Genomic DNA, 57,671 nt, shown 5'->3' on the forward strand with positions numbered 1-57,671 from the left:
GAACCAGGCCGTGGGCATCGGCGTGGCCGTCTTCGGCACGACCCTGAAGGTCGCCGTCGACGTGCAGGCCGTCCTGCAGCGGGACTGACGCCGCGCACCACCGCGAAGGGCCCCGTCCCCGTGCTGATCAGCACGGGGACGGGGCCCTTCGCGGTGGTGCGCGGCGTCAGTCCCGCTGCAGGACGGCCTGCACGTCGACGGCGACCTTCAGGGTCGTGCCGAAGACGGCCACGCCGATGCCCACGGCCTGGTTCCAGTTCATCCTGAAGTCGTCGCGGTGCAGTTCGGTGGTGGCGCTGAAGGCGGCGCGGGTGCCGCCCCAGGGGTCGGCGCCGGAGCCGGTGTAGGTCAGCTCCAGCTGCACGGGGCGGGTGGTCTCCAGCAGCGTCAGCTGCCCCGGCAGCAGCCAGCGCCCGCCGTGGCGCTGCACGCCGCCGGCGGTGAAGCGCAGGTGCGGGAAGCGGGCGGCGTCGAGGAAGTCGGGGGAGCGCAGGTGCTCGTCGCGCTGGGCGTTGCCGGTGTCGATGGAGGCGGTCTCGACCTCCACCTGCACCGTCGAGGCGGTGACGTCGCCGACCGGCACCGTGATGACGCCGCCGAAGCGGGTGAAGCGCCCGTGCACCGCGGAGATGCCCAGGTGGTGGGCGGTGGCGGTGATGGAGGAGTGGGCGGTGTCGATGACCCACACCCCCGGTGGGGGCACGTCCTGCCCGCCGGTGCGGCGCAGGTGGACCTCGCCGGCGTTCCAGGTGCCGTGCGCGGGGACCACGACGCTGCTGGCGCGCGGTTCGTGGGCGGGCGCGGCCACCAGCAGGGTGGCGGCGCCCGCGGGCACGGCCGGCACGGCGAAGGTCCCGTCGCCGCCGGTGACGGCGCGCGCCACCTGGCTGCCGTCCGCCCCGAGCAGGGTCACGGCGGCGCCGGGCACGGGCCAGCCCTCCCGGGTCAGCACGCGGCCGGTGCCCGGCACGGTGCCGGCGGGCTGCCCGCCGGTGCCCGCCACCGGCTGGACCGGTTCCCGGGCGCTCACAGCTGCTGCGCCCGGGCCGGGGCGTCCTCGGAGGCCCCGGCCGAGCCGAGGGTCACCTGCACCGCGGAGACGGTGTCCTCCTCCACGTCCACGCTCGTGGCCACGGGTGCGTACCCGGCCGCGGTGAGCGTGTAGTGGCCGCCGGCGAGGTCCTCGAAGCCGTAGCCGCCGTCGGCGTCGGTGAGCACCGAGCCGACGACCTGCCCGCTGTCGTCCACGAGGGTGACGGTGGCCTCGCGCAGGCGCCGGCCGTCGCTGGCGGCGACGACGGTGCCGGTGAGGCGGCCGCCGCCGGTGAGCAGCAGGTCGCAGGCCAGGGCCCCCGCGTCGGGGACGTCGATGCTGCGGGCCAGCGGCCGGTGCGACTCGCTCTGCGCGGTGAGCACGTAGCCGCCGCCGACGAGGCCGCCGAAGGAGTAGCCGCCGTCGGTGCCGCTGCGGGTGGAGCCGACCACCTGCCCGGTGACGTCGGTCAGCGTCACGAGGGCGCCGTCCACGCCCCGGTCGGTGTCGGTGGCGGTGTCCCGGGTGAGGACGCGGCCGGTGATGGCCGAGCGGCCGGACAGGACGACGTCGCGCTGCACGGGGGCGCTGCCCACGCCGACGAGCGTGGCGGACGGCGCCACGTGCGGGGCGGCGACGATGAGCAGGTAGGTGCCGCCGGTGGGCAGGTCGACGCGGTAGCCGCCGTCGTCGCCGCTGGAGGTGCGCGCCACCTGCTGACCGCTCTGGTCGGCCAGGGTGACCACCGCGGCGGGCAGCGGGCGCCCGTCCGGGTGGCGGACGGTGCCGGACAGGGACAGCCCGGCGTCGGTGCGCTCGGCCGTCGGCGCCGCCGGTGCCGCGCCGCCTCGGGCGGTGGTGCCGTCCGGGGCGGCGGCGCCGTCCTGCGCCGCGGTGCCGTGCTCGGGCGCGTCGGCGGCGACCGGCGGCTGCACGGGAGTGGTGCCGGTGGCGGCAGCGGTCTCGGGCACCATCGCGGGAACCGCGTCGTCGCTGCGCAGCGCGTTCTCCTTGAAGAAGAGGGTCACGAGGAAGGCGACGAGGGCGAAGGGCGCGGCGACGAGGAAGACGTCCGCGATGCCGGCACCGTAGGCGGACATCACCAGGGTGCGCACCGGCTCGGTCAGCTCCGACAGGTCCGGCAGGCTGCCGCCGCTCAGGGACGCCAGGGCGGCCGGGTCGACGCCCGCGTCGCGGACGCCGTCGACCAGGTGCTCGGTGACGCGGTGCCCGAGGAGGGCGCCGAGCGCCGAGACGCCGATGGCGCCGCCGAGGCTGCGGGAGAAGGCGACGAACGAGCTGGCCGAGCCCAGGTCCTGCGGGGCGACGACGTTCTGCACGGCGAGCACGAGGTTCTGCATCATCGCGCCGACGCCCACGCCGACCAGGGCCATGAAGACCGCGACGAGCCAGTAGTCGGTGTCGTACGCGACGGTGCTCATGAGCCCCAGGCCCGCGGTGAGCAGGACGCCGCCGGAGACGAGCCAGCCCTTCCAGCGGCCGGTGCGGGTGATGAACTGCCCGGCGATCGTGGAGGACAGGAACAGCCCGAGGATCATGGGGATGGTCGACAGGCCCGAGCGGGTCGGCGACTGCCCGCGACCCAGCTGGAAGTACTGGCTGAGGAAGATGGTGGCGCCGAACATCGCCACGCCGACGAACAGGCTGGCCAGGGCGGACAGCACGATCGTGGGGTTGCGGAAGAACCGCAGCGGGATGAGCGGGTCCTTGGCGCGCGACTCGGCGAGCACGGTGAGCGCGAGCAGCACCACGCCGGCGGTCACGAGCGCGACGGTCCACCACGAGCCCCAGTCGAACTGGTGGCCGGCGAGGGAGACCCAGACGAGCAGCGCGGACACGCCGCCGGCCAGCAGCAGGGCGCCGAGGTAGTCGATGTGGACCTCGCGGCGCGGCTGCTCGGGCAGCTTGAGGCGGAACTGCAGCACGAAGAAGGCGATGACCGCGAACGGGACGCCGACGTAGAAGCACCAGTGCCAGGACAGGTGCTCGGTGAGGACGCCGCCGATCAGCGGCCCGCCCACGGTGGCCAGGGCGAACGTGGCGCCCAGGTAGCCGGAGTAGCGACCGCGCTCGCGGGGGGTGACCATCGAGGCGAGGATGACCTGGGCGAGGGCCAGCAGGCCGCCGCCGCCGATGCCCTGCGCCACGCGCAGCGCGATGAGCATGCCCATGTTCGTCGACAGGCCCGCCACGGCGGAGGCGACGACGAACAGCACGAGGGCGACCTGGACGAGCAGCTTCTTGGAGAAGGTGTCGGCCAGCTTGCCCCAGATCGGGGTGGAGATCGTCGTGGCGAGCAGCGCGGCGGTGACGACCCAGGTGTAGCTGGACTCGGTGCCGCCGAGGTCGTTGACGATCGTGGGCAGGGCGTTGGAGACGACCGTGGAGGACAGGATCGCGACGAACATGCCGAGCAGCAGCCCGGACAGCGCCTCGAGCACCTGCGCGTGGGTCATCTTCACGGGTGCGGCCTGCTGCGGTGGTGCGGTGGGGGTGCTCATGCGTTCCTCCGCGGGGTCTTCTGCAAGGTCTTCTCCTGAAGGGTGGTGCCGGCCAGCTTCCGCAGCAGGCGGGCGAGGTCGTCGACCTCGGTGTCGTCCCAGTCGGCCAGGCGAGCCGCGAGCGCGCCGACGACGCGGTCGCGCTGCGCCCGCAGCTCGCCCTCGCCGGCGGCGGTGACGCTCAGGCGCTGGGAGCGGCCGTCGTCGGGGTCGGGGGAGGTGGTCAGCAGCCCCTTGTCCCGCAGGTGGGCGACGTGGCGGCTGACGGTGGACAGGTCCAGGCCGAGCCCCTCGGCGACCTCGCTCATGCGCAGGCTGCCGTGCTCGCGCACGATCGAGAGCGCCGCGGTGCCCGGAAGGGACGCCGTGCCGGCGAGGTGCCGCCGGGCGCGCAGGAGGTGCGGCAGGACGGAGACGAGCGCGGTGCAGGCGGTGGTGGTGGCCATGGTCACCTCGGGGGAGCTGTTGGTTTGTACAGGCAACGATATGCCGAGTGGTTGCACCACGCAAGTCGCCCCCGCGAGACGTCGTCTCGCGGGGGCGGCGGGTGCGGGGGAGGGGCTCGCTCAGAGCTGGGAGTTCAGGCGCGCCACGAGCGTGGCCAGCTGGGTCATGTCCTCCTCGGACCAGTCCTGCAGGCGCGCGTACAGGCGCTCGCGCCGGGCCGCCCGGGCGGCCTCCACCTTCTCGGCGCCGAGCGCCGACATCCGAAGCCGCACCGCCCGGCCGTCGGTGGGGTCGGCGGCCCGCTCCACCAGGCCGAGGCTCTCCAGCAGCTGCACCTGCCTGCTCAGGGTCGGCTTGCCGATGCCGAAGAAGGCCGCCAGGTCCGAGGGGCGGGCGTCCCCGACGTCGTCCAGCCGGACGAGCAGGCTGTAGGCCTCGGGCTCGAGGTCCGGGTGCACCGTGCGGGCCGTCTCCCGGCTGATCGCGCGCGAGCGGCGCAGCAGGACGGCGAGTTCTCGCTCCAGGTGGTCTGCGGCCTCGGGGTGCACGGGGGAACCGTACCGTCCCCGCCCCAGCCGGCGGGGGACTCGTGCGACACGCCGGACCCACCCGTTGTTGTGGTGGCGGACGCGCACCCCTAAGGTCGCCGCGATGCATCGGACCGATGCATCGACCGGTGCAGGAGGTGGTGAGCGGGTGCGCAAGCGAGGTGACGTGCTGCCCCTGGCGGTGCTCGCGCTGCTCGCCGACGGCCCCCTGCACGGCTACGAGGTGCGCCGTCGCCTCGACGTGCGGCTGGGGGCGTTCCGCGCCCTGTCGTACGGCACGCTCTACCCGTGCCTGCGAGCCCTGCAGGCCGGCGGCTGCCTCATCGAGACCAGCGAGCAGCGCCAGCCGGGAACCGTCAGCACCAAGCGGGCCCGGGTCGTCTACGAGATCACCGACCACGGCAGGGAGCGGCTCGCGGAACTGCTCGAGGAGGCCGGGCCCTCCGCCTGGGAGGACGACGCGTTCGGGGTCCGCCTGGCCCTGTTCCAGCGCGTGGCCCCCCGCACGCGGCTGCGCATCCTCGAGGGCCGCCGCGCCCGGCTGCTCGAACGGCTCGAGCAGCTCACCACGTCCATCGAGCGGGCCCAGGCCCAGCTCGACGCCTACGCCCTCGAGGCGCAGCGGCACGGTCTGGAGACCGTGCGCAGCGAGGTCGACTGGCTGGACCGCCTCATCACGGCCGAACGCCGTGCCCCCGCCCGGCCGGGCGTTCCGGCCGCACCCCTCACCGAGGAGAGTTGATGTCCGAGATCCGCGTCGCGATCGTGGGGGTGGGCAACTGCGCCGCCTCCCTCGTCCAGGGCGTCCACTTCTACGCCGACGCCGACGAGACCACGACCGTGCCCGGCCTCATGCACGTGCGCTTCGGCGACTACCACGTGAGCGACGTGACGTTCGTCGCCGCGTTCGACGTCGACGACAAGAAGGTCGGCACCGACCTCGCCGACGCCATCGGCGCCAGCGAGAACAACACCATCAAGATCTGCGACGTGCCCACCACCGGGGTCACCGTCCAGCGCGGGCACACCCTCGACGGCCTGGGCCGCTACTACCGCGAGACCATCACCGAGTCCAGCGCCGAGCCCGTCGACGTGGTCGCCGCGCTGCGCGAGGCGCGCGCCGACGTCGTCGTCTGCTACCTGCCGGTCGGCTCCGAGGACGCGGCGAAGTTCTACGCCCAGTGCGCCATCGACGCCGGCTGCGCCTTCGTCAACGCGCTGCCCGTCTTCATCGCCAGCACCCCCGAGTGGGCGCAGAAGTTCACCGACGCCGGCCTGCCCATCGTCGGCGACGACATCAAGTCCCAGGTCGGCGCCACCATCACGCACCGGGTGATGGCCAAGCTGCTGGAGGACCGCGGCATCAAGCTGAAGCGGACGTACCAGCTCAACGTCGGCGGCAACATGGACTTCAAGAACATGCTGGAGCGCGACCGCCTGGAGTCCAAGAAGACCTCCAAGACCCAGGCCGTCACCAGCAACGTCCAGGCCGACTTCGGCACCCGCGACGTCCACATCGGCCCCAGCGACTACGTCCAGTGGCTCGACGACCGCAAGTGGGCGTACGTGCGCCTGGAGGGCGAGGCGTTCGGCGGCGTGCCGCTGAACCTGGAGTACAAGCTGGAGGTCTGGGACTCCCCGAACTCCGCCGGCGTCATCATCGACGCGGTGCGCGCCGCGAAGATCGGCCTGGACCGCGGCATCGGCGGCCCGCTGCTGTCCCCGTCGGCGTACTTCATGAAGTCCCCGCCGGAGCAGCGCGACGACGAGCGCGGTCGCGCCGCCGTCGAGGAGTTCATCGCCGGGACCGTCGAGCGCTGATCGGCCGTCTTCCCGCGCGGAACCCCGTGGTGCACCTCGTACCGCGGGGTTTCGTCGTTTCCCGGCTCGGGTTCGTCGCCGGGTGGCGGGGCGGTCCGGTCGTCGGGCTCTCCGCCCGCGCCACCGTTCCGGGGAACGTCACCTCGGGGGTCAGGCGCGGGCTCCGGACGCCCGTCGACCGGACCACCCCGCCACCCGCCACCGGCCCGCCAGGCCGGCCACGGCCCCGCGAGAACTCGACGGAGAACGCGGCGGGAAGCACGACGGGCCGCCCCCGCGAGGAGGCGGCCCGTCGACGGGGAGGGCGTCAGTCCTGCTCGGCGATCTCCGCCTTCGCGGTCAGCACCGGCGCCTGCTCGCCCTCGGCGACCGGCACCTCCTGCCAGGTGAGGGAGGCGGCGCGGCTGGCGGCGAGCACGTCCGCCTCGGCGCGCCCCGCGTCGGCGATCACGGCGGCGGGCCCGTAGACGGTGGCGGCGCTCAGCGGGGTCTTCTGCGAGACCTTCGCCTCGCTCTTGACCTTGCGCAGCGCCGAGAGCGCCTGACCGGCACCGCCGAGCACACCGATCGCGGCGGTGTCCTCGGAGGCCGGGCCGAGCTCGTCCACGACCGGCCAGGAGGCGGTGTGCACCGAGCCGTCCTGCCACCACGACCACACCTCCTCCGCGGCGAACGGCAGGAACGGCGCGAACAGCCGCAGCAGGGTGCGCAGCGCGATCGCCGCGGTCGCCCGCGCGGACGCCTGCGCCGCCTCGCCGCGGGCGCCGTAGGCGCGGTCCTTGACGAGCTCGACCCAGTCGTCGCAGAACGTCCAGAAGAACCGCTCGGTGACGTCGAGGGCGGTGGCGTGGTCGTAGCGCTCGAAGGCGGCGGTGGCGGTGCGCACCACCTGCGACAGCTGCACGAGGACGCTGGCGTCCAGGGGTTCGGTCACCGCGGCCGGGTCGGCGGCGGTGCCGCGCTCCACCCCCAGGCCGAGGACGAACTTGGAGGCGTTGAGCAGCTTCATCGCCAGCCGCCGGCCGACCTTCATCTGCCCGGTGTCGAAGGTGGCGTCGGTGCCCAGGCGCGAGGACGCCGCCCAGTAGCGCACCGCGTCCGAGCCGTGCTCCTCCAGCAGCCCCTGCGGGGTGACGACGTTGCCCTTGGACTTGGACATCTTCTTGCGGTCCGGGTCGAGGATCCACCCGGACAGCGCCGCCTTCGACCACGGCAGCCCACCGGTCTCCAGGTGCGAGCGCACCACGGTGGAGAACAGCCAGGTGCGGATGATGTCCTGCCCCTGAGGGCGCAGGTCCATGGGGAACACGCGCCCGTACAGGTCGGGGTCGCGCTCCCAGCCGCCGGCGATCTGCGGGGTCAGCGAGGACGTCGCCCAGGTGTCCATGACGTCGGGGTCGGCGGTGAAGCCGCCCGGGACGCCGCGCTGCGACTCCTCGTACCCCGGCGGGGTCTCCGAGGCGGGATCCACCGGCAGGGTGGACTCCTCGGGCAGGACCGGCGCGTCGTAGCGGGGGGTGCCGTCCTCGTCGAGGGGGTACCACACGGGGAACGGCACGCCGAAGAACCGCTGCCGGGAGATCAGCCAGTCGCCGTTCAGCCCGGAGACCCAGTGGTCGTAGCGGTGCTTCATGTGCTCCGGGTACCAGGTCAGCTGGGCGCCGCGCTCGAGCAGCTGCTCGCGCAGCTGCTCGTCGCGGCCGCCGTTGCGCAGGTACCACTGCCGGGTGGTGACGATCTCGAGGGGCTTCTCGCCCTTCTCGTAGAACTTCACCGGGTGCACGATCTTCTTCGGCTCGCCGACCATCGCGCCGGACTCGCGCAGCGCCGCGACGACCTTCTCCTGCGCGGTGTGCACGGTGGCGCCGCCGATCTCGGCCCACAGCTGCTCACCGGGGCCACCGGCGATCCACTCGGGCGTCTCGCGCACCAGCCGGCCGTCCCAGCCGATGACGGCGCGGGTGGGCAGCTGCAGCTCGCGCCACCACGTGACGTCGGTCGTGTCGCCGAAGGTGCAGATCATCGCGATGCCGGAACCCTTGTCGGGCTCGGCGAGGCGGTGCGCGACGACGGGCACCTCCACCCCGAACAGCGGCGAGCGCACGGTGGTCCCGAACAGCGGCTGGTAGCGCTCGTCGTCGGGGTGCGCCACGAGGGCCACGACGGCGGGGATGAGCACGGGCCGGGTGGTCTCGATGAACACCGGCTCACCGCCGTCGGTGCGCTCGAACGCGACGCGGTGGTAGGCGCCCTCGCGCTCGCGGTCCTCCAGCTCCGCCTGGGCCACCGCGGTGCGGAACGTGGTGTCCCACAGGGTGGGTGCCTCGGCGGCGTACGCCTCGCCGCGGGCGAGGTTGCGCAGGAACGCGCGCTGGGCGGCGGCGCGGGAGGTCGCCGAGATCGTGGAGTAGGTGTGCGACCAGTCCACCGACAGGCCCAGGCGCCGCCACAGCGACTCGAAGACCTGCTCGTCCTCGGCGGTCAGCCGCTCGCACAGCTCCACGAAGTTGCGGCGGGAGACCTGCACGAAGTCGCGGTCGTTCTTCGGCGCCTTCTCCGGGGGGGTGAAGGACGGGTCGTACGGCAGCGAGGGGTCGCAGCGCACGCCGTAGTAGTTCTGCACGCGCCGCTCGGTGGGCAGGCCGTTGTCGTCCCAGCCCATCGGGTAGAAGACCGACTTGCCGCGCATGCGCTGGAAGCGGGCCACCACGTCGGTGTGCGTGTAGCTGAACACGTGGCCGACGTGCAGGGAGCCGGACACGGTGGGCGGCGGGGTGTCGATGGAGTAGACGTCGGCGCGCTCGCGCGAGCGGTCGAAGGCGTACGTGCCGCCCTCCTGCCACGCGGGGGCCCAGCGCTCCTCCAGCCCGTCCACGGTGGGGCGGTCGGGGACCGAGACGCCGGCGGCGGTGCCGTCCGGGCGGTGCGGGGGTGCGGGCGCGGTGCTGGCGTCGGACATGCCGCCCATCATCCCGCAGGCGCTCGCGGGGTGGTGCGCACCCCGGGACGGCGCCCCGGGACGGTCGGTGGGCGGTGGCCCGGGCGGTCAGCCGCCCGGGCCACCGCGCCGCTCACCTCCCGTGGAAGCGGCGGCCGGTGACGCGCTCGGAGACGCCGACGCGGTCCAGGTACGGCGTGATGCCACCGGTGTGCAGGGGGTGGCCGGTGCCCAGGACGAGGCACACGTCGACGTCCTCGGGCCCGGCGACGACGCCCTCGTCGAGGACGCGGCGGACCTCGTCGGCCAGGGCGTCCTGCACCCGCCGCAGCAGCTCCGGCCCGCTCACCGGGTGCTCGCCCTGCACGAGCACCCGCTCGGCGGCGCCGGTGGCCTCCACCGGCCCCTTCGGGGTGACCAGGGGCGGCGAGCCGGCCTCGACCCAGCGGCGCAGGTTGTCTGAGACGCGGTAGCGCTCGGGGAACGCGGCCGCCAGCGTCTCGTGCACGTGCAGCATGACGGCCGGCCCCACGAACGAGGCGAGCCGGAACGGCGTCATGGGCAGGCCCAGCTCGTCCAGGGCGTGCTCGGCCTCCAGCAGCGGGGTCCCGGCGTCCACGGCGCGCACCACCTCGTCGAACATGCGGGTGGAGATGCGGTTGACGACGAACGCGGGGGCGTCGCGCACCAGCACGCACGTCTTCTTCAGCCGCGCACCCACCGCGAACGCGGTGGCCAGCGTCGCGTCGTCGGTGCGCTCGGTGCGCACCACCTCCACCAGCGGCAGCACCGCCACGGGGTTGAAGAAGTGGAACCCGACGAACCGCTCGGGGTGCTCCAGCACCGAGGCCATCTGCGTGACCGACAGGGAACTGGTGTTGGTGGCGATGACGGCGTCCTCGCGCAGCAGGGGTTCCAGCTCGCGCAGCACGGCGTGCTTGACGGCCATCTCCTCGAACACCGCCTCGATCACGAAGTCGGCGCCGGCCAGGGCGGACTTGTCGACCGAGCCGGTGACGGACGCCTTGAGCCGGTTCGCGACGTCGGACGTGACGCGCCCCCCGGCGAGCAGGTCGTCCACCCCGGAGCGCACGAACTCCAGGCCCTTGGCGACGCGCGCCTCGTCGACGTCGGTGAGCACGACGGGCACCTGCAGGCGGTGCAGGAGCAGCAGGGCGAGCTGGGAGGCCATCAGGCCGGCACCGACGACGCCGACGGAGGTGACCTCGCGCGCCAGGTCCTTCGGCGGTGCCCCGGTGGGCTTCTTGCCGCAGCGCTGCACGAGGTCGAACGCGTACAGCCCGGCGCGCAGCTGCGGGGAGACGACGAGGTCCGCGACGGCGGCGTCCTCGGCGGCGAAGTGCTCCTCGCGCGTGTTCGTGCGGGCGGCGGCGATGAGGTCGAGCGCCCGGTAGGGGGCGGGGGCGGCGCCGCGCACGCGCGCGTCGGCGACGGCCCGGCCGCGGGCGACCGCTGCCTCCCACGCGGCGGCCTCCTCGGCACCGGGCAGCGGGACCCGGCGCGGCACCTGGACCTCGCCGGCGAGGACGCCCGAGGTCCAGCGCAGCGACTGCAGCAGGAAGTCGGCGGGTTCGGCGGCGAGGTCGGCGACGCCGAGCTCGACCGCCTGCGGGCCGGTGATCGTGCGGTTGTTCGCGAGCGCGTTCTCCACCGCGATCCGCACGGCGACGTCGGGGCCGGCCAGGTGCGGCAGCAGCCAGGTGCCGCCCCAGCCGGGCACCAGGCCCAGGTGGGTCTCGGGCAGGCCCAGGCCGCGGGCGGTGGTGGCGACGGTGCGGTACGTGGCGTGCAGGGCGGTCTCCAGGCCACCGCCCAGGGCGAGGCCGTTGACGTACGCGAAGCTCGGCACGCCCAGGGTGCCGAGCCGGCCGAGGACGTCGTGGCCGAGGCGCCCGGTGGCCAGCCCGCTCTCGCGGTCGGGGGTGGTGGCCATGGACTTCAGGTCCGCCCCGGCGCAGAAGACCCCCTGCACGCCGGTGATCCCCACGGCGGCGACCTCCCCGGCGGCGGCCAGGCGCTGCGCCTCCTCCAGCGCCTCGCGCAGCTGCGGCAGCGTCCCGGGCCCCAGCACGAACGGCTTGCGCGGATCGCCCGGGTCCAGGGTCAGCAGGGCCAGGCGGCCGGAGCCGGGCCGCCCGGTGGGTTCCCCGGGGGCACCGGGCAGGTCCAGGAGGCGGACGTGGACGGGCATCAGCGGGCCTCCCCGGCGCTCGCGGTGGTGGGTTCGTGTGCGGCGTGGTGCGGGTTCTCCCAGATCACCGTGCCGCCCTGGCCGAGCCCGACGCACATGGCGGTCAGGCCGTAGCGGACCTCGGGGTGCTCGGCGAACTGCCGGGCCAACTGGGTCATCAGCCGCACACCGGAGGCCGCCAGCGGGTGGCCGATGGCGATGGCGCCGCCGTAGGGGTTGACGCGCTCGTCGTCGTCGGCGATGCCGAAGTGGTCCAGGAAGGACAGGACCTGCACGGCGAACGCCTCGTTGAGCTCGAACAGGCCGATGTCGTCGATCGTGAGCCCGGCGCGGGCCAGCGCCTTCTCGGTGGAGGGGATCGGGCCCAGGCCCATGACCTCCGGTTCCACGCCGGCGTAGGCGAAGCCGACGAGGCGCATGCGGGTGCGCAGGCCCAGCTCGGCGGCGGTGCCCTCCTCGGCGACCAGGCAGGCGGTGGCGCCGTCGGTCAGCGGGGAGGCGTTGCCGGCGGTGACGCGCCCGTGCGGGCGGAAGGGGGTGCGCAGACCGGCCAGACCCTCCACGGTGGTGCCGGGGCGGGCCAGCTCGTCGGCGGTGGCCAGGCCCCAGCCCCGCTCGGAGCTGGCCACGGCGACCGGGACGAGGTCGGCGCCGACCCTCCCCTCGGCCACCGCCCGCGCGAACTTGCGCTGGCTGGCGGCGGCGTACTCGTCGGCGCGCTGCTTCGTCAGGGCGGGGAACCGGTCGTGCAGCGCCTCGGCGGTCTTCCCCATGTCCAGGGCGTCGGGGGAGACGATGCGCTCGGTGAGGAAGCGCGGGTTGGGGTCCATGCCCTGCCCCAGGGGGTGGTGGCCCATGTGCTCCACGCCGCCGGCCAGCGCCACGTCCAGGGCGCCCACCGCGATGGAGGCGGCCGTGGTGGTGACGGCCGTCATGGCGCCGGCGCACCAGCGGTCGATCGCGTAGCCGGGGGTCGTCACCGGCAGGCCCGCCAGCAGGGCGGCGCTGCGGCCGAGGACGAGCCCCTGGTCGCCGCTCTGGGTGGCGGCGGCGATCGCGACCTCCTCCACGCGCTCGGGCGGCAGGGAGGGGTTGCGCCGCAGCAGCTCGCGCAGGCAGGCGACGACGAGGTTGTCGGCGCGGGTCTGCGCGTGCAGGCCGTCGGGGCGGGCCTTGCCGAAGGGCGTGCGCACGCCGTCGGCGAACACGACGCTGCGCGCGGGGGTGGGGCGGGCCACGGGACCTCCTCGTTCGGTGGCGTGACCGCAGCGGTGCGGCCGGGGGCCACGGTACGCCGTACCGACGGTAAGCGGTACCGCTGGTGACAGGTACTTCCCGGCGGGTCGGCCCGGCCGCTCACCGGGGCGCGCCGCGCGACCCTGGTGTCGGGGTGCGGCGGCGCGGTAGACCTGGGTAACCGCTTGCCTGACGATCGAGGAGGATCGTGGTGCTCAGCAGAAGGACGTTCGTCGCCGGGGTCACCGGGGGGAGCGCCGTCAGCGCCGTCCCCCCGGCGGCCGCCACCCCCGCCCCCGCAGGTCCTCCCGGTGCCGCCGCCCCGGCCCTGGACCCGTTCCGCGGTCCCGACGTGGACCGCCCCTTCGTCGACCGGGCGCTGCGTGCCGCCGAGGCCGCCGCCCCCGGCGTCCTGGAGGGCTACCGCACGCAGATCGAGGGGCTGTGGCCGTACCGCGCCGTGGCGCGCTCGGCGCTGCGGCTGGCCGCCCTGCACGTCAGCCCCCGCTCGGCGTTCCACGCCGACGCCGGCCTGGCTGCCGCGATCACCGAGATGGCCGCTGCGCTGCGCGCGGACCAGCACCGCGACGGCACCTTCGACGTGGGCAACCTGCACACCCCGCCGGACACCGCCTTCGTCGTGCGCGACCTGTGCGAACTGCTCACCCTGCTGCGCGCGGCCGCCCCGCAACGCGGACCGGACCCGCTGCGCGCGGCCCGGGACGACCTCACCGCGGTGCTCACCGCGGCCGGGCGCGCCATGGCCACGGGCGGGGTGCACACCCCCAACCACCGCTGGGAGGTCAGCGCCGCGCTGGCGCAGACCGACCTGCTGCTGCCGGACCCGGCCCACCGTCGGCGGGTCGAGGAGTGGCTGGCCGAGGGGGTCGACGTCGACGGCGACGGGCAGTACTCCGAGCGCAGCCCGAACTACGCCTTCGCGGTGACCAACCCGTCGCTGCTGGCGATCGCTCGTTGCACCGGCCGCGTCGACCTGCGCGCTGTGGTGCGCCGCAACCTGGACCTGCAGCTCGTGCTCGCCGAGGACGACGGCGCCGTGGAGTCCGTGCAGTCGCGGCGGCAGGACCAGGGCCAGCGCAAGGACCTCGCCGACGGGCTGCTGCAGTTCCGCGAGATGGCGCTGCGCGACGGCGACGGCCGCTACGCCGCCGTGGTGCAGGAGCTGCTGGCGCGCACCGACGACGCGGCCCGCTACGGCGACGCGGACCTGTGGGCGCAGCTGCTGGTGCACCCCGACCTGGCCGCGCGCCTGCCGCGACCGCGACCGTGGCGGGTCGACGGCACCCGCGTCCTGGCCGGCAGCGGGCTGGCCCGGCTGCGTGCCGGCGACTGCACCGCCACCGTCTACGCCGGCACTGACGGCGGCGAGGACGAGGACCGGCCCGGCCCCATCGCCTCCGGCCTGGCCACGAACCCCACCTTCCTGCGCTACCGGCGCGGTGCGGCGGTGCTGAGCTCGGTGCGCTTCTCCCCGCGCTTCTTCTCCACCGGCCACTTCCGCGGGCGCGGCCTCGAACCGCTGGCCGACTCGGCGTTCCGCACCTCGCAGCGCATCACCGCCGGGTACTACCAGCCGCTGCCGCCCGGGCGCCGCCGCCCCGACGGCGACTACGACCTGACCGGCGAGGGTCGGTTCTGGGCGGCCATGAGCTTCGACGAGCGCGTGCGTGATGAGCGCGTGCTGGAGACCACGGTCGTGGTGCGGCCGGTGGCCGGCGACCTGCGCCGCGGGTTCGACGTCGAGTTCGCGGTGGGCGGCACCGAGGAGGACGGCGACGTCCCGGCCGTGGTCGAGCTCGCCTTCGCCGGCGAGGGCGAGCTCGAGGGCACCGTCGTGCTGCAGGAAGCCGCCGACGGCGCGCCCGCGGTGCACCAGCTCGTCGAGGGGTGGGGGACCTGGCGCAGCGGCGGGGACGAGGTCCACTTCGGTCCGGGCACGGGATCGGGTCCCCGCCAGCCACCGGTCGTCGACCCCGGCGAGCGCTACACGTGGCTCGGCGGCGACCTGGTGCCCAGCGGCACCCGCGTGCTGCTGACCACGACCGTCCCGCGCCGCTGGACCCTCTCGCTGCGCTGACGGCGGAACCCCGCGGCGCCGGGACGCGCGTCCCGGCGCCGCGGGTAGGATCGGGTGCACAGGCGTCGACCCGGCCATCACCGGTGAGCCTCCGGAAGAACGGGCGCCCGCCCCGGCGGGTGCCCCACTAGACCCGGACGGGTCCGGCCCGTGACAGCCGGACGACGAGCGGTCGTCGTCGCACCTCCCGCTGCGGAGGGGCGCCGGCGGCAAGCGGGGTGGTACCGCGGCACCGCCGGCCCCGGCGGGAGTCGTCCCCGCGGGCAGCAGCGACGTCGTCGAGGAGCACTCGTGTCCGAGGTCACGGACGAAGCACAGGAGCAGGCCCCCGAGCGGGGCGGCGGCCCCGCCGAGAACAGCGGTGCGAGCCCCCGCTTCCCGGAGATCGAGCGCGCCGTCCTCGACTCCTGGGCCGCCGACGGCACCTTCGCCGCCAGCGTGGACGCCCGGCGCGGCTCCGCCGCGGGGGAGTTCGTCTTCTACGACGGCCCGCCGTTCGCCAACGGCCTGCCCCACTACGGGCACCTGCTCACCGGGTACGTCAAGGACGTCGTGCCCCGCTACAAGACGATGCGCGGGTTCCAGGTGGAGCGCCGCTTCGGCTGGGACACCCACGGCCTGCCCGCCGAGGTCGAGGCCGAGCGCCAGCTCGGCATCACGCACAAGTCCGAGATCGAGTCCATGGGCATCGAGCGGTTCAACGACGCCTGCCGCACCTCCGTGCTGCGCTACACGCGCGAGTGGGAGGAGTACGTCACCCGGCAGGCGCGCTGGGTCGACTTCGAGCACGACTACAAGACCCTCGACACCGACTACATGGAGTCGGTGATGTGGGCGTTCAAGACCCTGCACGAGCGGGGCCTGGTCTACGAGGGCTTCCGCGTCCTGGCGTACTGCTGGCGCTGCGAGACGCCGCTGTCGAACTCCGAGACCCGCCTGGACGACGTCTACCGCAACCGGCAGGACCCGGCCGTCACCGTCGGGTACCCGCTGCTGGGCTCCGAGGCGCACCCGGAGCTCGCCGGTGTCCTCGCCCTGATCTGGACCACCACGCCGTGGACGCTGCCCAGCAACCTGGCGATGGCCGTGAACCCGGAGCTGGACTACGTCGTCGTCGACGGCGCGCCCGGCACCGAGCACGACGGCCGGCGCTTCCTGCTCGCCGAGGCGAGGCTGGGCCACTACGCCCGCGAGCTCGGCGAGGACGCCGCCGAGCGGATCAGCGCCCGCTACCGCGGCACCGACCTGCTCGGCGAGCGCTACCGCCCGCCGTTCGGGTACTTCGAGGGGCGCGAGAACGCCCACCGGGTGCTGGCGGCCGACTACGTCACCACCGACTCCGGCACCGGCGTCGTGCACATCGCCCCCGCCTTCGGCGAGGAGGACAAGCTCGTCACCGACGCCGCCGGCATCGTGCCCGTGGTGCCGGTGGACTCCCGCGGCCGGTTCACCGCCGAGGTCCCCGACTTCGCCGGCCAGCACGTCTTCGACGCCAACAAGCCCATCGCCCGCGCGCTGAAGGACGGCGTGCCCAGCGGGGCGCTGCTGCTGCGCCAGGAGACCTACGACCACCCGTACCCGCACTGCTGGCGCTGCGGCAACGCCCTGATCTACCGCGCCGTCTCCAGCTGGTTCGTGGCCGTCACGAAGATCCGCGACCGGATGGTCGAGCTCAACCAGGAGATCACCTGGGTGCCCGAGCACGTCAAGGAGGGCTCCTTCGGCAAGTGGCTGGCCGGCGCGCGCGACTGGTCCATCAGCCGCAACCGATACTGGGGCAGCCCCATCCCCGTGTGGGTCTCCGACGACCCGGCGTACCCGCGCACCGACGTGTACGGCTCCCTGGACGAGCTGGAACGCGACTTCGGCGTGCGCCCGGCCGACCTGCATCGCCCCCACGTCGACGAGCTCACCCGGCCCAACCCCGACGACCCGACCGGGAAGTCGACCATGCGCCGCGTCCCGGAGGTCCTGGACTGCTGGTTCGAGTCCGGGTCCATGCCGTTCGCGCAGGTGCACTACCCGTTCGAGAACACCGAGTGGTTCGAGAGCCACTACCCGGGCGACTTCATCGTGGAGTACATCGGGCAGACCCGCGGCTGGTTCTACACCCTGCACGTGCTGGCCACCGCCCTGTTCGACCGGCCCGCGTTCCGCACCTGCGTCTCCCACGGCATCCTGCTGGGCGACGACGGGCGCAAGATGAGCAAGTCGCTGCGCAACTACCCGGACGTGACCGAGGTCCTCGACCGCGACGGCTCCGACGCCATGCGCTGGTTCCTCATGAGCTCGCCCGTCCTGCGCGGCGGCAACCTCATCGTCACCGAGCAGGGCATCCGCGACTCGGTGCGCCAGGTGCTGCTGCCGCTGTGGAACACGTTCCAGTTCTTCCAGCTGTACTCCGGCACCTCCAGCCACACCCCGCGCTGGCGCACGAGCTCGCCGGACGTGCTGGACCGGTACGTGCTCGCCAAGCTGCACGACGCCGTGGCCGCGGTCACCGCGCAGCTCGACGAGCACGACATCGCCGGCGCCTGCGAGAGCGTGCGGCAGTTCCTCGACGTCCTCACCAACTGGTACGTGCGCCGCTCGCGCGCCGCGTTCTGGGACGGGGAGTCCGAGCGAGCCCGCGACGCCCTGGACACCCTGCACACCGTCCTGGAGACCACCGCGCGCATGCTCGCGCCGCTGCTGCCGCTCGTCAGCGAGCACGTGTGGCGCGCGCTCACCGGCGGGCGCTCCGTGCACCTGACCGACTGGCCGGACCCGGTGGACCTGCCCGCCGACGACGCGCTCGTGGCCGCGATGGACGCCGCGCGCTCGGCGTGCTCGTCGGCGCTCGCGCTGCGCAAGGCCGCCGGGCTGCGGGTGCGGCTGCCGCTGAACCGGCTGGAGGTCCTCGTGCCCGACCCCGCCGCGCTCGAGCCGTTCGGCAGGCTCGTCGCCGACGAGGTCAACGTCCGCGAGGTCGCCCTCGGGCACGTCGACCGCGCCGTCGAGTACGGCGTCAGCGCCAAGCTCACCGTCAACGCCCGCGCCGCCGGCCCGCGGCTGGGCAAGCAGGTGCAGCAGGCCATCAAGGCGTCGAAGTCCGGCGACTGGGAGGAGCGCCCCGACGGCACCGTGATCGCCGGGGGGATCGAGCTGCACGAGGGCGAGTACGAGCTGACCACCACCGTCGAGGGCGAGAACCCGGGCCTGGCCACCGCCGCCCTGGACGGCGGCGGGTTCGTCGTCCTGGACACCACCGTCACGCCCGAGCTGGCCGCCGAGGGCGTCGCCCGCGACGTCGTCCGCCTCGTGCAGCAGGCCCGCCGCGACGCCGGCCTGCACGTCAGCGACCGCATCCGGCTGACCGTGGCCGCGGACGGGCCCGTGTGGGAGGCGCTCGTCACCCACCAGAACCTCGTCGTCGACGAGACCCTGGCGCAGCAGTTCGGCTCCTCCGGGCAGGCCGAGGCCCTGCCCGCCGAGCGCGCCACCCTCGTGGCCTCCGTCGAGGGCCACGAGGTCCGCATCGCCGTCGAGAAGCTGGAGGAGCGGTGAGCGGCCCCCACCCGCGCTCCGAGCGGGCCCGCACCCCCGTCGACGACCCCCGCTACGCCGAGGTCGTCGCCTCGATCCTCGCGCGCAACCCCGAGCACCGCGTCCACCCCACCCTGGAGCGGGTGCGCGAGGCGTGCGGCCTGCTCGGCGACCCGCAGCGCGCCTACCGCGTCGTGCACGTCGCCGGCACCAACGGCAAGACGTCCACGGCGCGCATGGTCGAGCGCCTCGTGCGCGAGCACGACCTGCGCACCGGCCGGTTCACCAGCCCGCACCTCGTGGACGTCACCGAGCGCATCTCGATCGACGGCGAGCCGATCGACCGGGCCGCGTTCGTGCGCGCCTTCGACGACGTCGAGGCGGTCGTCGAGATCGTCGACGCCCGCGCCGCCGAGCGCGGTGACCCGCGCCTGAGCTTCTTCGAGGTCCTCACCCTCATGGCGTTCGCCGCGTTCGCCGACGCCCCCGTGGACGTCGCCGTGATCGAGACCGGCATGGGCGGCACGTGGGACACCACGAACGTCGTCGAGTCCGACGTCGCCGTCGTCACCCCGGTGTCGATGGACCACGAGGCGTGGCTGGGCTCCACCCTGGAGGAGATCGCCGCGCAGAAGGCCGGCATCGTCAAGCACGGCGCCACGTTCGTCATGGGCCCTCAGGAGGAGGAGGCCGCCGGCGTCCTGCTGGCGCGGGCCGCCGCCGAGCGCGTCACCGTGCTGCGCGAGGGCGCCGACTTCGCCGTGGAGTCCCGCTCCCTGGCCGTGGGCGGGCAGCTGGTCTCGCTGCGCACCCGCGGCGGCCTCTACACCGACGTCCTGCTGCCGCTGCACGGCGCCCACCAGGCGTCCAACGCGGCGGTGGCGCTCGCCGCCGCCGAGGCGCTGCTCGCGCTGCCCGGCGACACGCTGGTGCCCGGCCTGGTGGAGGCCGCGTTCACCGACGCGAGCTCCCCGGGGCGGATGGAGGTGCTGCGCACCTCCCCGCTGGTGCTGGTGGACGCCGCCCACAACCCCGCCGGGGCGCAGGCGCTGGCGGAGGCGGTCTCCGAAGCGTTCACCCTCACCCGGCTCGTCGGCGTCGTCGCGATCGCGGGGGACAAGGACGTCGACGGGTTCCTCGCCGCCCTCGAACCGGTCCTGGCCGAGGTGGTCGTCACCCGCACGTCCTCGACCCGCTCGCTGGAGCCGACCGAGCTCGCCGACGTCGCCGAGGGGGTCTTCGGCGAGGACCGCGTGCACGTCGCCGAGCGCCTCGACGAGGCCCTGGCGACCGCGGTGGACCTCGCCGAGTCCGAGGGCGGTCCCGGAGCGGGCGTCCTCGTCGCCGGTTCCGTCGTCCTCGCCGGGGACGCCCGGCTGCTGCTGGCCCGGGGAGGTGCGCGGTGAGGAACCCCAAGCGCGTCCTCGCGGCGTCCACGCTGGTCTCCGAGGCGCTGGTGGTCTTCTTCGCCACCCTCGCCGCCACCGCCCTGCACCGCGAGGAGCAGGCCCGCTACCTCGTCGCCGGCGGGGTGCTGGTGCTGCTGTGCGTGCTGTGCGCCGGGCTGCTGCGCTCGCGCGCCGGCTACGCCCTCGGCTGGGTGCTGCAGGTCGTCATCGTCGCCTCCGGGTTCGTGGTGCCCGAGGTGTTCCGCTGGACGATGGTCGTCATCGGGCTCGCCTTCGCCGGCATCTGGTGGGGGTGCCTGCACATCGGCGAGCGCGTGGAGCGCGAGCGCGAGCAGGTCGCGCGCGGGCTGGCGCGGCGGTCCGGTCCCGAGGGCTGAACGGACGGCTGGACCGACGGCGGGCCGCCGCCGGGTGGGGGAACCACCCGGCGGCGGCCCGCCGGCCGCGCTGCGCGGGTCAGGCGCGGTGCGGGGCGGGCTCGTCGTCCGTCCCCATCTCCTCCAGCTCGCGGCCCTTCGTCTCCGGCACCGCCTTCAGGACGAAGAAGAACGACAGCAGCGCGAACGTCGCGTACACGCCGTAGGCGAACGTCAGGCCCAGGTGCTCGGTCATCGGCGGGAACGTCGTGGAGATCGTGAAGTTCGCCAGCCACTGGGCGGCGGCGGCCACCGCCAGGGCGGCGGCGCGGATGCGGTTGGGGAACATCTCGCCCAGCAGGACCCACACGATCGGGCCCCAGGTGGCGCCGAAGCCGATGACGAAGAGGTTCGCGGCGACCACGGCGACCGGCCCCCAGGCGCCGGGCAGGCTGATGTCCTCGCCGGTGCCGACGGCCTGCGAGAAGGACACCGACATGACCGCGAGGGCGACGAACATGGTCGCGGAACCGGCGATCAGCAGCGGCTTGCGGCCGATCTTGTCGACGGTGGCGATGGCGATGAAGGTGACCACGACGTTGGTGACCGAGGTGATGGTGGAGGTGGTGAACGCGTCCTCGGACTCGAAGCCCACCGACCGCCACAGCGACGTGGAGTAGTAGAAGATCACGTTGATGCCGACCGCCTGCTGGAAGACCGAGAGCAGGATGCCGATCCACACGATCGGCTTCAGGCCCAGGCGCGGCCCGCGCAGGTCGCGCAGGCTGGGCTCGTCCTCGCGGTGCAGGCTGGTGCGGATCTCACCCACCTTGCGGCGCACCGCCTCGGCGCTGCGGGTGCCCAGCACCTCGCGCAGGACCTCGCCGGCCTTCTGGGTCTCGCCCTGGGCGACGAGGTAGCGGGGGGACTCCGGGATCTCCAGGGCGAGCAGGCCCCACACCACGGCCGGCACGATCTCGACGAGGAACATCCAGCGCCAGGCCTCCCAGCCCAGCCAGGTGGTCTCCGCGGCACCGCCCGCCGAGTTGGCGATGAACGCGTCGGTGAGCAGGGCGACGAAGATGCCGACCGTGATGGCCAGCTGCTGCAGCGAGCCCAGCCGGCCGCGGATGCGCGCGGGGGCCACCTCGGCGATGTAGGTGGGGGCGACGACCGAGGCCACGCCCACGCCGACGCCGCCGAGGGCGCGCCAGAGGATGAAGTCCACCACCCCGAAGGCGAAGGCGGAGCCGACGGCGCTGGCGGCGAACAGCACCGCGCCGATGATCATGACGATCTTGCGGCCGAACCGGTCGGCGAGGCCGCCGGCGAACCAGGCGCCCAGGGCCGCGCCGAGCAGGGCGCAGGAGACCGCGAAGCCCTTCAGGGTGGGGCTGAGGTCGAACTCACCGGCGACGGCGTCGACCGCGCCGTTGATGACGGCGGTGTCGAACCCGAAGAGGAAACCGCCGATGGCGGCCACCACGGAGATCAGCACCACCTTCGTCGTGGTGTTCGACTCCTCCTCGGCCTGCGGGTCTTCACCGGCGGTGGACATCCCGGGCTCCTCGTGCTCTGCGGCGTCGCGGACGACGGGCGCTCCGGTGCGGAGCCCGTCCCCGATGGTCCGCCCGTGATCCGCACCGCGCACGCCGGGGAGGGCTCAGGCGTCCTCGCCGCGGGCGGTCGCCAGGTCGTGCGCGGCCATGTCGACGGCCTCCTCCGCGCGCCGGGCGGCGTCCACCAGCCCGGCCAGCGCCGAGCCGTCGGGCACGCCCGCCGAGCGGGAGGCGTACGCCTTCGACAGGGCCCGCGCCTCGGCGGCCAGCTCGGCCAGCACCGCGGCGGCCTCCTCCCGCGCGGCGCGCAGGGCCTCCTCCTGCCCCCGCGTGTCCTCGCGGTCGCTGCGCAGCGCCACGCCGTCCTCCCGTCGTCGCCGGACCGGTGCCCCTCACCGGTGGGCCGCCATGGTGCCAGCAGGGGGATCGGTAGGGTGCGGGCCGTGGCCACGCAGACCGACGCCCAGCGCACCCTCGTCCTCGTCAAGCCGGACGGTGTCCGGCGCAGCCTGACCGGGGAGGTGCTGCGCCGCATCGAGGCCAAGGGCTACTCGATCGTGGCGCTGCAGATGCGCACCGCCGACCGCGATCTGCTCGCCGGGCACTACGCCGAGCACGAGGGCAAGCCCTTCTACGAGCCGCTGGTGGAGTTCATGTCCTCCGGCCCGGTCGTGGCGGCCGTCGTGGAGGGGCACCGCGCCATCGAGGGGTTCCGCTCCCTGGCCGGCACCACCGACCCCACGACCGCCGCCCCCGGCACGATCCGCGGCGACCTGGGGCGCGACTGGGGCCTGAAGGTGCAGCAGAACCTCGTGCACGGCTCCGACTCGGAGGAGTCCGCCGCCCGCGAGATCGGGCTGTGGTTCCCGAACCTCTGACGCGCCGATGAGCCCGGCGCCGCGCTGAGGTCTCCACGGGCGGGAGGGCCCGCCCGTGCCCCGACCCGCGAAGGAGACCGGCCGTGCGCATGATCTTCGTCAACCTGCCGGTGGGCGACCTGGGGGCCTCCGAGGCGTCCTTCGCCTCGCCCTGCTGCACGCGCCGGAGAAGTGGAGGGGCTTCCTGCACTCGGAGCCGGCGGCTCCGGGTGCGCGCCGGCGGTGGACTTCGGCTGGATGTACGGGGTGAGCTTCCGCGACCCGGACGGGCACGTGTGGGAGGTCAGCTGGATGGACGTCGAGGCCGCCCGCCGGGCCGGGGGCGTCGGCGCCTGAGCGGGGCGGTCCCCGCGGGCGGCGCCCCGTCGCCCCTGTCGACCCGTGCGGGCGCAGGCGTGCGCGTCTAGGGTTCCCGGCGTCGCCGCGAGGGCGCGGCGGCGCCCCGAGGGCGCGGCGGCGCCCCGAGCGCCTGCGAGGAGGACCCGATGGCCACCGAGTTCCCGACCGCCCGCACCGCCGTCGTCACCGGAGGGGGCTCGCCGCGCGGCATCGGGCGGGCCCTCGCGCACCGCCTGGCGCGCGGCGGCTGGTCCGTCGCCGTCCTCGACCTCGACGGCGCGGCCGCGCGCACCGTCGCCGGGGAGCTGGAGCAGGAGGGGGCCGCGGCGATCGGCGTGCAGGTCGACGTCGCCGACCCGGCGTCGGTGGAGGCGGCCGCCGCCGCGGTCGAGCGCGACCTGCCGCCCGTCGTCGGGCTGGTGAACCTGGCGGGCGTCAGCTCGCCGACCCCGTTCCTGGACACCACCCCCGAGGAGTGGGACCGCGTCATGGCCGTCAACGCGCGCGGCACGTTCCTCGTCACGCAGCGGTTCGTGCGGGGCATGGTCGAGCGCGGCCTGGGGCGCGTGGTGAGCGCCTCCTCGGTCTCCGCCCAGCGCGGCGGCGGCACCTACTCCAAGGTCGCCTACAGCGCCTCCAAGGCGGCGATCATCGGCCTCACGCGGGCCCTGGCCCGGGAAGTCAGCCCGCTGGGCGTGACGGTGAACTGCGTCGCCCCGGGACCGGTGGACACCGACATCATGGGCGGGCCGCTCACCGACGAGCGGCGGGCGGCGATGGCCGCCGACGCCCTGGTGGGACGGGTCGGCACCGTCGACGACGTGGCCGCGCTGGTGGAGTTCCTGCTCGGCCCGGACGCCGGGTACGTCACCGCCGCCACCTACGACGTCAACGGCGGCCTGCAGATCTCCTGAGGCGGTGCCGAATCCTCCCCTTCCCGCACCGCCCCTCCTGCCGCGGAAACCATGGTTTCCGCCCCGCAGAGGGTCCTTCGAAGGGCGGAAACCATGGTTTCCGCGGCAGGAGGGGTCAGCGGGAGGCGGCGTACGCGGCCCAGGCGGCCTCGACGGCGGTCAGGGCCGTCTCGTCCTGCAGGGAGGTGACGTCCCCGCCGCCGCGGCCGGCCGTCACGTCCGCCACCAGCCGGCGCATGATCTTCCCCGAGCGGGTCTTCGGCAGGTCGGGGACCACGACCACGTCGCGGGGCTTGGCGACCGGGCCGATCGCCTCGGCGACGTGCGCGCGCAGCTCCTCGGCCAGCGCCGCGTCGGAGGTGCCCGCCGCGTCGCCGCGGGTGATGACGAACGCGACGATCCGCTGCCCCGTCGTCTCGTCGGGAGCGCCGACGACCGCGGCCTCGGCCACCCGCGGGTGGGACACCAGCGCCGACTCCAGCTCGATGCTGGACAGCCGGTGCCCGGAGACGTTGAGGACGTCGTCGATGCGCCCGCCGATCCAGACGTACCCGTCGGCGTCCTTCGTCGCCGCGTCGCCGGCCAGGTACCAGCCCTGCTGCGCGTACGGCTCCCAGTAGGACTTCACGAACCGCTCGTGGTCGCGCCACACGGTGCGGGCCATGCCCGGCCACGGGCGGGTGATGACGAGGACGCCGGTCTCGCCGGGGGCCGTCTCGCGGCCGGCGTCGTCGACGACGGTGGCGGCCAGGCCCGGCAGCGGGACGGTGCCCGAGCCGGGCTTGAGCGGGGTCACCCCGGGCAGGGGAGCGACCACCGCCGCGCCCGTCTCCGACTGCCACCAGGTGTCCACGATCGGGCAGCGGCCGCCACCCACTTCGCGGTGCAGCCACAGCCACGCCTCGGGGTTGATGGCCTCGCCCACCGAGCCCAGCAGCCGCAGCGAGGACAGGTCGAAGCGGGCGGGCAGCTCCGGGCCGTGCTTCATGAACGTGCGCACCAGCGTGGGGGCAGTGTAGTAGGTGGTCACCCGGTGCTTCTCGATGATCTCGAAGTGCCGGCCCGGGTGCGGGGTCAGCGGGGAGCCCTCGTAGATGACCTGGGTGGTGCCGTTCGACAGCGGCCCGTACATCTCGTAGGTGTGCGCCGTCACCCACGCCAGGTCCGCCTGGCACCAGTAGACGTCGTCGTCCTTGACGTCGAACACCGCCCAGTGCGACCAGGACGCGTGGGTGAGGTAGCCGCCGCTGGTGTGCACCAGGCCCTTCGGCTTACCCGTCGTGCCGGAGGTGTAGATGATGAACAGCGGGTTCTCGGCGTCGAAGGACGGCGCGGCGTGCTCGGTGCTCTGCCGGTCCACGACGTCGTGCCACCACACGTCCCGGCCCGGCGTCCACGGCACGTCCGGCGTCAGGTCCCCGGTGCGCCGCAGCACCAGCACGTGCTCGACGTGGTCCAGGCCCTCCACCGCGGCGTCCGCGGCGCCCTTGACGGCCACCGCCTTCCCGCGGCGGAACTGCCCGTCGGTGCACACCAGCAGCTTCGCCCCGGTGTCCTGGACCCGGAACCGCAGCGCCTCGGCGGAGAAACCCCCGAACACCAGCGACACGACCGCGCCGATGCGCGCGCACGCCATCGTCGTCACGATCGTCTCCGGCAGCACCGGCAGGTACAGCACGACCCGGTCGCCGTGGCCGACGCCCAGCTCCTGCAGGGCGTTCGCCGCCCGGCACACCTCGTCCTGCAGCTGGGCGTAGGTGGTGGTGCGCGAGTCGCCGGGTTCACCCTCCCAGTGCAGGGCCACCTTCTCCCCGCGCCCGGCGGCGACGTGCCGGTCCACGCAGTTCACCGCCACGTTCAGCTTCCCGCCGGTGAACCACTGCGCCGTCGGCAGCGTCGAGCCGTCGAAGACGGTGGTGAAGGGCTCGTCCCACTGCAGCCGGCCGGCCTGCTCGGCCCAGAACGCCTCCGGGTCCGCCGCGGCGCGCGCGTACTCCTCCGCGCCCACGTTGGCGCGGGCGGCGAACTCGAGCGGCGGGGGGAAGACCAGGTCGTCGCCGGCGGTGACGGGGACGGTGCTCATGCGGGCGGGGCCTCCCGGGGTCGTGGGTCGGGCCGCCAGCGTATCCGCGCCGGGCGGGTGGGCCGGGGCCCAGCGCGGCTCCCCGTGCCGGCCCGGCCGGTGCCGTACCCTGGCCGAACCATCCAGAGCGGCCGAGAGACCTGGCTCGACGACGCCGCAGCAACCCCCGCGCGGAGGGTGCTCACGCCAGGACCGATGGGGGAGGCACGGCATGAGCACCAGCACGCCCGCCGCGGACGGCGGGGCGGCGTCCGAGGACGCGCGCCGCGAGGCCGCCGCCTGGGCCACCTGGCAGGAGTCCCCGTGGGGGCGGCTGCGCTACCGGGTGCTGGCGGCGCTGCTGCGCGAGCGGTGCGCGCGGCTGGGCCCGGCGCCGCTGCGGGTGCTGGACGCCGGTGGCGGCGACGGGCGCGATGCGCTGCAGCTGGCCCTGGCCGGCCACGAGGTGACGGTGCTGGACACCTCCGCGGACGTGCTGGGGGCGGCGCGCGCCGCGGCGGCGGCCGCCGGGGTCGGCGATCGGGTGCGCACCGTGGCGGCGGACCTGGAGGACCTCACCGCCCTGGCCGCGCTGACCCGGCACCGCGCCGGCGGATCCGGGTCGTTCGACGTGGTGCTGTGCCACGACGTGCTGCAGCACCGCGGCAGCCTCGCGCAGGTCGGCGCCGACGTGGCGGTGCTGGCGTCCTCCCTGCGCCCCGGCGGGCTGCTGTCGCTGATGGCGCCGAACCCGGCCGCCGACGTGCTGACCGCGGCGCTGCGCGACGGCCCGGCGCAGGCGTGGGTGCTGCTGGACGCCGAGCGCGGTGCGGACCCCGGCACCGGCCGCTCGGTGCTGCGCCTGGACCCCGCCGTCGTCGAGGCGGCCGCGGTGGACGCCGGGTGCGAGGTCGACGGCCGTGCCGGGGTGCTGACGGTGACGACGCTGCTGGAGGAGGCGCAGCGCACCGACGAGCGCGTCGTGGCGGACCTGGAGGAGCTGGAGGTGGAGCTCGGCCGGCGCGAGGAGTTCCGGCGCACCGCCCGGTTCTGGCACCTGGTGGCCCGCCGCCGCTGACGGGCACCTCGCACACGAGCCGGCTGCCGGTGCCGGTGGTGCGGCGGGTCAGCGGTGGTGCCCCAGGACGAACGTGCGGATGGCGGTGACCGCCGCGCCGCGCGCCCACTCGGGGAAACCCGTGTGCTGCACGTCGACGTCCAGCTCGGAGGCGTGCGGGTTGCGGTGCGCGCGGATCCCCGACTCCATCGCCTCGGCACCCACCTCCGCCAGCCCGGCGTTCTCCCCGGACACCAGCACCTTGCGCGGCATCGTCAGGTTCCCGATCGCCGCCAGCAGGACGCCCAGCGCCCGGGCGGAGTCGTCGACCACCCGGCGCGCCAGCGGCTCGCCGGCCGCGGCCAGGGCCAGCACCTCGTCGAACGCGACCGGTCGGCGCAGCGCCAGCCCGGCGCGCACCTCGACGGCTTCCCGGGTGAGCATCGCCTCCGCGCAGCCGGTGTGCCCGTCCGGGCAGAGGGGACCGGTGGGGTCCAGCGGGAAGTGCCCCAGCAGGCCCACCCCGGCGTCCGGGTGGTCCAGCACCTCGTCGTGCACGACGAGCCCGTACCCCACACCCGTGCCGACCACCACGACCGCGAAGTGGTCGCAGCGCCGGGCCGTGCCGAACCACTGCTCCGCGCGGGTCAGCGAGAGCACGTCGTTGTCGACGACCACCGGCAGGCCCAGCTCCGCCTCCAGGGCCCGCCCGAACGGCACGGACTCCCACCCCAGGTACCGGGCGGAGAGCACCTCCCCGTCCCGCGCGACCCGGCCGCCCAGGCCGACGCCGACGGCGCGCACCCGCGCACGTCCGGCGCCGGGGGAAGCCGCCAGGGAGCGCACCAGGTCGCCGACGACGGCGACGCAGGCGGCGGGGGAGCGGTCCGGCAGCGGCGCCTGCAGCTCCGCCACGACGCGGGCCCGCAGGGTCGTCAGGACGGCGTAGGCGGTGTCGGCGGTGAGCTTGACCCCGACGAAGTGGTGGCCGTCCTCCTCCACGTCCAGCGGGCGGGTCGGCCGCCCGGAGACCGGGTCGCACACCCCGGTGGTCTCCACGAGCAGGCCGGAGTCCAGCAGTGGCCGGGACAGCCGGGTCAGGCTGCCGGGGGACAGCTCCAGGCGGCGCGCCAGCTCGCTGCGCGGCAGCGGGCCGTCGAGCAGGACCTCCAGGGCGATGCTGTGGGCGGGACCGGTCAGCGGGGTCCAGGCCGTGCCCGGCCGCGCCGGGGCCGTCAGGCTCACGGGGCCTCCTCGGTGAGGGTCGTCCACCCGGGGGTGGTGCGCTGCCCGCACGCTACCCGAGTTCCGCGACGGAAGCGTGAAAGCGCTCGCACCCGCGAGGGGAAGGGTTTTCTCCGCCGTGAGTCACCGTTGACGTCACCCAGAGTTCTGCCGTACAACTCTGCCACCGCACGATCCCGACCACGACGACGTGATCCCCGGAGATGCCGTGACCCTGCTCCAGCACGAGAACCCCACCGCCGCCCGGGCCGCCGGCCCCGGGGAGGTGCTGCACCTGCGGGCGGCGGGCGTGAGCGTCGTCCTGCGCACGCACGCCGACCAGCTCCCCTCCGTCGTGCACTGGGGCGCCGACCTCGGCGACCTCGAGCCCGCCCTGCTCGACGACCTCGCCGCCGCCGGTGCCACCGCCCGCGCCAACAACGCCGTCGACGTCGAACGCCCCCTGGCGCTGCTGCCCGAGCAGGCCCAGGGCTGGAGCGGCACCCCCGGCCTCGCCGGCCACCGCGACGGCACCGCCTGGACCACCCGCTTCACCCCCACCGCGGTCGAGGTCACCGACGGCGGACCGCTCGGCGGGCGCGTCGAGGTCCGCGCCGAGGACCCCGCCGCCGCGCTCGCGGTGCACCTGCAGCTGGAGCTGCTGCCCTCCGGCCTGCTGCGCCACCGCGCGCACCTGACCAACACCGGTGCCGGCACCTACGAGGTCGGCTCCCTCGCGCTCGCGCTGCCCGTGCCGCCCGTGGCGACCGAGCTGCTCGACATGGCGGGCCGCTGGGGCAAGGAACGGGTGCCGCAGCGCCTGCCCCTCGTCGTCGGCACGCACGCCCGCGAGAACCGCCGCGGCCGCACGGGCCCCGACGCCCCGCTCGTCCTGGCGGCCGGCACCGCCGGTTTCGGGTTCCGCACCGGGGAGGTCTGGGCCCAGCACGTCGCCTTCAGCGGCAACCACCGCGCCCTCGCCGAGCGCCAGCACACCGGCGCCGCCGTCCTGAGCGGCGGCGAGCTGCTGCTGCCCGGGGAGGTGCGCCTGGCCACGGGGGAGGGGTACGGCACCCCGTGGGTGTACGCGGCCCACTCCGAGCACGGGCTCGACGGGATCGCCGCCCGTTTCCACACCCACCTGCGCTCGCGGCCGCACCACCCCGCGAGCCCGCGCCCGGTCATCGCCAACACCTGGGAGGCGGTGTACTTCGACCACGACCTCGGCCGCCTCACCGAGCTGGCCCGGGCGGCCGCCGAGGTCGGCGCCGAGCGGTACGTGCTCGACGACGGCTGGTTCCGGCACCGCCGCGACGACACCGCCGGCCTGGGCGACTGGTACGTCGACGAGGACGTCTGGCCCGACGGGCTCACCCCGCTCATCGACGTCGTCACCGGCCTGGGGATGCAGTTCGGGCTGTGGGTGGAACCGGAGATGGTCAACCCCGACTCCGACCTGGCCCGCGCCCACCCGGACTGGATCCTGCGCCCCGGCGAGGACGTCCTGCCCCCCGCGTCGCGCCAGCAGCAGGTACTGGACCTGGGGAACCCCGGTGCCTACGCGTACCTGCTGGAGCGACTGGACGCCCTGCTCACCGAGAACGACATCGCCTACCTGAAGTGGGACCACAACCGGGACCTGCTCGAAGCCGGTTCCGGGCCCGGCCGCCGGCCCGGTGTCCACGCGCAGACCCTCGCCGCGTACCGGCTCATGGACGAGCTGCGCGAGCGCCACCCCGGGGTGGAGATCGAGTCCTGCTCCTCCGGCGGCCTGCGCGTCGACCTGGAGGTCCTGGAGCACACCGACCGCGTGTGGGGCAGCGACTGCATCGACCCCCTGGAGCGCCAGCAGATCCAGCGGTGGACCACGCAGCTGCTGGCACCCGAGCTCATCGGCTCGCACGTCGGCGCCTCCCCGTCCCACACCACGCACCGCAGCAGCGACCTGTCCTTCCGCGCCGGCACCGCGCTGTTCGCCTCCTTCGGCATCGAGACCGACCTGACGCGGATGGACCCCGCCGAGCGCGCGGAGCTCGCCCGGTGGGTCGCCCTCTACAAGGAGCTGCGGCCGCTGCTGCACACCGGGACCGTCGTGCGCGCCGACCCGCACGACGAGTCGTCCGCCGTGCACGGCGTCGTGGCCGCCGACGGCGCCGACGGCCTGTTCGCGGTGGTGCAGCTGAGCACCCCCGACACCAGCGTGCCCGGACGGGTCCGCCTGCCCGGCCTCGAGGCGGACGCGACCTACCACGTCGCCCCTCAGCCGCCGGGCGACACCCCGGCGGTGCAGGGCGGGGACGTCCTGCCGTGGACCGCGGGAGGCGGCATCAGGATGAGCGGCCGGGCGCTGGCCGCGGTGGGCGTGACGACCTGCCTCCTGCAGCCGCAGCAGCTCCTCCTCCTGCGCACCCGGAAGGTCTGACGCCATGGCGCTCACGAGCAGAGCCGCTCGCACCCGCAGCTCGCTCCGGCCCAGCCTGCAGGTCCACGGCTACCGCCCGGACAGCAACGGGACCCGCCGCGAACGCCTCACGGCCCTGGCGTTCGTCCTGCCGGCGCTGCTGGGGTTCAGCGTCTTCTACTTCTGGCCCACCCTGCGGGGCTTCTACTACAGCTTCACCGACTTCGACGTCTTCAACCGCCCCACCTGGGTGGGCCTGGACAACTACGCCGCGATCCTGGACGACCCCACGTTCTGGAACGCGATGAAGGTGACGGTGCAGTACGTCGTCATCAACATCGGCACGCAGACCGTCCTGGCGCTGCTGCTGGCCGTCCTGCTGCACCGGCTGACCCGCTCGGTCCTCGTCCGCAGCGTCATCGTGCTGCCGTACCTCATCTCCAACGTGGTCGTCGCGCTGGTGTTCTACTGGATGCTCGACGCCCAGATCGGCATCACGAACCAGTTCCTCACCTGGATCGGCCTCGACGCCATCCCGTTCTTCGGCAGCCAGGACTGGGCCATCCCGACGATCGCCCTGGTGAACACCTGGCGGCACCTGGGGTACACGGCGCTGCTGATCTTCGCCGGTCTGCTGATGATCCCCGACCACGTGTACGAGGCCGGCCGGGTGGACGGCGCCTCGGAGTGGAAGATGTTCTGGCGCATCACGCTGCCGCTGCTGCGGCCGATCCTGGCGCTGGTGCTCGTCATCACGGTCGTCGGCTCGTTCCAGGCGTTCGACACCGTCGCCGTCACCACCGCCGGCGGCCCCGCCGACGCCACCAAGGTCATCCAGTACTACATCTTCGACCTGGCCTTCCAGCGCTACCAGTTCGGGTACGCGTCGGCGGTCTCGGTCGTCCTGTTCCTCATCCTCGCGGCCGTCGCCTTCGTCCAGTTGCGGCTGATGCGGGCGAACCAGTCCGACGTCGCCTGAGCGCGACCCGCAGCGAACGATCCCCAGGAGGCGACGTGGCCACCGCAGTGACGACGTTCGACGAGGCCGCCGCGGTCTCGCGGACCAGCAGGAACCGCCGGGGCAGGCCCGGGGCCGGGCGGGTCCTCGCCTGGACCGCGCTGGTCCTCATCGTGCTCGTGACCCTCTTCCCGTTCTACTGGATGCTGCGCACCGCGTTCTCCAACGGCGCGTACCTCGCCACCCAGCCGTCGAACCTGCTGCCCGTCGAGCCGACCCTCGGCGCCTTCGAGCGGGTCCTGGGGCTGGCGAGCACCGAGGAGGCGCAGGCCCAGGCCGGCTCCGGCGCCTCGGTGAACATCGGCCGGTACCTGCTGAACTCCGTGGTCGTGGCGACCCTCATCACCGCCGGGCAGGTGTTCTTCGGTGCGCTGGCGGCGTACGCCTTCTCCCGGCTGCGCTGGCCCGGGCGCGACGCGGTGTTCTTCCTCTTCCTCACCGCCCTGATGGTCCCGCCGATCTTCACGCAGCTGCCGAACTTCCTTCTCATGCGGGACCTCGGCATCCTCAACACCTACGCCGCGATCGTCCTGCCGTTCTTCTTCATGACGCCGTTCGCCATCTTCTTCCTGCGGCAGTTCTTCCTCGGCATCCCGCACGAGGTGGAGGAGGCGGCGCGTCTCGACGGCGCCGGTGCCGTGCGCAGGTTCTTCACCGTGATCCTGCCCATGGCGTCCGGGCCGCTGGTGACCCTGACGATCCTGCAGTACATCCAGGCGTGGGGCGAGTACTTCTGGCCGCTGCTCGTCGCCAGCGACCCCGACGTCCGCGTGCTCACCGTCGGTCTGGGCGTCTTCCGCGCCCAGACCCCGCAGGGCTCGCCCGACTGGGCGGGGCTGATGGCCGCCACGCTGCTCGCCGCCCTGCCGATCATCGTCCTGTTCGCGATCTTCAGCCGGAAGGTCGTCAACTCCATCGGCTTCTCCGGCATCAAGTGAGGCACCCCGTGACGCACCCCACCCCCCGCCGCCGTTCCCGCGCCCACCGAGCCGTCGCGGCCGCCGGTGCCGCGCTGCTGCTGACCGCCTGCGGTTCCTACGGCGTCGACCCCGGAGCCGACGCCGACACCGGGACGGTCACCTACTGGCTGTGGGAGTCCGCGCAGCTCCCCGCGTACCAGCAGTGCGCCGACGACTTCGAGGCGCAGCACCCGGACATCGACATCCAGATCGAGCAGTTCGGCTGGGACGATTACTGGAACAAGTTGTTCACCGGTTTCGTCGCCAACTCCGCACCCGACGTCTTCGCCAACCACACCTCCCGGTACGGGGAGTTCGCCGAGCGCGGGCTGATCGTCCCCATCGACGAGTACGTCGAGCGGGACCGCATCGACCTGTCGAAGTACGTGACCGGCACCACCGACCTGTGGGTGGGGCCGGACGGCGAGCGCTACGGGTTGCCGAAGGACTTCGACACCATCGGGATCTTCTACAACGAGGGGATGACCGAGGAGGCGGGCATCACCCGCGAGCAGATGGAGAACCTCACCTGGAACCCCGAGGACGGTGGCACCTACGAGGACGTCATCGCGCACCTCACCGTCGACGAGAACGGCGTGCGCGGTGACGAGCCCGGCTTCGACAAGGGGAACGTGCGCACCTACGGGCTGGGCCTGGGCAGCGCGGGCGCTCCCTTCGGCCAGGTGGAGTGGTCCTACCTGGCCATGACCACCGGCTGGTGGTACATGGACGCCGAGGCGTGGGGCACCGAGTTCCACTACGACGACCCCCGTTTCCAGCAGACCTACGCGTGGTGGCGCGGCCTCATCGAGAAGGGGTACATGCCTCCACTGGCCTTCACCGAGGGCGGTGCACCCGACCAGCAGGTGCAGGCCGGCCGGTACGCCATGGTCACCGAGGGCTCGTGGCAGACCGCGAACTTCGGTGCGCTGGAGGGCGTCGACCTGGCCCTGGCGCCCACCCCCGTCGGCCCCGAAGGGCACCGCGCCGCCATGCAGAACTCCCTGGCGGACTCCATCTCCACCTCCTCGCAGGTCAAGGGGGCGGCCTGGGAGTGGGCCTCCTACCTGGGGTCGCTGGAGTGCCAGTCCGTCGTCGCCGAGGCCGGGGTCGTCATGCCGGCGATCGCCAGCACCGTCGACACCGCGAAGGAGGCCCTCGGGCGCACCGGGTTCGACATCAGCGCCTTCACCGACCAGATCGACGCCGGCACGACGTTCCCGTACCCGGCCGTCCTGAAGGCCGCCGAGGTGCAGAGCATCACCAGCTCGGTGATGGAGAACGTCATGGCCTTCAACGCCGAGCCCGACGCGCTAACGCCCATGAACGAGCAGCTCAACGCCCTGTTCGAGTGAGGCCGCCCCCCGGGGCCGTCCGCGTGGCCCGGTAGGCCCCGGGGGAGCACCCGCACGCGCGGGTGAAGCAGGCGTACAGGCTGCTCTGCGAACCGAACCCGGCCGCGTGCGCGACCGCCGCCGTCGTCATCGGGGTCGTCACCAGCAACCGCTGCGCCTCCGCCACCCGGTGCCGCGTCAGCTGCTCGCCCAGGGAGACCCCGACCGCGCGGCGGAACAGGGTGGTGGCGTAGTTCGGGTTCAGGTTCGCGGCCCGGGCCACGTCCGAGGCGGACACCGGTTCCCGGAAGTGCTCGGCGATCCAGCTGGCCATGCGGGCGACCGGGCGCAGGTCCGCCCGCGACGTCCCACCGGTCCCGGCCCCCGCGGCGCCACCCGCTGCTGCCACGATCCTCAGCACGAGGGCGTGCGCCTCCAGCAGCAGCGCCGCGGAGGCGTCCCCGCCGGGGGCCGCGAGGTCCCGCTCCCAGGTGCCGAACATCGCCGGCACGTGCGCACCGACCCGGTCGGTGGGGACCACCAGGGTGCGCTGGGCGAGCACCTGGGCGGTGAACGCCTCCGGCAGCGACCAGCTCAGCACCGTGGACAGCGGCACGTGGATCCACGCCACGTCGCTGGGGCGCAACGGGTCCGGCTCCAGCAGCCGGTGCGGTGCCGCGGCCCAGAACAGGGCCGTGCTGCCCGCCTCGACGACCGTGCGCCCGGCGCCGGAGAGGTACTCCAGCCGCCCGGCGAGCACGACGTTGACCTCCACGTCGTCGTGCCGGTGGAACTCGCGCATGGGCGGCGCCGGCCCGCGGTGCACCCACAGCACGGACTCCTCGACCTTCGCCTCGGGGCGCACCCTGCCCAGCCTAGGTGCTGAGGATCCCGGAAGGTCCGGGCGGCTCGCCGGAGGCGCCCCACGGCGGGGCCCGCCTAGCGTCGAGGCCATGAGCCAGACGACGAGCGCGACGGCGAGCCCGGCGACGGTCCCCGCACGCCCTCCCAAGATCACCATCATCGGCGCCGGGGGGCACGTCTTCCCCTTCCGCCTCGTCGGGGACGTCCTCAGCTTCCCCGCGCTGCGCTCGGCCCACCTGTGCCTCATGGACATCGACCCCGCCAAGCTGGGTCCCGTCGCCGACGCCACCCGCAAGCTCGTCGCCCACCACGGCCTGGGCGCGCGGGTGGAGGAGACGACCGACCGGCGCGCCGCCCTGGCCGGCGCCGACGTCGTCATCATCACCTTCCAGGTCGGCGGGGTGGAGGCCTACCGCCACGACGTGGAGATCCCGCGGCGCTACGGCGTCGACCAGACCGTCGGCGACACCCTCGGCCCCGGCGGCGTCTTCCGCTTCCTGCGCTCGGTGCCCGCCTACGACGCCATCGCCGCCGACGCCCTCGAGGTCTGCCCCGACGCGGTCTTCGTCAACTACGCCAACCCCATGGCGATGGCGACGGCGTACCTGAACGCCAAGGGCCTGCGCACCGTGGGCCTGTGCCACAGCGTGCAGGGCACCACCCGCATGCTGGCCCGCACCCTGGGCGTGCCGTACGAGGAGGTCGACTACCTCTGCGCCGGCATCAACCACCAGGCGTGGGTGCTGCGCTTCCGCCGGCGCGGCGGGGAGGACCTCTACCCCCGGCTGCGCGAGGTCATGGCCGACAAGCACGTCGTCGGGCGCTCCGCCGCCGGGCTGGCGGGCGACCGCGGCGACCACAGCGGGGCCGCCGACGACGCCAGCGTCTACGAGGGCGGCAACGAGCAGGTGCGCACCACGCTCATGAACGCCTTCGGGTACTTCGAGACGGAGTCCAGCCACCACGCCTCCGAGTACGTGCCGTACTTCCGCAAGGACCCGGCCACCGTGGAGCGCTACGTGCCGCAGCGGTGGGACTACTACGAGATCTGCGCCGCCCACGACGACCGCGGCGACCTCGACGCCCAGCTGGCCCGCCTGCAGGAGGAGCTCACCCCCAGCGTCGAGTACGGCGCCAGCATCGTGAACTCCGTGGTCACCGGCGTGCCCTCGGTCGTCTACGGCAACGTCCCCAACGCCACCGGGCTGATCACCAACCTGCCCTCCGACGCGTGCGTGGAGGTGCCCTGCCTGGTGGACGCCGGCGGTGTGCAGCCCACGGCCGTCGGCGCCCTGCCCCCGCAGCTCGCCGCGTTGAACCGCACCAACGTCAACGTGCAGACCCTCGCGGTCCAGGCGGCCCTGACGGGGACGCGCGAGCACGTCTTCCACGCCGTCGCGCTCGACCCCCTCACCGGCGCGCTGCTCACCCTGGAGCAGGCGCGGGCCATGACCGAGGAGCTCGTCGAGGCCCACCGCGACCTGCTGCCGCCGGCCCTGGTCGGGTGAGGAGCCCCCCGGCGCGCGGCTGACGGGGCCGTCCGGCGCGCTTGTGAGAGACTGCGGACGGTCGGACGTTCCCCACACCGGGCGACCGACCCGCTGACGAGACCGCCGCCCGGAGCGCGGCGCCCGGGCAGCGCCGCGGTCCAGTGGAAGGGCCCCGCAGGCGCCCCGGTGCCCGTTCCGGTCGGAGGGCCGCCAGCGGCACGAGCGGATCGCCGCCCCCGCGCGCGGCCCCCGCCCGTGCACCGAGGACTTCCGCCGGGTGCGGGTCACCCCGCCCGGCGATCCCTTCGAGGACGCCCCGGGGCGGCCACGGGTTCACCGGTGAGTGGTCGCCGCGAGGCGGGCTGGAGAGCCCGTGACGACCACACCTGAAGAGAACGAGCAGGGCGCGACGCCGTCGGCGGCGACCGGCGGCACCACCCGGCCCCGGCGCCGCAGGGCCGCCAGCCGCCCCGCCGGGCCGCCGGCGCGCGTCGAGCCCCCGGTGGAGGTGGCTCCGGAGCCCGGGGCTGCCGTGGAGCCCGCCGCCGTGGAGCCCGCCGCCGCCGTCGAGCAGCCGGCTGACGCGGCTGCCGTCGAGGAGGAGGCCGTCGTCGAGCGGACCGCCCCTCCCGCCCACGAGGAGACGGTCGCCGGCGCGGCGGCCGAGGCCCCCGAGGAGAGCCCCGCCCCGGCCCCCCGGCGCCGCGCGCGCCGCGCCACCCGCCGCACCGGCAGCCCCGCGGCCGAGCAGCCCGCCGAGCCCGCGGCCGAGCAGCCCGCTTCGGCTCCGGCGGAGCAGCCGGTCGAGCAACCCGCCGAGCAGCCGGTGGGGGAGGTCGCCGGTACCAGCGTCGAGCAGACCGTCGCCACGGCCCCGGACGCACCGGGCGAGCCGGAGCCGGAGCCGGCCCCGACCCGTCGCCGCCGTTCCACCCGGTCCACCCGGTCCCGCGCGACCGCGGCGGCCGAGCAGTCCGCCGCTGCGCAGTCCGCCGCCGAGCCCGTCGAGGAGCCCGCCGCCGAGCCCGCCGCCGAGCCCGCCGCCGAGCCCGCCGCCGAGCCCGCCGTGGAGCCCGCCGCGGTGGTGGCCGATGAGCAGGTGGCCGCCCCCGACCTGCAGGAGCTCATGGACGACCCCGTCCTGCTGCGCGCCGCGGGCCTGGCCCGCGCCCGCAGCGACGCCGAGCGCGCCGCCGACGCGGCCGCCCGCGCGACCGCCGTCTTCTTCCAGGCGCCCGCCGTCGAGGAGGCGCCCCGCCGCAGCCGCCGGGCGTCCGCCCCGGCCGGGCCCCCGCCCCCCGCCGCTGAGCGCGCCGCCGGGCCCGCGGACGCCCTCGAGCCCCCGGTCGGCGCCCCCGAGGACCCCGAGGCGGAGGACGTCGAGGACGTCGAGGGTGCCCGGTACGCGCAGGACGTCGAGGACGCCCGCGGCGCCGAGGACGCGGACGACGCCGGCACCGACGACGAGAGCTCGGCCCGCAAGCGCCGCCGCCGCGGTGGCCGGGGGCGCCGCGGTCGTTCCCGCGAGGACGCCGAGCGCGCCGAGGACGAGACCGCCGACGACGGCTCGGAGGACCGCCCGGACGACCGTCCCGCTGGCGCCCGTGACGACGCGACCGGGGACCAGGCCGGGGACGCGGCCGGGGATGCGGCCGGGGACGCGGAGGACGGTCCGGACACCGACGAGGACGACGGCCGGGACACCGGCGCGGACGAGACCTCCGGCTCCTCCCGTCGCCGGCGCCGTCGCCGTCGCCGCAGCAGCGGCGGCGAGGGCGACGAGCCGTCGCCGGACGACCCGCCGAACACCGTGGTGCGGGTGCGCGAGCCGAGGCGCGGCCGGGGCACCGGTGAGGACGAGATCACCGCGCTGAAGGGCTCCACCCGCCTGGAGGCGAAGAAGCAGCGCCGCCGCGAGGGGCGCGAGCAGGGCCGCAAGCGCGCGATCCTCACCGAGGCCGAGTTCCTCGCCCGGCGCGAGAGCGTCGAGCGCGTCATGGTGGTGCGCGAGAAGGACGGCGTCACCCAGATCGGCGTGCTCGAGGACGGCATCCTCGTGGAGCACTACGGCGCCCGGAAGGCGCAGACCACCATGGTCGGCAACGTCTACCTGGGGCGCGTGCAGAACGTGCTGCCCAGCATGGAGGCCGCCTTCGTCGACGTGGGCAAGGGCCGCAACGCCGTCCTGTACGCCGGTGAGGTGAACTGGGACGCCGCGGGTCTCGAGGGCCAGCCGCGGCGCATCGAGGCCGCCCTGAAGTCCGGCGACCCCGTCCTCGCGCAGGTCACCAAGGACCCCGTCGGCCACAAGGGGGCCCGGCTCACCAGCCAGGTCTCCCTGCCCGGCCGCTACCTGGTCTACGTGCCGCGCGGCTCCATGACCGGCATCTCCCGCAAGCTGCCCGACACCGAGCGCTCGCGGCTGAAGAAGGTCCTCAAGAAGGTCGTGCCCGAGGGTGCCGGCGTCATCGTGCGCACGGCCGCCGAGGGCGTCTCCGAGGAGGAGCTGGCCGCGGACGTCCAGCGGCTGCAGGCCACCTGGGAGTCGATCCAGGCGAAGGCCTCCTCCAAGAACGCCCCCGTGCTGCTGCACGGCGAGCCGGACCTGACGGTGCGCGTGGTGCGCGACGTGTTCAACGAGGACTTCTCCAGGCTCGTCGTCTCCGGCGACGACGCGTGGAGCACCGTGCGCGGCTACGTCAGCGACGTCGCCCCCGACCTGGCCGAGCGGCTGGAGCGGTGGGAGGGCGAGGAGGACGTCTTCGCCGCGCACCGCGTCGACGAGCAGCTGCAGAAGGCGCTCGGGCGCAAGGTGTGGCTGCCCTCGGGCGGTTCCCTGGTCATCGACCCGACCGAGGCGATGCACGTCATCGACGTCAACACCGGCAAGTTCACCGGTTCCGGCGGCACGCTCGAGGAGACGGTCACCCGCAACAACCTCGAGGCCGCCGAGGAGATCGTGCGCCAGTTGCGGCTGCGCGACATCGGCGGGATCATCGTCATCGACTTCATCGACATGGTCCTGGAGTCCAACCGCGACCTCGTACTGCGCCGCCTGGTGGAGTGCCTGGGCCGTGACCGCACCAAGCACCAGGTCGCCGAGGTGACCTCGCTGGGCCTGGTGCAGATGACCCGCAAGCGCACCGGGCAGGGCCTGGCCGCCGTGCTGCAGGAGCTGGAGACCGCGGCCGCCGACAACGGCTCCGGCGGGTCCTCCTCCGGCGGTGCGCGCGGCGGGAGCTCGAACGGCTCCGGCGGCGACGGGGTGGACGACGGCTCCGGTGGCGGCTCCGGCGGCAGGTCCCGGGGCCGGCGCGGTCGCGGCGCCAAGGAGGGCCGCGGCGAGCAGGAGAGCTCCGCGGCACCGGCGCCGGACAAGGAGCCCGGGCCCGCCAAGGACCCGGCCGTGCTCGCCGCCATCGCGGCGGTCGCGGCGGCCGGCCGCAAGGACCTGCCCGGCGGGGACCTGCCCGCAGAGGCCGTCGAGGCCGTCGAAGCCGTCCGCGAGGCCCTCGCGGACGTGTCCGACGGTGCGGCGGACCCCGCCGCGGGAGGCGCCGAGCCGATCTCCGTCGAGGGGTGAGGCGAGTCGTTTTGACCCCCGGGGGCGGCGTTCCGTACGCTTAACCCCTGGTGCGCCATCGTGCGCGAGCCCTGGTCCGCCATCCGGCGGGCCGGTGGCGTCCCAGTTCGTGACGAGAGAAACGGGTTCGTTGTGGTCTACGCCATCGTCCGCGCCGGCGGCCGGCAGGAGAAGGTCTCGGTCGGCGACGTGCTGACCATCGACCGGGTCGCCGTCCCCAGCGGTCAGACCCTGCAGCTGCAGCCGCTGCTCCTCGTCGACGGGGAGACCGTCACGCACGACGCCTCCGCGCTGTCGGGGGTCAAGGTCGTCGCCGAGGTGGTCGAAGGGGCTCGCGGCCCCAAGATCACCATCCTGAAGTACAAGAACAAGACCGGGTACCGCAAGCGCCAGGGGCACCGCTCCAAGCTGACCCGTGTCAAGATCACCAGCATCGGGGAGTGACGTCAGCTCATGGCACACAAGAAGGGCGCGAGCTCCTCGCGCAACGGTCGTGACTCCGCCGCGCAGCGCCTCGGCGTGAAGCGCTTCGGCGGCCAGGTCGTCGGCGCCGGTGAGATCATCGTGCGTCAGCGCGGCACCCACTGGCACCCCGGTGCCGGCGTGGGCCGCGGCGGCGACGACACGCTGTTCGCGCTGGTCCCGGGCGCCGTCGAGTTCGGCACCCGCCGCGGTCGCAAGGTCGTCAACGTCGTCGCGGGCGAGTGACGACGCACCAGCAGTGACACGGAGGGGCGGGCCGGGCATCCGGTCCGCCCCTCCGTGCGTCGCCCCCAGCGGGCAGCGCACGCCCCGTCCGCCGCACGGCCGGCGGGGTCCAGCAGTCCCACAGAGCCGGAGAGCCACATGTCGTCCGCCGCGTCCCCCACGTTCGTGGACCGGGTCGTCCTGCACGTCGCCGGCGGTGACGGCGGCAACGGCTGCGCGTCGGTGCACCGCGAGAAGTTCAAGCCCCTCGGCGGCCCCGACGGCGGCAACGGCGGCCGGGGCGGCGACGTCGTGCTCGAGGTCGACCCCCAGGTGACGACCCTGCTGGACCTGCACCGCCGCCCGCACCGCAGCGCCCCCGACGGCCGCTTCGGCATGGGCGGCAACCGCAGCGGCGCCGAGGGCGAGGACCTCGTCATCGGCGTGCCCGACGGCACGATCGTCCGCTCCGCGAAGGGTGAGCTGCTGGCCGACATGGTCGGCGCCGGCACCCGCTTCGTGGTCGCCGCCGGCGGCCGCGGCGGCCTGGGCAACGCGGCGCTGGCCTCCCCGCGCCGCAAGGCCCCCGGCTTCGCCCTGCTCGGCGAGCCCGGCGAGAGCCGCGACGTCGTGCTGGAGCTGAAGACGCTCGCCGACATCGCGCTCGTCGGCTTCCCCAGCGCCGGCAAGTCCAGCCTCGTGGCGGCGTTGTCGGCGGCCCGCCCGAAGATCGCCGACTACCCGTTCACCACGCTCGTGCCGAACCTCGGCGTCGTGGAGGCCGGCGAGACCCGCTTCACCGTCGCCGACGTGCCGGGCCTGATCCCCGGCGCCAGCGAGGGCCGCGGCCTGGGCCTGGACTTCCTGCGCCACGTCGAGCGCTGCGTCGCCCTCGTGCACGTCCTCGACGGCGCGAACCTCGAGGTGGACCGCGACCCGGTCGGCGACCTGGAGGCCATCGAGAAGGAGCTGGCCGCCTACCGCGTCGACGACGGCACCGTACCCCTGCAGGACCGGCCGCGGCTGGTCGTGATCAACAAGGCGGACGTGCCCGACGCGCGGGACATGGCCGAGATCGTGCGCGCCGACCTGGAGAGCCGCGGCGCCCCCGTCTTCGTCGTCTCCGCCGTCTCGCACGCCGGGCTGCGCGAGCTGAAGTTCGCCATGGCGCAGCTCGTCGAGGCCGCCCGCGCCGCCGCCCCCGAGGCGGTGCCCACCCGGGTCGTGATCACCCCCGCCGCCGTGGACGAGACCGGCTTCACCGTCACCCGCGAGGAGTACGGCGACGAGCTCACCGGCGGTGTCCGCTACCGGGTCCGCGGCGAGAAGCCGCGCCGCTGGGTGCGCCAGACCGACTTCACCAACGACGAGGCCGTCGGCTACCTCGCCGACCGACTCGCCCGCCTGGGCGTGGAGGACGAGCTGTTCAAGGCCGGCGCGGTCCCCGGTGCCGAGGTCGTCATCGGCGCCGAGGACGACGCCGTCGTCTTCGACTGGGAGCCCACGATGCTCTCCGGCGCCGAGGTCCTCGGCCAGCGCGGCAGCGACCTGCGCCTGGAGGACCACTCCCGTCCCACCCGCGCCGCCAAGCGCGAGCAGGAGCGCGAGCGCCGCGCGGCGAAGGCGGCCGCGCGCGGGGAGCTGGAGGCCGAGCGCCGCGCCGGGCGCTGGACCGCCGACGACGACTCCGCGGCCACCGACCCGGTCACCGACCCGGCCACCGACGTGGAGGGCGAGGACGGCGCCGCCGAGGGGGCAGCCCCCAGGTGAGCGAGCACGACGGCGGCACGGGCGGGCGCGAGGCGCTGCGTCGCGCCCGCCGGGTCGTCGTCAAGGTCGGCTCCTCCTCGCTGACCACCGCGGCCGGCGGGCTGGACGCCGCGCGCCTGGACGCCCTCGTGGACGTGCTCGCGCAGCGCCGCACCGCCGGCGGGGAGGTCGTGCTCGTCTCCTCCGGGGCCATCGCCGCCGCCCTGGCCCCCCTGGGCATGCCCAAGCGCCCCCGCGACCTGGCCAGCCAGCAGGCCGCCGCCAGCGTCGGGCAGGGACTGCTGCTGGCCGAGTACACGCGCGCCTTCGCGCACGCGGGCCTGACCGTGGGGCAGGTCCTGCTCACCGCCGAGGACGTGGCCGGGCGCACCCGGTACGGCAACGCCCAGCGCACCCTGGAGCGGCTGCTCGCCCTCGGGGTGGTGCCGGTCGTCAACGAGAACGACACGGTCGCCACCCACGAGATCCGCTTCGGCGACAACGACCGCCTCGCCGCTCTCGTGGCGCACCTCGTGCGCGCCGACGCCCTCGTCCTGCTCAGCGACGTCGACGCCCTGTACGACGCACCGCCGTCGACGCCGGGATCGCGCCGGCTCGCGCTGGTGCGCGGCCCGGAGGACCTCACCGGCGTCACCGTCGGCGCCGCCGGGGCGGCGGGCGTGGGCACCGGCGGGATGGCCACGAAGGTGGAGGCGGCGAGCATCGCCGTAGCCGCCGGGGTGCCGGCGCTGGTGACCTCCGCGGCGCTGGCGCGCGAGGCGCTGGCCGGTGAGGACGTCGGCACCTGGTTCGCCGTCCCGCCCGCGCGCACCGCCCGCCGCGGCACCCGGCAGCTGTGGCTGGCGCACGCCGCCAGCCCCACCGGGCGCCTCGTGCTGGACGAGGGCGCGGTGCGGGCCGTGCGCGAGCGGCGCTCCTCCCTGCTGCCCGCCGGCGTGCTGGGCCTCAGCGGCCGCTTCCGGGCGGGTGATCCCGTGGACCTCGTCGACGGAAACGGCCGCGCGCTGGCGCGCGGGCTGGTGAACTACTCCTCGGAGGAGCTGCCGGACATGCTCGGCCGCTCGACGCGCGAGCTGGCCCGGCAGTGGGGGCCGGCGTACGAGCGCGAGGTGGTCCACCGCGACCACCTGGTGCTCCTGTCACGTCCGTGAGGTGCGCGCAGCGAGGAGCCGGAGTTGGGTGAACCGCCGCTGTCGCTGTGGTCGGTGACGCTCACGCTGGCGGGGGCGCCCGTGGACGTCGGCGAGCTGCGCGCCGCCCTGGACCGCCTGGTGGGCCAGCACCCGTTCCTGTCGAGCATCCGCTACAGCGACAGCCGCGCCGAGGTGCGCTACTGGGACGAGGCCCGCGACGTCGACGACGCCGCCGCGATGGCCGTGCGGCTGTGGCCGGAGCACCGCGCCAGCGCGGGCCTGCCCGCCTGGGACGTGGTGGGCGTGGAGGTGGTGGACAGGGCCACCGTCGAGCACCGGGCGGCGCAGCGGCAGCGGGGCCTGCTGCGCGTGCCGCGCCGCTCGAGGCCGGCGCGCACGGGCCCGGAGCTGCTGGGGGACGTCGCCCCCTGGTGAGCGGTGGGCGCCTGCGGGCACCCGCCCTCGCCGTAGGCTGGACCCATGACCGCTCTGGCCGAGACCACCACCGGGAGCCGCGACGTCACCGAGGCGGTCCTGGGGACCTGCCGCCGGGCGAAGGCGGCCTCGCGGCCGCTGCGGATGGCCACGCGGGCGGCCAAGGACGCCGCGCTGCTGGCCGTGGCCGACGCCCTGGAGGCCGCCACCGACCGGATCGTGGCCGCCAACGCCGAGGACCTCGACCGCGGGCGCGCGCGCGGCACCTCCGAGCACCTGCTGGACCGCCTGGCGCTGGACGCCGGGCGCGTCGCCGCCCTGGCCGCCGCGGTGCGCGAGGTCGCCGCCCTGCCCGACCCGGTGGGGGAGGTGGTGCGCGGCTCCACGCTGCCCAACGGGCTGCGGCTGCGCGAGCTGCGGGTGCCGATGGGCGTGCTGGGCGTGGTGTACGAGGCGCGCCCCAACGTCACCGTGGACGTGGCGGTGCTGGCGCTGAAGAGCGGCAACGCCGTGGTGCTGCGCGGCGGGTCGGCGGCCGTCAGCACCAACACCGTCCTGGTGGACGTGGTGCGCTCGGCGCTGGCGGCCTCGGGCCTGCCGGCGGACGCGGTGCAGGGCATCGACGAGCACGGCCGCGACGGCGTGGGGGTGCTGCTGACGGCCCGCGGCCTGGTGGACCTGCTGGTGCCGCGCGGGGGCGCCGAGCTGATCCAGCGGGTGGTGCGCGAGGCCACCGTGCCGGTCATCGAGACGGGCGTGGGCAACTGCCACGTGTACGTGGACGCCTCCGCCGACCTCGCCCAGGCCGTCGAGGTCGTGCTGAACGCCAAGACCTCGCGCCCCAGCGTGTGCAACGCCGCCGAGACGGTGCTGGTGCACTCGGCGCTGGTGGCGGACTTCCTGCCGGCGCTGCTGCGCGCGCTGACCGGCGCGGGCGTCCGGCTGCACGCCGACGAGCGGGCCCTGGCGGCGGCGCGGGCGGCCGGGGTGGCCGCCGAGCCGGCCACCGACACCGACTGGGCCGCGGAGTACCACGGCCTGGAGATCGCCGTGGGCGTCGTGGACTCGGTGGAGGCGGCGGTGGACCACATCGGCCGCTGGTCCTCCGCGCACACCGAGGCGGTCCTGGCCACCGACGTGCGCGTCAGCGACTACTTCTGCGCCGCGGTGGACTCCGCGGTCGTGGCCGTCAACGCCTCCACCCGCTTCACCGACGGCGGCGAGTTCGGCCTGGGCGCCGAGGTCGGCATCTCCACCCAGAAGCTGCACGCCCGCGGGCCCATGGGGCTGGCGGAGCTGACCACCACGACCTGGCAGGTGCTCGGCGACGGGCACGTGCGCGCCTGAGGCTCAGCCGCCCGCCTCGTCGCCGTCCTCCAGCGTGTCGCCGGCGACGAGGTAGGCCGGCCGGCCCTGCAGCTGCACGTACAGCCGGCCCACGTACTCACCCAGCACGCCCAGGCACAGCAGCTGCAGCGTGCCCGCGCCGGCGACCACCACGAGGGTGGAGGTCCACCCCGGCACGGTGGAGCCCGCGGCGAACGACACCAGCGCGTACACCAGCAGCAGCGAGGTGAGGGCGGCGCCGCCGAGCCCGAAGATGCTCGCCAGCCGCAGCGGGGCGGTCGAGGACCCCGTGATGGCGTCCAGCGACAGCCGCACCATGCGGCGCAGGGGGTACTTCGTGCTCCCGGCGCCGCGGGCGGCGCGCGCGTAGGGCACGCTCGCGGAGCGGAAGCCCAGCTCGGGCACGACCAGCCGCAGGACCCGGTGCTGCTCGGGCAGCTGCAGGACGGTGTCGACGACGGTGCGGCTCGTCCAGCGGAAGTCGCCGGCCTGCGCCGGGGCGGTGCCGCCCAGCGCCCGCACCAGCCGGTAGAACGCCGCCGCCGTCAGGCGCTTGAAGCGCCCGTCCACCGAGCGGTCGCTGCGCACCGCGTAGACGACCTCGACGGGCCCTGCCGGTGCCCCGTCCTGCGGCACCCCGCCGCCGGAGGCGGCGGCCAGGAGGTCCGGCAGCAGCTCCGGGGGGTCCTGCAGGTCGGCGTCCATGGTGACCACGCCGCGGCGGCCGCGGGCGCGGGCGAGCCCGGCGGACAGCGCGGCCTGGTGCCCGGAGGCGGCGCGCAGCCGCACGACCCGCAGCTGCGGCCACTCGCGCCGTGCCCGGGCCAGCACCACCGGCGTGGCGTCGGTGCTGCCGTCGTCGACGACGAGCACCTCGTAGCCGGCGAGCCCGTCGGCCACCAGGCCGTCGAGCACGGGCCGCAGCCGCGCGACCAGCTCGGGCAGCACCTCGGCCTCGTCGCGCGCCGGCACGACGACGGTCAGGTCGGGACCCTGCTCACGGTCCTGCTCACGGGTGGGCTCACGGGTGGGCGGGGCGGGCACGCCGCGATCCTGCCGCACCTCCCGGCGGCACCGTCGCGACGGGGCGTGCGAGACTGGGCCCAGCACCGCACGGACCCGGAGGACACCCCATGCTGAACGCCCTGGCCGCCGCCGAGATCGCCGAGGAGTCGCACGGCTGGGAGGGCCACCTGCCGATGGCCCCCATCGCCTTCGCGATCGTCGCCGCCTGCATCATGCTGGCGATGCTGCTGATCGCGTGGGCCTTCCGCAGCGTGGGCAACCGCCACTGAGCGCGGGGCAGGAGCGCCGCCCGCGCCTGGGGGTGATGGGCGGCACCTTCGACCCGATCCACCACGGCCACCTGGTCGCCGCCAGCGAGGTCGCGGCCCGGTTCGACCTCGACGAGGTCGTGTTCGTGCCCACGGGCAGGCCGTGGCAGAAGTCGCGCCGGGACATCGCCCCGGCGGAGCACCGGTACCTGATGACGGTCATCGCCACCGCCTCGAACCCGCGGTTCACCGTCTCGCGCATCGACGTCGAGCGCGAGGGGTTCACGTACACGATCGACACCCTGCGCGAGCTGCACCAGCTGCGCCCGGACGCGGACCTGTTCTTCATCACGGGTGCGGACGCCCTGGCGCAGATCCTGCAGTGGAAGGACGTCGCGGAGCTGTGGTCGCTGGCCCACTTCGTGGGTGTCAGCCGGCCGGGGCACGCCCTCAGCGACGACGGGCTGCCGCTGGACGGGGTCAGCCTGCTGGAGGTGCCGGCCCTGTCGATCTCCTCCACGGACTGCCGCCGGCGCGTCGCCGGGGGACTGCCGGTCTGGTACCTGGTGCCCGACGGCGTGGTGCAGCACATCACCAAGCACGGGCTGTACCGCGACGGCGGGGGAGAGGCGCGCGCGGGCGTGGGACAATCGGGGGAGAAGACCTGATCGTCCCCGGGCCGCCGGCCCGGACCACCCGAGGAGCCCCGTGCCCGCATCCGAGCGAGCCCTCGAGCTGGTGACGGCCGCCGCCGCTGCGGCCGTCGACAAGCTCGCCACCGACGTCACCGCCCTGGACGTCTCCGACCAGTTGTTCATCACCGACGCCTTCCTGCTGGCCTCGGCCCCCAACGAGCGGCAGGTCCGGGCGATCGCCGAGGCGGTCGAGGAGAAGCTGCTGCCGCTGGGCGCCAAGCCGGTGCGCCGCGAGGGCGAGCGCGAGGGGCGCTGGGTGCTGCTGGACTTCATCGACCTGGTCGTGCACGTGCAGCACGCCGAGGAGCGCGAGTACTACGCGCTGGAGCGGCTCTGGAAGGACTGCCCCGTCATCGAGGTGCCCACCGCGGCCGCCGCCCCCGGAGACGCGCAGGGGTGAGCGCCGCCACCGTCGTGCTGTGGCGGCACGGGCGCACCCGCTCCAACGCCGAGAACCGCATGCAGGGGCAGCTCGACGTCCCGCTGGACGAGGTGGGGCACGCCCAGGCCGCGGCCTCGGCCGCGCACCTGGCGCCGCTGGTGGCGCCGCTGGCGGCGGTGGGCGCGGCGAGGCTGGTGGCCTCCGACCTCAGCCGCGCGCTGGACACCGCCCGCGCGCTCAGCGCGCTGACGGGCCTGGAGCCGCAGCCGGACCCCGCGCTGCGCGAGGTGGACGCGGGGCGGTGGCAGGGACTGCTGCACTCGGAGATCACGGCGTCCTGGTCGGAGGACTACGCCGCCTGGCGCGGCGGCGGTGACGTGCGCGCCGGCGGCGGGGAGAGCCGCGCCGAGCTCGCCGAGCGCACCGCGGCGGCCGTGGAGCGGCACGCGGCCGGGGTCCCCGAGGGCGGCACCCTCGTCGTCGCCTCGCACGGCGCCGCGCTCAAGGGCGCCCTGCTGCGGCTGCTGGGTCTGGAGCTGTCGGCCTGGTCGGCGTTCGCGGGCTTCCGCAACGCGCACTGGGCGGTGCTGGCGCGCGGCCGGCGCGGGTGGCTGCTGGGGGAGTACAACGCCGGCCCGCCCGGGGCGGGCGAGGGCGCCGAGGGCTGAGGTCCGCGACCGTTCGCCGGGGCGTGGTCACGACCGCTCCCGGGGATGCGGTAGAGTTCTTCTCGTTGCCGCGGGGAAAACCCGGGGGAACGAACAAGGGGCTGTGGCGCAGCTGGTAGCGCACCTCCATGGCATGGAGGGGGTCAGGGGTTCGAGTCCCCTCAGCTCCACAGGTGAAGGCCCCCGGACGAGAGTCCGGGGGCCTTCGTCGTGTCCGGGTGGTCCGGTGCTCGACGCGCCCCCCCGGGGGACCCGCACTGCTCCCCCCGGGGGGCTCCTCAGGAGCGTGGAGCGGGGGACCACCCGAGCGCGGGGGCGACGTGGCGCGCGACGCTCTCGAGCAGGTGGAGGTTGTACTCCACGCCCAGGGCGTTCGGGACCGTCAGCAGCAGGGTGTCCGCCTCCCGCACCGCCGCGTCCTTCGCGAGGTCCTCGGCGACGCGGTCCGGCTCGCCGACGTAGCTCCTGCCGAAGCGGGCCGGGCCCGGCTCGCCGAGGGAGCCGACCTGGTCGGTGCTGCCGACCTCGCCGCCGAAGTACGCACGGTCCTCGTCGGTCACCAGGGGCATGACGCTGCGGCTGACCGACACCCGCGGCTCGCCCGGGTGACCCGCCTGCGACCACGCCTGCCGGAAGATCGCGATCTGCTCGGCCTGCAGCTCGTCGAACGGCACGCCGGTGTCCTCGGTGAGCAGCGTGGAGCTCATCAGGTGCATGCCCTGCTCGCCGGCCCAGCGGGCGGTCGCGCGGGTGCCCGAGCCCCACCAGACGCGGTCGGCCAGGCCCGGCGCCTGCGGCAGCACGGGCAGGGCGACGGAGCGGCCCGTCATCCGCGGGTCCGAGCGGGCCACGCCCGCGCCGGCGATCGCGCGCCGGAAGAGCTCGGTGTGCCGGCGGGCCATGTCCGCGCCGCTCTCGCCCTCGGCGGGCACGTGCCCGAAGGCCGCGGGACCGTCCAGGGCCGGCTCGGGTGAGCCGCGGCTGACGCCCAGCTGCAGGCGCCCGCCGGAGAGCAGGTCCACCTGGGCGGCCTCCTCGGCCATGTGCAGGGGGCTCTCGTAGCGCATGTCGATCACGCCGGTGCCCAGCTCGATGCGGGAGGTGCGGGCGGCCATCGCGGCGAGCACCGGGAAGGGCGCGGCCTGCTGGCGGGCGAAGTGGTGCACCCGCACGTACGCGCCGTCCAGGCCGAGCTCCTCGGCCCCCTCGGCGAGCTCGACGGTCTGCACGAGGGCGTCGGCGGCCGTGCGCGTCCGCGAGCCGGGGACGGGCTGGTAGTGCCCGAAGGAGAGGAACCCGATGCGCTTCACGGCTGGTTCAACGTGCAACTTCTCGGGGGTGTTCCCCGCGCGCCCGGGCAGGATGGCCCGGTGACCGAGCTCCCCGTCCCCGCCCTGCCCCTCGAGCTGCGCGACCGCGTGTCCAGGAGCACCCGCCTGTGCATCTCCCTGTCGGGGCGCCCGAGCGACCTGGGCACCCGCTTCCACAACTTCCTCTACGCCGAGCTGGGCCTGGACTTCGTCTACAAGGCGTCCACCACCGGCGACATCGCCGCCGCGGTCGCCGGGATCCGGGCTCTGGGCATCCGCGGCTGCGGGGTGTCGATGCCCTTCAAGGAGGCCGTCATCCCGCTCGTCGACGAGCTGACGGCCTCCGCCGCCGCGATCGACTCGGTGAACACGATCGTCAACGACGACGGGCACCTGGTGGCGCACAACACCGACTACCTCGCCGTGGTCGGCCTGCTGTCCGCCCACGGCGTGCGACCGTCCGGCCCGGCCGCGGTGCTCGGCAGCGGCGGCATGGCCAAGGCCTGCCTGGCGGCGCTGCGCGACGCCGGTTTCGCCGACCTGACCGTCGTCGCCCGCAACGAGAGCGCCGGCCGCGCGCTCGCCGACGCCTACGGGGCCCGCTGGCTGCCGCGGGCCGGTGACCTGCGGCCGGCGCTGCTGGTCAACGCCACCCCCGTCGGCATGGCCGGCGGCGAGGACGCCGACCGGCTGCCCGTGGCGCGCGAGGTGGTGGCCGCCGCGGCCGCCGTCGTGGAGGTCGTCGCCGTGCCCGAGGACACGCCCCTGGTGCGCCTGGCCCGCGAGCTCGGCGCCGAGGTCGTCACCGGCACCGAGGTCGCGGCGGTGCAGGCCGCCGAGCAGTTCGCCCTCTACACGGGGGTGCGGCCCACGGACGAGCAGGTGCGCCGGGCCGGGGAGTTCTCCCGCGCCCGCTAGGGCCCGTCCGCTGGGCCGCCCCGGCCGGGCGTCACCCGCACGCCGCATCCAGTCCACGCCCGCGGTGGCCGAGACAGTCGCCGTGAGCGTCCAGCACCCGCGCCCCGCCGCGCCCCCGGTCCCGCCCGAGCGCCGTCGACACGTCCTGGTGGCCGGTGTGCCGGTCGCGGGCGTCCTCGGCGTGGTGCTGGCCGGTCTGCTGCTGCCGCGCGCCGCGGCGGTCGCCGCGGCGGCCGCGGTCGCCGCGCTCTGCCTGCTCGTGCTGGCGCGGGCGCTGCTGGTGGCCCTGCGCTCGCGGGCGGAGGCGGAGGAGTCCCTGGTGCGCCTGCACGCCGAGCTGCACGCGGCGCGCGACGAGAGCGTCAAGGACCCCCTCACCGACCTGCTCAACCGCCGCGGGCTGCTGCTGCTCGGGCACCAGGTCATCGAGTCCGCGCGCCGCTCCGGCGGGGCGGTGCACGCCTGCGTCGTGGAGGTCGCGCCCGCGGTGGTGCTGGGTTCGCCGGACGGGCACCCCGGCCGGGCCGGTGCGCGGCGCGACGACGACTGGCGCGCCGTCGCCGCGTCCCTGCGCGGTGCCACCCGCACCACCGACGTGGTCGCGCGCGAGGACGAGGGCCGCTTCCTCGTGCTGGGGCCGGGCGCGGGCCTGCACGCCCAGGAGCTGGAGCGCCGGGTGCGGGTGGGCCTGGCCCAGCAGCGCCTGGGCGAGGCCGGCGCCGAGGGCGGCGGCGCCCCGAGGCTGTCCGTCGAGGTGGGCGCCGCGGTCCTCGCGCCCTGGGACGACGGCGGGGTGGGCGACCTGCTGGTGCGTGCGGAGCAGTCCCTGGCGCAGCGGCGCGCCCTGCGCCGCAGCGTGCCGCAGCACGGCTGGGGCCGGCGGCGCGGGGACCGGCGCGCCGAGGACGGGACGGGCAGCGGCGCCCCGGGTGGCGGCACCGCCGGCACCGAGCGCCCGGGGGCCTGAGGCCACGCGCTAGGCTGGTGCCGTGCGGACCCAGCGACTCCTCGCCGGACCGCGCTGAGCGGCTGCGGAGCAGCCCTCGGCGCGGTGACCCCTCCTGAGCGAGGGGTTTTCCCATGTCGGGGCACGGTGGGGGGACGGGCGCACGCGGCCCACCAGGAGGACGAGATGACGCAGACCGAAGCGGGGACCGGCGTCCGGCCGGACCACGAGCCCGAACGGGACGGCGAGCGCTACGACGCGCACGCCCTGCAGGAGAAGTGGCTGCCGGTCTGGGACGAGCTCAAGCCCTTCCGCAGCGGCGAGCCGGGCGACACCCGCCCGAAGAAGTACGTGCTCGACATGTTCCCGTACCCCTCCGGCGACCTGCACATGGGTCACGCCGAGGCGTACGCGCTGGGCGACGTCATCGCCCGGTACTGGCTGCAGCGCGGCTTCGACGTCATGCACCCCATCGGCTGGGACGCGTTCGGGCTGCCCGCGGAGAACGCCGCCATCAAGCGCGGCCTGGACCCGCGGGCGTGGACGTACGACAACATCGCCCAGCAGCGCGCCTCGATGCGCCGCTACGCGTGCTCCTTCGACTGGGACCGCGTGCTGCACACGTCCGACCCCGAGTACTACAAGTGGAACCAGTGGCTGTTCCTGAAGCTGTACGAGCGGGGCCTGGCGTACCGCAAGGACTCGCTGGTCAACTGGGACCCGGTGGACCAGACGGTGCTGGCCAACGAGCAGGTCCTGCCCGACGGCACCTCCGAGCGCTCCGGCGCCAAGGTCGTCAAGAAGAAGCTGACCCAGTGGTACTTCCGCATCACGGAGTACGCCGACCGGCTGCTGGACGACCTGGACACCCTCGAGGGCGCGTGGCCGTCGAAGGTCATCAGCATGCAGCGCAACTGGATCGGCCGCTCCACCGGCGCGGAGGTCGAGTTCGCCATCGAGGGCCGCGAGCAGCCGGTGACCGTGTACACCACGCGCCCGGACACCCTGCACGGTGCGACGTTCATGGTGGTCGCGGCCGACTCCGACCTGGCGGAGGAGCTGGCCGCCGACGCCCCCGCGGACGTGCGCGCCGCGTTCGAGGAGTACCGCACGCAGGTGCAGGAGACCAGCGAGATCGACCGGCTGGCCACCGACCGCGAGAAGACCGGCGTGCCGCTGGGGCGGTTCGCGGTCAACCCCGTCAACGGTGAGCGGCTGCCGATCTGGGCCGCCGACTACGTGCTGGCCGACTACGGCACCGGCGCCATCATGGCCGTGCCCGCGCACGACCAGCGCGACCTGGACTTCGCCCGCGCGTTCGGCCTGCCGGTGCGCGTGGTCGTCGACGTGCGCGACGCCGAGGGCAACGCCCTGCCCGATCCCGCGGAGTCGGGGACCGCCACCGCCGGCGACGGCGTGCTGGTCAACTCCGGCGAGCTGGACGGCCTGGACAAGGCCGCCGGCATCGCCGAGGCGATCGAGCTGCTCCAGGCGTCCGGGAAGGGTCGCGCGGCGAAGAACTACCGGCTGCGCGACTGGCTGATCTCCCGCCAGCGCTACTGGGGCACCCCGATCCCGGTCGTGCACACCGCCACCGGTGAGGTGCCCGTGCCCGAGGACCAGCTGCCGGTGCTGCTGCCGCCGAGCGAGGGGCTGAACCTCACGCCCAAGGGGACGTCCCCCCTGGGAGCGGCCGAGGAGTGGGTGAACGTGCCCAGTCCCGTGGACGGCACGCCCGCGCGGCGCGACCCGGACACGATGGACACGTTCGTCGACTCGTCCTGGTACTTCCTGCGGTTCGTCTCCCCGAAGGACGACACGCAGCCCTTCGACAAGGACCTCATCGCGCAGTGGGGGCCGATCGACCAGTACGTCGGCGGCGTGACCCACGCGATCCTGCACCTGCTGTACGCGCGGTTCATCACCAAGGTGCTGCACGACATGGGGTACCTGCCCTTCGACGAGCCGTTCGCGCGGCTGCTGAACCAGGGCATGGTCCTCATGGAGGGCTCGGCGATGAGCAAGTCCAAGGGCAACATCGTGCGCCTGTCGGACCAGCTCGACGAGCACGGCGTGGACGCGGTGCGACTGACGATGGCGTTCGCCGGCCCGCCGGAGGACGACATCGACTGGGCCGACGTCTCCCCGTCGGGTTCGGCGAAGTTCCTGGGCCGGGCGTGGCGGCTGGCGCGCGACGTCACCTCCGAGCCCGGCGCGGACCCGGCCACCGGCGACGCGGCCCTGCGCGCGGTGACGCACCGCACGGTCCACGAGATCGGCCAGCACGTCGAGGCGTACCGCTTCAACGTGGCCGTCGCCCGCCTCATGGAACTGGTCAACGCCACCCGCAAGGCGATCGACTCGCCCGGCGTCGGCCCGGCCGACCCGGCGGTGCGCGAGGCCGCCGAGGCGGTCGCGGTGGTGCTCAGCCTGTTCGCGCCGTACGCGGCGGAGGACATGTGGTCGCTGCTGGGGCACGACCCGTGCGTGGCGCGCGCCGGGTGGCCGGTCGTCGACGAGTCGCTGCTGGTGCAGGACACGGTCACGTGCGTCGTGCAGGTCAAGGGCAAGGTCCGCGACCGCCTGGAGGTCTCCCCGGACGTCTCCCAGGACGAGCTGCGCGAGCTGGCCCTGGCCAGCGAGAAGGTGCGGGCCGCGATCGGCGACGCCGAGCTGCGCACCGTCGTGGTGCGCGCGCCGAAGCTGGTGAACATCGTCCCGGCCTGACCGGCGGGACGCACCGAGGCCCCGGCCCCCGCGAAGGGGGCCGGGGCCTCGGCGTTCCGGGTCGTCCCCGGGCTCAGGCCCGCGCGACCCGCGCCTCCCAGCCGGGCAGGTCGTCCTCGGCGATCGGGAACCCGGGGAAGCGGGTCAGGCGGACCAGCGGGATGGCGCGCATCATCTGCCCGTGCTGCGGGTCGTCCAGCATCGCCGTCCACTGCCCCTCGCCGAGCGCCTCGCGCACCGCCGGGCCGGCCGCGGGGTGCGCCAGCCAGGCGTCGACCGGCGACTGCGCGGTCAGCGGCAGGCGGACGTCGTCGCCGTCGAGGGTGATCGACCGCGTCAGGCGCACGTCGCGGGAGGAGGCGCCCACGCGCACCTGGAACTCCCCGCCCTCGACGACCCAGTCGCCGGTGCCGGTGTGCCAGAACGCGAACGCCCGGCGGTCCAGCGCGATCGTGGCGGTGCCGCTCTCGCCGGGGGCGAGGGTGAGGCGGGCGAAACCCTTCAGCTCCTGCTCGGGTCGGTACGCGCTCGCCTCGGGGTCGCGCACGTACACCTGCACGGTCTCGGTGCCCGCGACAGCACCGGTGTTGGTGACGGTCACGGTGACCTCCGCGCCGTCGCCGGCCGGTCGCACCGTGAGGTCGGAGTACGCGAACGTCGTGTAGGACAGGCCGTGCCCGAACGGGTACGCCACCGGCAGGGCGTGCGCGTCGTACCAGCGGTAGCCGATGAGCAGGCCCTCGCCGTAGCGCACGTGCCCGTTCTCGCCGGGGAAGTTCCCGACGGTGGGGTTGTCGGAGTGCCGGACGGGGATCGTCTCGGCGAGGCGCCCGGACGGGTTCACGGCACCGGTGAGCAGGTCGGCGACGGCGCCGCCGCCGGCCTGGCCCAGCAGCCACGTCTCCAGCAGCGCCGGCACCTGCTGCTGCCACGGCTCCACCGTCACGGCCGAGCCGTTGGACAGCACGACGACGACCTTCGCGTTCGCCGCGGCGACGCGCCGCAGCAGTTCCACCTGGGCGGTGGGCAGGTCCATGTGGTCGCGGTCGTAGCCCTCGGACTCGTAGCGCGGCGGCAGGCCGAGGAACACCACGGCGACCTCGGCGGCCTCGGCCGCACCGACGGCCTCGTCGGCCAGTTCGGCGTCGAGCTCCTCGGAGTCGGGGTCGTACCCGGCGGCGAAGACGACCTCGCGCGAACCGGCGAACGCCTCCTGCAGCGCGCTGAGCGCGTCGTCCAGACGGGTGGGGTTGACCTGCGAGGAACCGGCGCCCTGGTAGCGGGGGGTGCGGGCGAACTCGCCGATCACCGCGACGGTGCCGCCGGTGGGGGCCAGCGGCAGCAGCGGGGCACCGTCGACGGGCTCGTTCCTCAGCAGCACGGCGCTGGCGGTGGCGGCCTCGCGGGCCAGCGCGTGGTGCGCCTCGACGTCGACGGTGCCGGGGTCGGCCAGGGCGGGTGCGGCCTTGGCGAGCAGCTCCAGCACCCGGCGCACGGCGCGGTCGACGTCGGCCTCGGCCAGGGTTCCCGCGGCCACCGCGTCGAGGATCCGCTTCGTCCCGGTGCCGCCGGAGGAGGGCATCTCCAGGTCCAGGCCGGCGCGCACGCCGTCCTCGCGCACGTTCACCGCGCCCCAGTCGGAGACGACCAGGCCCTGGAAACCCCACTCCTCGCGCAGCACCTCCGTCAGCAGCCACGGGTCCTCGGAGGCGTACACGCCGTTGACGCGGTTGTAGGAGCACATGACCGTCCACGGCTGGGCGGCGCGCACGACCCGCTCGAACGCCGTGAGGTAGATCTCGCGCAGGGTGCGCTCGTCGACGTCGGCGGAGACGGTCATCCGCTCCGTCTCCTGGTTGTTGGCCGCGAAGTGCTTCAGGGAGGTGCCGACGCCCTGGCTCTGCACGCCGGCGACCATCGCTGCCGCCAGGTCCCCGGCCAGCACCGGGTCCTCGGAGAAGTACTCGAAGTTGCGCCCGCACAGCGGGGTGCGCTTCATGTTCACGCCCGGGCCGAGCAGCACGGCGACGCGCTCGGCGCGCGTCTCGCGGCCCAGCGCCTCGCCGACGCGGCGCAGCAGGGCGGTGTCCCAGGAGGACGCCAGGCCGGCGGCGGGCGGGAAGCAGGTCGCCGGGACGCTGGCGTTCAGGCCGAGGTGGTCGGCGTCCTCGGCCTGCTTGCGCAGGCCGTGCGGGCCGTCGGTGACCATCACGGCCGGCACGCCGAGGCGGTCGACGCCCTGGGTGTGCCAGAAGTCGGAGCCGCCGAGCAGCGACGCCTTCTCCTCGAGGGTGAGCTGCGCGAGGAGCTCCTCGACGCGGTCCCCGGCCGGGGCCGGGGTGGGGACGGCGGTGTCGGTCATGGCGCGCACGCTACCCCGGAAACCGACCAGGTGGTAGGTGTTCGGGTGGTCGTGGTGGTAGACACGACCCGTGCAGCGCAGCGGGACGAGGTCCGGGGACGGTGCAGAGCGCGGAGCGCGCGCCGGCGGGTACGCCAAGGGGCGTGAGCGGCGACGCCTGATCCTCGACGAGGCCGTGCGCCTGTTCGGCGAGTCCGGCTACCGGGCCGCCTCGCTGCGCGAGCTGGCCGCGCGCTGCGGCCTCTCGCACGCCGGGCTGCTGCACCACGTCGGCAGCAAGCAGGCCCTGCTGCTGGCGGTCCTGGAGCACCGCGACGCCCTCGACGCCGCCGAGTTCACCCTGGCCGAGCGCGGTGGGACCGACCGCCTGCGCGCCCTCGTGGAGGTGGCGCGCCGCAACGCGCAGCGCCCCGGGATCGTCGAGCTGTTCACCGTGCTGTCCGCGGAGTCCACCGCGCCCGGCCACCCGGCTCGCGCGTTCTTCACCGAGCGGTACGCCCGCACGGTGGAGCAGGTGCGCGTCGCGTTCGCCGACTGCGCCCACCCCGACCCCGCCTCCGCCGCCCGCCGCCTCGTGGCGGTCATGGACGGCCTGCAGGTGCAGTGGCTGCTGGACCGGGACGGGCTCGACATGGCGGTCCAGCTCGAGGAGCACCTGGCCGGCGAGCTCGCGCGCGTTCCCCAGGCGGCCGCCGTCGACCCCGGTCCACAGCCCGCCGGCTGAGCCGCTGCCCGCCGGGGCGTGCGCACCTAGCGTTCCCGCGTGCCCCCGCCCCCGCTGTCCGACCGCGTCGCCGCCGCCCGCGCCCGCGCGCTGGCGCAGCGGCAGCTGCGCGCCCCGGCCGCCCCGCACCGGCGCGGTGCGCCGGGCGCGGGGCCGTCCGCCCTGCTGGGCGAGGCGCTGCAGCGCGTCGAGGACCGGCTGCCGCCGGGGCTGCGTGCCGTGCGCTGGCGCGTGGGCCCGCGCGCCGCCGCCGGGGTGGTGCTCGTGACGGTCCTGCTCGCCGTCGGGCTGGGGCTGCTCGCCTGGTCCACCTGGCCGGACGGGGCGACGACGGCACCGGGGCGGCCGGTGCCCGCCCGCGCCGGCGTCCCCGCGCCCTCCGCCGGGGCCACCGACGCCGCGGACCCCGCGGCGCCGACGGCACCCGCGGCCACGACGGCGGCTCCGGCCACGACGGCGGTCGTGA

45 protein-coding genes, 1 tRNA gene and 1 riboswitch (1 of these 47 running past the window's edge) are annotated in these 57,671 nt (G+C 74.9%); of the genes, 31 read left to right on the forward strand and 15 right to left on the reverse strand.

All coding sequences use genetic code 11. The annotated features are described in order from the left end of the window. Nucleotides 1–166: 166 nt before the first annotated feature. The 4 genes from V9U69_RS01010 to V9U69_RS01025 form a co-directional block, all read right to left on the reverse strand. Complete coding sequence (locus V9U69_RS01010; protein WP_442907529.1) at nt 167–970, reverse strand: YceI family protein; 804 nt, start codon at nt 968–970, stop codon at nt 167–169. Nucleotides 971–1,026: 56 nt separating this feature from the next. Further along, the gene (locus V9U69_RS01015) at nt 1,027–3,555 is read right to left on the reverse strand and encodes an MFS transporter (RefSeq protein WP_337059424.1); all 2,529 of its coding nucleotides are present in this window, start codon (nt 3,553–3,555) and stop codon (nt 1,027–1,029) included. After that, on the reverse strand, nt 3,552–4,001 hold the full coding sequence (locus V9U69_RS01020; protein WP_337059425.1) for a MarR family winged helix-turn-helix transcriptional regulator: 450 nt from the start codon (nt 3,999–4,001) through the stop codon (nt 3,552–3,554). The genes V9U69_RS01015 and V9U69_RS01020 overlap by 4 nt, the downstream gene beginning before the upstream one ends. 120 nt (nt 4,002–4,121) lie before the next feature. Beyond that, complete coding sequence (locus V9U69_RS01025; RefSeq protein ID WP_337059426.1) at nt 4,122–4,550, reverse strand: MarR family winged helix-turn-helix transcriptional regulator; 429 nt, start codon at nt 4,548–4,550, stop codon at nt 4,122–4,124. A 148-nt stretch (nt 4,551–4,698) separates the two neighbouring features. Here V9U69_RS01025 and V9U69_RS01030 point away from each other — a divergent pair, with 148 nt between their 5' ends. Both V9U69_RS01030 and V9U69_RS01035 read left to right on the forward strand, forming a co-directional pair. Next, a complete protein-coding gene (locus V9U69_RS01030; protein ID WP_337059427.1) occupies nt 4,699–5,292 on the forward strand; it encodes a PadR family transcriptional regulator in 594 nt (197 codons plus the stop codon). Continuing rightward, on the forward strand, nt 5,292–6,371 hold the full coding sequence (locus V9U69_RS01035; RefSeq protein ID WP_337059428.1) for an inositol-3-phosphate synthase: 1,080 nt from the start codon (nt 5,292–5,294) through the stop codon (nt 6,369–6,371). Before V9U69_RS01030 ends, V9U69_RS01035 begins: the two co-directional genes overlap by 1 nt. A gap of 307 nt (nt 6,372–6,678) precedes the next feature. Here V9U69_RS01035 and valS read toward each other — a convergent pair whose 3' ends face one another. The 3 genes from valS to V9U69_RS01050 form a co-directional block, all read right to left on the reverse strand. After that, the gene (valS, locus tag V9U69_RS01040) at nt 6,679–9,339 is read right to left on the reverse strand and encodes a valine--tRNA ligase (protein WP_442907528.1); all 2,661 of its coding nucleotides are present in this window, start codon (nt 9,337–9,339) and stop codon (nt 6,679–6,681) included. A gap of 103 nt (nt 9,340–9,442) precedes the next feature. Further along, the gene (locus V9U69_RS01045; RefSeq protein WP_337059430.1) at nt 9,443–11,521 is read right to left on the reverse strand and encodes a 3-hydroxyacyl-CoA dehydrogenase NAD-binding domain-containing protein; all 2,079 of its coding nucleotides are present in this window, start codon (nt 11,519–11,521) and stop codon (nt 9,443–9,445) included. Then, nucleotides 11,521–12,759: a thiolase family protein gene (locus V9U69_RS01050; RefSeq protein WP_337059431.1), complete on the reverse strand. Its 1,239-nt coding sequence runs from the start codon at nt 12,757–12,759 to the stop codon at nt 11,521–11,523. Before V9U69_RS01050 ends, V9U69_RS01045 begins: the two co-directional genes overlap by 1 nt. A 209-nt stretch (nt 12,760–12,968) precedes the next feature. Here V9U69_RS01050 and V9U69_RS01055 point away from each other — a divergent pair, with 209 nt between their 5' ends. The 4 genes from V9U69_RS01055 to V9U69_RS01070 all read left to right on the forward strand — a co-directional run bounded on the left by V9U69_RS01055 (nt 12,969) and on the right by V9U69_RS01070 (nt 20,166). Next, entirely contained in the window at nt 12,969–14,855 is a 1,887-nt protein-coding gene (locus V9U69_RS01055; RefSeq protein WP_337059432.1) for a hypothetical protein, read from the forward strand. 291 nt (nt 14,856–15,146) lie between these two features. After that, the gene (ileS, locus tag V9U69_RS01060) at nt 15,147–18,401 is read left to right on the forward strand and encodes an isoleucine--tRNA ligase (protein ID WP_337059433.1); all 3,255 of its coding nucleotides are present in this window, start codon (nt 15,147–15,149) and stop codon (nt 18,399–18,401) included. Next, entirely contained in the window at nt 18,398–19,786 is a 1,389-nt protein-coding gene (locus V9U69_RS01065) for a bifunctional folylpolyglutamate synthase/dihydrofolate synthase (protein ID WP_337059434.1), read from the forward strand. The genes ileS and V9U69_RS01065 overlap by 4 nt, the downstream gene beginning before the upstream one ends. Further along, nucleotides 19,783–20,166, forward strand: coding sequence for a DUF4233 domain-containing protein (locus tag V9U69_RS01070; RefSeq protein WP_337059435.1), 384 nt, complete (start codon nt 19,783–19,785; stop codon nt 20,164–20,166). Before V9U69_RS01065 ends, V9U69_RS01070 begins: the two co-directional genes overlap by 4 nt. A gap of 79 nt (nt 20,167–20,245) precedes the next feature. On the opposite strand, the gene V9U69_RS01075 is transcribed toward V9U69_RS01070, so the two are convergent. After that, the gene (locus V9U69_RS01075; RefSeq protein ID WP_337059436.1) at nt 20,246–21,703 is read right to left on the reverse strand and encodes a sugar porter family MFS transporter; all 1,458 of its coding nucleotides are present in this window, start codon (nt 21,701–21,703) and stop codon (nt 20,246–20,248) included. A 105-nt stretch (nt 21,704–21,808) separates the two neighbouring features. Further along, nucleotides 21,809–22,063 (reverse strand): hypothetical protein, encoded by a 255-nt coding sequence (locus V9U69_RS01080; protein ID WP_337059437.1) that lies wholly within the window; start codon nt 22,061–22,063, stop codon nt 21,809–21,811. Between the two features lie 84 nt (nt 22,064–22,147). Here V9U69_RS01080 and ndk point away from each other — a divergent pair, with 84 nt between their 5' ends. Together ndk and V9U69_RS01090 are read left to right on the forward strand one after the other, a co-directional pair. Continuing rightward, nucleotides 22,148–22,582, forward strand: coding sequence for a nucleoside-diphosphate kinase (gene ndk / locus V9U69_RS01085; RefSeq protein ID WP_337059438.1), 435 nt, complete (start codon nt 22,148–22,150; stop codon nt 22,580–22,582). 485 nt (nt 22,583–23,067) lie between these two features. Next, the gene (locus V9U69_RS01090) at nt 23,068–23,835 is read left to right on the forward strand and encodes an SDR family NAD(P)-dependent oxidoreductase (RefSeq protein ID WP_337059439.1); all 768 of its coding nucleotides are present in this window, start codon (nt 23,068–23,070) and stop codon (nt 23,833–23,835) included. A 115-nt stretch (nt 23,836–23,950) separates the two neighbouring features. Here the strand turns inward: V9U69_RS01090 and acs are convergent, their stop codons facing one another. Further along, nucleotides 23,951–25,918, reverse strand: a complete 1,968-nt coding sequence (gene acs / locus V9U69_RS01095) for an acetate--CoA ligase (RefSeq protein ID WP_337059440.1) — start codon at nt 25,916–25,918, stop codon at nt 23,951–23,953. A 115-nt stretch (nt 25,919–26,033) separates the two neighbouring features. Continuing rightward, nucleotides 26,034–26,120, forward strand: a riboswitch (SAM riboswitch). A gap of 9 nt (nt 26,121–26,129) precedes the next feature. Between acs and V9U69_RS01100 the strand changes: the two genes are divergently transcribed. Then, nucleotides 26,130–26,975, forward strand: a complete 846-nt coding sequence (locus V9U69_RS01100) for a class I SAM-dependent methyltransferase (protein WP_337059441.1) — start codon at nt 26,130–26,132, stop codon at nt 26,973–26,975. A gap of 48 nt (nt 26,976–27,023) precedes the next feature. Here the strand turns inward: V9U69_RS01100 and V9U69_RS01105 are convergent, their stop codons facing one another. Then, complete coding sequence (locus V9U69_RS01105; protein WP_337059442.1) at nt 27,024–28,199, reverse strand: ROK family transcriptional regulator; 1,176 nt, start codon at nt 28,197–28,199, stop codon at nt 27,024–27,026. 208 nt (nt 28,200–28,407) lie between these two features. Here V9U69_RS01105 and V9U69_RS01110 point away from each other — a divergent pair, with 208 nt between their 5' ends. From V9U69_RS01110 to V9U69_RS01125, 4 genes are read left to right on the forward strand one after another with little or no spacing between them, the layout of a single operon-like run. Further along, the gene (locus V9U69_RS01110) at nt 28,408–30,600 is read left to right on the forward strand and encodes an alpha-galactosidase (RefSeq protein ID WP_337059443.1); all 2,193 of its coding nucleotides are present in this window, start codon (nt 28,408–28,410) and stop codon (nt 30,598–30,600) included. 4 nt (nt 30,601–30,604) lie between these two features. Beyond that, entirely contained in the window at nt 30,605–31,558 is a 954-nt protein-coding gene (locus V9U69_RS01115) for a carbohydrate ABC transporter permease (protein ID WP_337059444.1), read from the forward strand. Nucleotides 31,559–31,593: 35 nt separating this feature from the next. Beyond that, nucleotides 31,594–32,535 (forward strand): carbohydrate ABC transporter permease, encoded by a 942-nt coding sequence (locus V9U69_RS01120; protein ID WP_337059445.1) that lies wholly within the window; start codon nt 31,594–31,596, stop codon nt 32,533–32,535. 8 nt (nt 32,536–32,543) lie between these two features. Further along, nucleotides 32,544–33,911: an ABC transporter substrate-binding protein gene (locus V9U69_RS01125; RefSeq protein WP_337059446.1), complete on the forward strand. Its 1,368-nt coding sequence runs from the start codon at nt 32,544–32,546 to the stop codon at nt 33,909–33,911. On the opposite strand, the gene V9U69_RS01130 is transcribed toward V9U69_RS01125, so the two are convergent. Beyond that, on the reverse strand, nt 33,892–34,755 hold the full coding sequence (locus tag V9U69_RS01130; RefSeq protein ID WP_337059447.1) for a helix-turn-helix domain-containing protein: 864 nt from the start codon (nt 34,753–34,755) through the stop codon (nt 33,892–33,894). The two genes, V9U69_RS01125 and V9U69_RS01130, sit on opposite strands and share 20 nt — an antisense overlap. A gap of 88 nt (nt 34,756–34,843) precedes the next feature. On the opposite strand from V9U69_RS01130, the gene V9U69_RS01135 reads away from it, so the two are divergent. The 8 genes from V9U69_RS01135 (at nt 34,844) to V9U69_RS01170 (ending at nt 45,199) form a co-directional block, all read left to right on the forward strand. Beyond that, nucleotides 34,844–36,262, forward strand: coding sequence for an alpha-glucosidase/alpha-galactosidase (locus V9U69_RS01135; RefSeq protein ID WP_337059448.1), 1,419 nt, complete (start codon nt 34,844–34,846; stop codon nt 36,260–36,262). 355 nt (nt 36,263–36,617) lie between these two features. Further along, a complete protein-coding gene (locus V9U69_RS01140; protein WP_337059449.1) occupies nt 36,618–39,827 on the forward strand; it encodes an Rne/Rng family ribonuclease in 3,210 nt (1,069 codons plus the stop codon). 132 nt (nt 39,828–39,959) lie between these two features. Next, entirely contained in the window at nt 39,960–40,271 is a 312-nt protein-coding gene (rplU, locus tag V9U69_RS01145) for a 50S ribosomal protein L21 (protein WP_337059450.1), read from the forward strand. Between the two features lie 9 nt (nt 40,272–40,280). Then, nucleotides 40,281–40,535 carry a 50S ribosomal protein L27 gene (gene rpmA, locus V9U69_RS01150; protein WP_242129231.1) on the forward strand — a complete coding sequence of 85 codons (255 nt, stop codon included), beginning with the start codon at nt 40,281–40,283 and terminating at the stop codon, nt 40,533–40,535. Between the two features lie 138 nt (nt 40,536–40,673). Next, entirely contained in the window at nt 40,674–42,284 is a 1,611-nt protein-coding gene (gene obgE / locus V9U69_RS01155) for a GTPase ObgE (protein ID WP_337059451.1), read from the forward strand. Beyond that, nucleotides 42,281–43,435, forward strand: a complete 1,155-nt coding sequence (gene proB, locus V9U69_RS01160; protein ID WP_337059452.1) for a glutamate 5-kinase — start codon at nt 42,281–42,283, stop codon at nt 43,433–43,435. Before obgE ends, proB begins: the two co-directional genes overlap by 4 nt. 24 nt (nt 43,436–43,459) lie before the next feature. After that, nucleotides 43,460–43,852 (forward strand): hypothetical protein, encoded by a 393-nt coding sequence (locus tag V9U69_RS01165; protein WP_337059453.1) that lies wholly within the window; start codon nt 43,460–43,462, stop codon nt 43,850–43,852. 45 nt (nt 43,853–43,897) lie between these two features. Beyond that, nucleotides 43,898–45,199 carry a glutamate-5-semialdehyde dehydrogenase gene (locus V9U69_RS01170; RefSeq protein WP_337059454.1) on the forward strand — a complete coding sequence of 434 codons (1,302 nt, stop codon included), beginning with the start codon at nt 43,898–43,900 and terminating at the stop codon, nt 45,197–45,199. A gap of 3 nt (nt 45,200–45,202) precedes the next feature. Here V9U69_RS01170 and V9U69_RS01175 read toward each other — a convergent pair whose 3' ends face one another. Beyond that, a complete protein-coding gene (locus tag V9U69_RS01175) occupies nt 45,203–46,243 on the reverse strand; it encodes a glycosyltransferase family 2 protein (RefSeq protein WP_337059455.1) in 1,041 nt (346 codons plus the stop codon). Between the two features lie 89 nt (nt 46,244–46,332). Here V9U69_RS01175 and V9U69_RS01180 point away from each other — a divergent pair, with 89 nt between their 5' ends. From V9U69_RS01180 to V9U69_RS01200, 5 genes are all read left to right on the forward strand, one after another. Further along, nucleotides 46,333–46,494 (forward strand): hypothetical protein, encoded by a 162-nt coding sequence (locus tag V9U69_RS01180; RefSeq protein ID WP_337059456.1) that lies wholly within the window; start codon nt 46,333–46,335, stop codon nt 46,492–46,494. Beyond that, entirely contained in the window at nt 46,491–47,141 is a 651-nt protein-coding gene (nadD, locus tag V9U69_RS01185; RefSeq protein ID WP_442907530.1) for a nicotinate-nucleotide adenylyltransferase, read from the forward strand. Before V9U69_RS01180 ends, nadD begins: the two co-directional genes overlap by 4 nt. A 40-nt stretch (nt 47,142–47,181) precedes the next feature. Continuing rightward, a complete protein-coding gene (rsfS, locus tag V9U69_RS01190) occupies nt 47,182–47,568 on the forward strand; it encodes a ribosome silencing factor (RefSeq protein ID WP_337059458.1) in 387 nt (128 codons plus the stop codon). Next, the gene (locus V9U69_RS01195; protein ID WP_337059459.1) at nt 47,565–48,218 is read left to right on the forward strand and encodes a histidine phosphatase family protein; all 654 of its coding nucleotides are present in this window, start codon (nt 47,565–47,567) and stop codon (nt 48,216–48,218) included. Before rsfS ends, V9U69_RS01195 begins: the two co-directional genes overlap by 4 nt. 97 nt (nt 48,219–48,315) lie before the next feature. Beyond that, a tRNA-Ala gene (locus V9U69_RS01200) sits at nt 48,316–48,388 on the forward strand. Nucleotides 48,389–48,496: 108 nt separating this feature from the next. Here the strand turns inward: V9U69_RS01200 and V9U69_RS01205 are convergent. Then, nucleotides 48,497–49,528: an LLM class flavin-dependent oxidoreductase gene (locus tag V9U69_RS01205; RefSeq protein WP_337059460.1), complete on the reverse strand. Its 1,032-nt coding sequence runs from the start codon at nt 49,526–49,528 to the stop codon at nt 48,497–48,499. Nucleotides 49,529–49,588: 60 nt separating this feature from the next. Here V9U69_RS01205 and V9U69_RS01210 point away from each other — a divergent pair, with 60 nt between their 5' ends. From V9U69_RS01210 to leuS, 3 genes are all read left to right on the forward strand, one after another. Further along, entirely contained in the window at nt 49,589–50,446 is an 858-nt protein-coding gene (locus tag V9U69_RS01210) for a shikimate 5-dehydrogenase (protein ID WP_337059461.1), read from the forward strand. An 82-nt stretch (nt 50,447–50,528) separates the two neighbouring features. Beyond that, nucleotides 50,529–51,413, forward strand: a complete 885-nt coding sequence (locus V9U69_RS01215; RefSeq protein WP_337059462.1) for a hypothetical protein — start codon at nt 50,529–50,531, stop codon at nt 51,411–51,413. A 165-nt stretch (nt 51,414–51,578) separates the two neighbouring features. Continuing rightward, a complete protein-coding gene (leuS, locus tag V9U69_RS01220; RefSeq protein ID WP_337059463.1) occupies nt 51,579–54,119 on the forward strand; it encodes a leucine--tRNA ligase in 2,541 nt (846 codons plus the stop codon). A gap of 73 nt (nt 54,120–54,192) precedes the next feature. On the opposite strand, the gene V9U69_RS01225 is transcribed toward leuS, so the two are convergent. Continuing rightward, nucleotides 54,193–56,481, reverse strand: a complete 2,289-nt coding sequence (locus V9U69_RS01225) for a glycoside hydrolase family 3 C-terminal domain-containing protein (protein ID WP_337059464.1) — start codon at nt 56,479–56,481, stop codon at nt 54,193–54,195. Nucleotides 56,482–56,551: 70 nt separating this feature from the next. Between V9U69_RS01225 and V9U69_RS01230 the strand changes: the two genes are divergently transcribed. Next, a complete protein-coding gene (locus tag V9U69_RS01230) occupies nt 56,552–57,205 on the forward strand; it encodes a TetR/AcrR family transcriptional regulator (protein ID WP_337059465.1) in 654 nt (217 codons plus the stop codon). Nucleotides 57,206–57,244: 39 nt separating this feature from the next. After that, nucleotides 57,245–57,671 carry the beginning of a ComEA family DNA-binding protein gene (locus V9U69_RS01235; RefSeq protein WP_337059466.1) on the forward strand. It continues 458 nt past the right edge of the window, so only the first 427 of its 885 coding nucleotides appear in the window; the start codon lies at nt 57,245–57,247; the stop codon falls past the right edge of the window.

Source organism: Kineococcus sp. G2, assembly GCF_037154035.1.
In the GTDB taxonomy this organism is placed as follows: domain Bacteria; phylum Actinomycetota; class Actinomycetes; order Actinomycetales; family Kineococcaceae; genus Kineococcus.

Coding starts and splice junctions, on each gene's coding strand:
- valS (WP_442907528.1), bottom strand. CDS start 9,339: ATGGGCGGCATGTCCGACGCCAGCACCGCGCCCGCACCCCCGCACCGC.
- obgE (WP_337059451.1), top strand. CDS start 40,674: ATGTCGTCCGCCGCGTCCCCCACGTTCGTGGACCGGGTCGTCCTGCAC.
- leuS (WP_337059463.1), top strand. CDS start 51,579: ATGACGCAGACCGAAGCGGGGACCGGCGTCCGGCCGGACCACGAGCCC.
- V9U69_RS01225 (WP_337059464.1), bottom strand. CDS start 56,481: ATGACCGACACCGCCGTCCCCACCCCGGCCCCGGCCGGGGACCGCGTC.
- V9U69_RS01170 (WP_337059454.1), top strand. CDS start 43,898: ATGACCGCTCTGGCCGAGACCACCACCGGGAGCCGCGACGTCACCGAG.
- V9U69_RS01045 (WP_337059430.1), bottom strand. CDS start 11,521: ATGCCCGTCCACGTCCGCCTCCTGGACCTGCCCGGTGCCCCCGGGGAA.
- V9U69_RS01135 (WP_337059448.1), top strand. CDS start 34,844: ATGAGCCAGACGACGAGCGCGACGGCGAGCCCGGCGACGGTCCCCGCA.
- V9U69_RS01115 (WP_337059444.1), top strand. CDS start 30,605: ATGGCGCTCACGAGCAGAGCCGCTCGCACCCGCAGCTCGCTCCGGCCC.
- V9U69_RS01100 (WP_337059441.1), top strand. CDS start 26,130: ATGAGCACCAGCACGCCCGCCGCGGACGGCGGGGCGGCGTCCGAGGAC.
- V9U69_RS01020 (WP_337059425.1), bottom strand. CDS start 4,001: ATGGCCACCACCACCGCCTGCACCGCGCTCGTCTCCGTCCTGCCGCAC.
- rpmA (WP_242129231.1), top strand. CDS start 40,281: ATGGCACACAAGAAGGGCGCGAGCTCCTCGCGCAACGGTCGTGACTCC.
- V9U69_RS01090 (WP_337059439.1), top strand. CDS start 23,068: ATGGCCACCGAGTTCCCGACCGCCCGCACCGCCGTCGTCACCGGAGGG.
- V9U69_RS01035 (WP_337059428.1), top strand. CDS start 5,292: ATGTCCGAGATCCGCGTCGCGATCGTGGGGGTGGGCAACTGCGCCGCC.
- V9U69_RS01075 (WP_337059436.1), bottom strand. CDS start 21,703: ATGTCCACCGCCGGTGAAGACCCGCAGGCCGAGGAGGAGTCGAACACC.
- V9U69_RS01015 (WP_337059424.1), bottom strand. CDS start 3,555: ATGAGCACCCCCACCGCACCACCGCAGCAGGCCGCACCCGTGAAGATG.
- V9U69_RS01180 (WP_337059456.1), top strand. CDS start 46,333: ATGCTGAACGCCCTGGCCGCCGCCGAGATCGCCGAGGAGTCGCACGGC.
- acs (WP_337059440.1), bottom strand. CDS start 25,918: ATGAGCACCGTCCCCGTCACCGCCGGCGACGACCTGGTCTTCCCCCCG.